Below are 48,617 nucleotides of genomic sequence, written 5' to 3'. Positions count from 1 at the left end.
GGTTTTGCAGTATATTTCTTTTGTTTCTAGTGATAAAGTTCCCTATTTTCTCACAGATGTAATAATTTCATGTTACACTATATTTTTTGTATGTAAAAAATCGAGTATATAATACCAACTTATCGTATTGTATAATTATCAGAGACACAGAGTGTGAATTTCACCCGTTTCCATCGAACTTCAAATATATACGCAAATTAAAGTTTTGTATATAGATGAAGAGGGAAAAGCTGGTGTAGATTTCGTGTTTCACTGAAATCAATTGAAATATACTGTGTGTATTTTAAGGTTAGGGAAAAAAATAAGATGAAACAAAAGAAATATACTCTAATCAGAAGGAGTCCATTATTTGCACAAGTGTGTCAGTATATTCCTTTGTTCCTAGAGGTGTGATACCTAGGTATCTCGCTATATCCTGGGTGACTTTCTTTTGTTTAATGGATTCATTAATAGCTTTCTCTATTAGTCTAGCTGCTTCACTCCATCCCATAAAGTATAACATTAATTCACATGATTTTATTATTCCTGTAGGATTTGCCACATTCTTGCCTGCATATTTTGGCGCTGTACCATGTATAGCTTCAAACATTCCTCCTGTATCTCCAATGTTGGCACCTCCTAGCATTCCTATGTTTCCGATTAATGCTCCAGCAGCATCTGATATGTAATCACCATTTACGTTAGGGGCAAGTATTATATCGTACTCATCAGGTCTAATGATTATTTGTTGAAGCATGTTATCCGCTATCCTATCATTAAGTATAACCTTTCCTTCCGAATTAACCCCCCGGTTAATTTCCTCCTCAGTCACAATCTTATCTCTGTATTCATTTAGTGCTACTTCATATGCCCATTCCCTGAAGGATCCTTCGGTATATTTCATTACATTTCCTTTATGCATTACAGTGACTTTCTTTCTCGAGTTCTGAAGAGCGTAGTTTAATGCAAGCCTGGTAATTCTCTGGGTTTTAAACTTACTCATAACCTTTAGTCCTATTCCTGTATCATCTTCAATATCGACCTTTAATTCCTCTCTAAGGAATTTTCTTATTTTCTTTGCCTCTTCGCTATCATAGGGAAATTCTATGCCCCTGTAAAGGTCGTCTGTATTTTCCCTAAATATAATCATATCCACTTTTTCTGGATGTTTAAGTGGGCTTTCAAGCCCTTCAATATACTTAACTGGTCTTATGTTTGCGTAGAGGTCAAGCATCAATCTTATTGCAACATTTATGGATTTCCATCCTTTTCCTATGGGAGTTTCTAAAGGTCCCTTTAATACAACCCTGTACTTTAATAGCATGTCCTGTGTCTCTTTCGGGAATCTATCTCCCGTAATCTTGTTTGCTTTCTCTCCTGCATACACTTCTAACCATTTGATCTCTCTAGAACTTTTATAAGCTTTCTCTACAGCCTTATTCACTACTCTGATAGCTGAATTAGTAATTTCAGGTCCTATTCCGTCTCCCTCTATATATAGAATTATTGGTTTATTTGGTACTACCCATTTTCCCTTTTCAAACTTTATTGGCTCCCCATCTTGAGGTTCTTTGTACAACATGACCAATAGTTCAACGCATATCCTTTTAATCTTTTAGATGTAGTTTATCATGACTAATCCCTTATTTTTCAGTCTCAAAGTATGTGTGAAGAAAACTCGATAAAGTTTATATAACTACGTTTTTACAACACATCAATGATATCCTATTTCCTAGTTTTATTGATTATCTTATCGTCAGGTTTGGGCTTATACTTAGGTTATCCTACCAACTATAGTCAAACGACTAACGCTTTACCTAGTTATGTTAGTGTCAGTATAGTCGTCCCACCTAAAAACCTTGAATTATTACAAATTTATATACAGCAACATAAAGTCCTGAACGAAGATGAGTTATATTCACTATTTATACCGTCTAACAAGATCTCGCAGTTGGTAGATCTACTTAAGGACAACGGGATACAGCCCAACGTAACTCTCAATGTCATATCTTTTCAAGCATCTCCCTATCTAGTTGAGAAACTGTTTAAAGGTCAATATATCATTACAAGATTCCTAGGCAAAACGGTCTACTATTTTCTCTCGGGAAGTGGCATACCCGGTTTAGTAATATCTAGTAATATAACAAATACGCTTGTTGAAAAACCCATGAATATGATAAATCTGACCCAAGAGCAACTACAGGGCTACTCCATTAGTACGCCAAATGATATTAGAACAGCGTATAATGTTTCATATTTACTGGATAATGGTATAACAGGAAAAGGAGTAAATATAGGAATCCTAGTCTTTGACGGTAATCCTTACATACAACAAGAACTTAGTACTTTTGACCAGTTATACAATATAACCTCTCCTCCATTTTTGGATATTGTTCCTATAGGTCCCTATAACCCTAATGATGGTATACAATCAGGCTGGGCACTGGAAGCCTCATTAGATGTTGAGTACGCCCATTCCATAGCTCCCAGTGCAGGGATTGTGCTATATGTTGCAAATTCTAACCTAGCCCTTCCTGAAATTTTAGCCAATATAGTTCAAGATAATCAAGTTGCAGTTCTCTCTCAAAGTTTTGGGATACCTGAAATTTACTTTCTAACAGGTGAGCTTCCTCTTTCATATCTACAGTCGATAATGTATGAATACTGGTTGGGTGAGGCTTTAGGGATAACCTTTGTGGCTTCAAGTGGAGATGCTGGAGCTACAGGATATAACTTCTATCTTAGTCCTATGGGATCCCAGTTGGTTCCAGCGTCAATTCCCTATGTGTTAGCTGTAGGCGGAACTAGTCTGTTTGCCTCTTATAACCAAACCTATCAGACAGCATGGAGTGGACAAAGTATTTTAGGTAGTAGTACAGGCGGATACAGCTCACTGTTTCCATCACCATATTATCAGTCATTATCAGGCTTTAGAAAAGTCCCTGATGTAGCAGCTTTAGCTGATCCCTATACTGGAGTTAAGGTCGTTTATGTAAACAATGAAACTGTAATTGTAGGCGGTACGTCTGTGGCATCTCCGATAGTATCTGGTATCCTAGCACTAACTGTTCAAGTAAAAGGTCGGCTAGGGTTCATAAATCCACTAATATACAATATATCTAACACTCCAGCACTAGGAAAGATTAGTTTTGGTTATAATGGCGGATATACTGCAAACTCCTCTTACAATCTGGTAACAGGTTTAGGCTACATAAACGCAGGATATTTCATTAAATTAATTAGTATACCAAAGTCATCTTTAGCTCTAGGTTTACAGAATTTCACTGCAGTCCCAGGAGAAAAAGTCAAGGTTATAGCTCAGTTAACAGGAGTTAGTGGGCAACAGATGCCTTTAGACATATATGCCAACGTATTTAATGGAACTAACATTGTCTCATCCATTACGTTATCTTATAACGGTAGCTATTATGTTGGATATTTCAATTATACCAGATCTGGGATATACGAGATTGTAGCAAGCTACAATGGTCTTTATGGGTTCTCGTATGTAATATATGGATATCAGGCTATATTTCTATTCCCATTAGTTGCAGTTTATCCAATTCCTGGAAACATTCCTGTGATAGCACTGATAACATATCCTAACGGAACACCAATTTCATCTGCAAGGGGCTTTTCCCTAGAAGTTTATAATGAAAATCAACTTACCGGACACTTGGCAAAGGCTTTTACAATTAATTTAGTAAATCAGAAAATTGTCAATACTTCACAATTAGGTATAAGGGTTAATGCAACGGAAAACTTACTGGAAGGATACCTCAACTTCTCAAGTTTTAATAATTTTGGAGGAGTCTGGGTTCTTACTGTAAATAATGCTATTGGGCTAGACGAGTTTGTGTTGGGATTTTACGTAATTCCAATATTATTGCCAAACACATTGGCTGAGCCTATCAGTGCATATGTTGGGGGAAGTTTAACATTATATATTTATGAATTAGGCTTAGGGTATCCTAACATAACTGTTAATTTCATTAAGAACGGATTAACCTATTACAGCACTAATGTTAATGCAGTTCCAATATCATCCTCTTCCTACTATATCAGTAAAATACAAGTTCCTCTAAACCTCTCATCTGGATATTATACTGTAGAGGCTATAGCCAAGTATAGTAACGGGAGTTATAGCTCATTTGGAGTTGGTTATACACAAATATATGTTAGCAATAACGGACTGAGCGTCTTAAGTTATGTTAATAGTGTGGCTTTTGAAAACGAGACAATACAAGTAAGAGCTTTAATACAGAATAGCATAAACGATTCGAAGGTAACTCTAGGATCATTTTCTGCTATACTTACACCATCATACTCTATTGGTAACCCCTCTTCTGGTATATACTACATTGTACCTCTTCATTTTAACGGGAGCTACTGGATAGGTGATTTCACAATTCCATCCCAGAGTTCAGGTCTTCCATATAACTTGATATCAGGTTTATGGTATGTATATATAGTTGGTATATCTGCTGATGGGAGTGTAGTCCCTGTGAATACTTCGGTTGACTACTCCACATTAGAGGCTTTTCCGAGTTCCAGTGGACTGGAGTTGACGGTGATGCCCTACGTTTATGTGAAATTCTTTAATGGTACTAACGCTGTAGGTCTATACATAGAAAATGCATTCTTTAAGAACGAGCACGTTGTTCTTATGAATTCAGTAGTGAAGAATCTCACGGCTATAAACTCATCTATAGTTCTGATAAATACTGAAGTATACAACCTTTCTCTTCTAAATTCAAAAGTGTTTACATATGCAAATGTTAGCACATACCAGGGACAGAACTTAGTGACCTTTACCTCTGCTCCATTGAATAATGGCTCGCAGACCGGTATTTCGGCTTTGACCATTGAGGCGATAGCATCAATTATTTCATTAATTCCTTTGATTGTGCTACTAGTCCTCGAGAGAAATAAGAAGATTTAGTACACTAAGAAAATCAAAAGTCCTGGAAAGTTAAGTTTAATTTTTTCCTTTGTTTTATGAAATTGCCTCAGAAGGGTTAGCTTTAGGTTGGAAGGCAAATGATATAAAGTCTATCACAGTAAATCTAATTATTATGTGGTATACTGGGAGTGGTGATAGTGGTAAAACTAGACTACCTTCAGGGGGCGAAGTATGGAAAGACGAGGACTTAGTTGTGGCTTTGGGTGATTTAGACGAATTGAACTCCTCTTTAGGAGTTGTTATAAGTTTATATCCAGATATTAAAGAAGTATTGGAGGCTGTACAGTTTGATATCTTTGAGCTTTCATCTGAAATCGCTGGATTTGAGATGAACTTTGACGAGGAAAAAGTGAAACATGTGGAAAAATTAATTGAAGAGTACTCCAAAACCTTAGAGCCTATAAAGAACTTTGTTCTTCCTGGTGGTCATATTGCCTCATCATCTCTTCATCTCTCAAGGGCTATCTGTAGGAGGGCAGAACGAAGTATAGTAAGGTTATTGAAGACTAACAGAGCCAAGCAGATTCATGAAAAATACCTGAATAGACTCTCGACGTTGCTGTTTATATTAGCTCTTTATGTCAACAAGAAAACCAATAATCCAAACGTTTTATGGAGAAAGTCTATTCGACATTAATCCCTATTCCCTTTTTTAGGGCAACCTTATATGCCATATATGCGGTTAAATTGTCTTCAGAGGCTATTCCTACGGTCTTGAACAATGATGGTCTTTTGACATTTAAACCTCTATTGATTACCTCACCAATTTCAATAACCTTTTCCTTCCTGAGAACGCCACTATTTACAGGCTGAATATAATCTCCTGTTTCATTCGCTACAGCCTCAACAGAATCCACCATATATGTCTCAATCTTTCTTATAGTATCATCATCTATTTCCCTTGACTCAGGTGTATGTGCACCTATACTGGAGATGTGGAAATCGTCTCTCAAGTATTTACCTAAAATCACGGGTGAGGATGAAGAAGTTGTGGAAAATATAACATCGGCTTCCCTTAGCACTTTTTCTAGCTCTACAGCCTCAGCACCGAATTCTTTAGCTAATAAATAATGATTTCTCCTTGCTGAAATCAACACCCTACCAACTTTGAAATAACTTAAGCCTAATTTTAGGTGGTAACGGGCTTCGGTACCGGCTCCTATTATACCTAAAGTTCCTATTGTTCTTGTGTTCATGGCTAGCTCTGCTGATAAAATACTCGCGGACGAAGTCCTAATTGCTGTAAGGACTAAACCATCTAGTATGGCTAATGTCTCGCCTGTATCTGGGGACATTAATATAACTACTCCTTGCACACTCGGTATATTTCTTTCCTTATTTGATGGTATTACGTTGACTATCTTTACTGCAAGAGAGAGATCAGTGTAAGACGGCATGATTCCCCACCAGTTTCCCTTAACGCTCAGTACTTGTCTTTGTGGTTGGACCACTCTCCTTGATGAATATAGTGAAAAAGCTTCTTTGACTGCATTTACTGCTGTTTCGGCGTCAAGAATTTCCTCTAACTGAGTTTTATTCAGTACGAGCATTGTTGATACTTGATTATTCTACAAATATATTAAATATTACCTCAAGTTTATTGGAAATCGTTTAGCGTAAGATAGGTAGTTTTATTTTTTCATTCAGCCATATGAATATCTAATGGAAGATTATTGGATTAAGATATTTGAGTCTGATCTTTACATTAACGAGATGCTGAAGATATGGGAAGAAGGAGAAAAGTGGGCTAAATGGATAGACGAAGTAGTTAAGAAATATAAGATTGATGCGAGAAATATTCTTGATGTACCTTGTGGAATTGGTAGAGTCAGTTACTATCTCACTAAATTGAACTACAACGTAAGCGGAATTGATATATCAGAAAAGATGATTAACACGGCGAAGGAGAGAGTTAAAAAAGGTAACTTTATCAAGGGGGACATGAGACATCTCTCAACTTTAATAAGAGATAAATTCGACATTATTCTAAATATTTTCAATAGTCTGGGTTATTATGAGGAGGAAGACGATTTAAGGATATTGAATGAATTCAGAGCAGTTTTAAAACAGGGTGGTCTACTTATTGTTAACTTGGAGAATAGGGACTATGCTATTTATAACAAACCAGAGGTAGTACACTCTTACGTTCCGCCCTATGTGATTATTGATAAAAATGATTTTGATCCTTTCTCCTCAAGGTTGAAAGTCACCAGGTCTTATTTAAAGGATGGAAAAGAGATAGAGAGAATAACATTTTCGCAGAGACTTTACAGTTTACATGAAATAGTTAGATTATTAACAAAGTCTGGATTTGAAATACTGGAGGTTTTAAGTGGATATTCATGGAAGAGATTCGAAGTTACTGATCCACAAATGGCAATAATCGCAAAGCCAATTTAATTTCTAATTATATTTTATTGTTAATGCATTATCTCTCATTTGTCTTAATGATTGAATCTAATTTCTAGAGGTAGAGATATATCTTGAACTATCCCTAATTTTACTGAACATACAGCATAAACACAATAATCTATATCAAGAATTAACATGAGATATCTCAACAGATTTCAAATACCTCCACTTTATTTCTCTAAATATTTTATAAATTTTCTAATAAGTTTATCATTATTGTAATTTATCATTATAATACGTTAATTAATCACTCTATATGTCAGCATTGTTCAAAAAGTTTATATTATATTAAACAGTAATATATAGTATGAGAAGGGTTCTCAAAGCTGCAATACTTGGTTCAACAGGATTGGTAGGTATAGAATACGTGAGGATGTTGGCAAATCATCCATATATAAAAGTGGCATATCTAGCAGGCAAAGGTTCAGTAGGTAAGCCATACGGTGAAGTGGTAAGATGGCAGACAATTGGTCAAATTCCGAAGGAAGTTGCAAATATGGAGATAAAGCCAACTGATCCTAAGTTAATGGACGATGTAGACTTAGTTTTTTCTCCATTACCTGCTGGAGCTGCAGGACCTGTAGAGGAGGAGTTTGCTAAACATGGGTTCAAAGTGATAAGTGACTCGCCAGATCACAGATTTGAGCCTGATATTCCATTATTGATACCAGAAATTAATCCTCATACGATAACATTAATAGATGAACAGAGAAAGAAAAGGGATTGGAAGGGGTTTATAGTTACAACACCATTATGTGCTGCTCAAGGAGTGCTTTTGCCTTTGGCACCAATTTATCAGAACTTTAAGGTAGATAGTGTTTTCATAACGACTATGCAAGCTGTATCAGGTGAAGGATATCCTGGCGTAGCCTCATTAGACATTATTGATAATATAAAGGTTCTTGGGGAAAATTATGATAATAAGTTAATTAAAGAGGTACATAGAGTTCTATCAGAAACTAAGAGGAACGTGAACGATAGCGGTAATGATGTTACTCTCTCTGCTACAACACATAGGGTAGCCACTATTCACGGTCATTATGAGATAATCTATGTTACGTTTAAGGAAGATGTTAACGTGGAGAAAGTAAGGGAGGCTATGGATAACTTTAAGGGAGAACCACAGAACTTAAAACTACCTACAGCTCCATCTAAGCCTATAATCCTAACTAATGAGGATTCAAGACCTCAAGTTTACTTCGACAGATGGGCTGGAGAAATTCCGGGTATGAGTGTAGTCGTTGGAAGACTTTCGCAAGTTAATAGGAGGGCTATAAGGTTTGCTTCTCTGATTCATAATACTGTCAGAGGAGCTGCAGGTGGGGGTATACTAGCAACAGAATTCCTGGTGGAGAAGGGTTATATGGATTAATTTCGTCTTATATACCTCAAATCAAAGTAGTAATAATTTTTTATTGGATATATGAATCCTTTTATATGTTGATGAGCACATTCTTTTCTGATTTAATGAAGAAAGTGGCCAGGTCTGAGGTAGATAAGTGTTGGATTTTATCACATTAGCTGTTAATTCAGGTATTGATAGAGATTTAGTTATACAAGCATATAAGAGGATTAACGGAGGATATTACGTAAGTATATCATATGCAAAATCACCAATTTTATATGAATTAGACTCATGGCCTAGGAAGTACGTGAGAAAGCCATTTTTGGCTTGGTTACAGAGATCACAACCTGAAATGATAGACAAGGTTATCTCCCTTTTTGTTACATTAGATGTTCATATACTTCACGCCGTTTCCTCGTCACTTACAGGTCTACCTTTAAACTCTAGGGTAATTTCGCAGGATATTGATAACGTATTTTCAGAGATAAAAAAGGAGGCTACATCATTAGGTTTAACTATCTATCCAGAAAAGGAAGAGTTGGGAGTTAATTATAGTCTACTCAAGGACATGATTATCGATTTAGTAGATAAGAGGAAGGCAGAGATTAGCTTAGATATTAAGGACATACTAGAGGATATAGCATATGATAGTGAGTTCATGGAGAAATTAAAGAGTAGTAAGAGTTGGATTAAGACTGTTTCAAGGGGCAAGGCATTAAAGGCTATGATATTGGAAAATAAGTTTGATGAATTTGTGGAGTCTGAAAAGATAAAACTACTCTATCTTTTAGCTTCAAGATCCCTCTATTTTGATAGGTCGTTACTCTCGAATGGAATAAGTAATACATTAAATTCCATTAGAAACCCTGATCCTGAATTAGCATCGCAACTAAATGAATTAGTGGATCAGATGAAAAAGAAATTATCATATTTCTAACATAAATCTAACACATAATAAGTAATAACAAAATATCTAATTTTATCTAGAAAATAATCAGATTTAATCTATTAGGTAAAACTGATTAGAAACATTTTGCGATTACCTTTTTAAACGATTATTTTTGATGAATTAAGTGTGGAGAAGAATAAACAACAAAAAACAAGGAAGAAGAGGGTAAGTAGAGAGAGTATAATAGCCTTTAAGAAAGAATTAAAGTCGCTTTCTATGGAACCGATATACGGTGAGTCCCTAAAGGATATACTGGCTAGGCTGACTTCTAAACTAGAACAAGTAGCACTATCTTATGGGTACGAGATTGAATTTCCGGAGAGAGCTAAAAAGGAAGTTGAAGGAGACGTTTATTACTTCATTTATCCCATCAAAGTAAAGACAAAACACGGAGAGAAAAGACTAACATTAGAAGTTGAATATATGCTTTATGAAGAAGGTAGATGGATGGGAATAATAACAGACGTGTTATGATTTTTGGTCTACAGTTGTTTAAATTTTAGTTCCAGGTCGTAGTATGCTACCGTGCTCAACCTCCTTATCAGGTGATACTAAAGCACCTAACTTTTCAACTCTCCCTCTTATTACATTCGCTGGGTAGCTTGACATTATAACATTGGATCCTATCTTAGAATTACTCCCTATTATACTGTATGTAAGGTAACTCTTTGAACCTATTTCAGCTCCAGGTTGTATCGAGGAATGAACTATCTCACAGTAGGCTCCTACTTTTGCACCTCTCTCCACCGAGCTGTAATCTCTCACAAGTGAAAAGTTCCCTATGTATGCGTTCTCACCAATGTAAGCTGGTCCCTTAACAACAGCATAATCATCTATAACTGCGTTATTATCGATTATAACCTTCTTTCCTATAATAGCTGTTTTTGATATCTCACTAGAGCTTGATATAACAGTTTCGTGCTTGCTTAATAGGGCTTCCAAAGCACCGATAATATCTTCAGGGTAACCTATGTCAAACCAATCCCCACTCCATATAAAGTACTTTATCTTACTTTTGCGTTGATTAAGGTAATCTATGAAATCCTCAAATGTCTCATTCTTTATTATGTATGCTCCTGCAAGAGCTAAAGTTGATCCCTCTTTTACTACTTCTAATCCCTCAGTGGTTATCTTTGCTAGTCCATAGGTTTGGATTCCTTTACTCACAGGTACTAGCGGTATAACTATCTCGGAACCTGAAACGGAAAACGCATTAACTAGATTCACGTAAAATTCTTCTGGTGCAACAATATCTCCAAAAGCTATTACTATATTATCGTCATCTGATTTTTCTAATCCATCCTTTATAGCTCCACTGATACCTTCCCTATGTTGATTTATTACTTCAAAGCTCACGTTTAGTTTTTCTAGTTCATCTTCAATTAACTTTTTACCTCGATCAGTAGTCACCACAACGAAATCATTTATTCCCGCTTTTTTCAAGCCTGAAATAGAATAGGAAAGGATCATTTTACCAAGTATATTAATGGTTTCCTTTTGCACTCTCTCAGTATATGGTAGCAACCCTTCACCTTTGCCACCGGCAAGAATTATAGCTTGCATATGAGTAAATCTCATTACGGTTAAATAATGATAGTTGAAGCATCGGTTCCTCTCAAATTGACCTTATTTGGAGAGCATGCTGTAGTTTATGGTAGACCTGCTATAGCGTATACTATATCAGAATATTTGAAGATAAGAATTAAAGAAAGTGAAAGGTTTTATGTTACATCGAACACTTTAGAACTCACTGGTGTCAAAGTTGATCTGCATGAATATAAAGTGGAAAACGAGAACGTGAAGAGAGTTTTAGCTTACATAACTGAGACTATAAATTACTTTGGTGCAGAGAAAAAAGTCAGTATTGATATTGAGTCACCAGTGGATCCATCTGTTGGGTTAGGCACTAGCGCAGGTGTAGTAGTAGGTATGGTCTCTGCCTACTCCACGCTTTTAGGTCATAAACTATCTAGAGAGCAAATAGCTAAAATATCTCATGAGATCGAGTTAAGGGTTCAAGGATTGGCTAGCATTATGGACACACATACAGAGACTTTTGGCGGGTTTATCCTAGTTAAGAAAGGGGGTAAAGAAGTTGAGAAATTAGATGCAAACATGAACTTTTCCTCAGGCTATTTTAGGAGAATAGCAACCACTGCAGACATGTTAAAGAGAGTTAAAAAACTCAAGGAATCCAAACCCCAGTTATTCGAATCTGTATTAAATGTGATAGAGCAAGTTACCACTGAGGCAAAAAATGCTATTGCTAAGAACGATGAAGACGAATTGGGAGAATTAATGTACATTAACCATGGTCTTCTGTTTTCAATAGGCATTACTGTCCCCGTAATAGATCAAATTGTCTCAACTGCAAGGATAGCAGGTGTTAAAGGGTGTAAGGTCAGTGGTGGTGGTGGAGGAGGAGCTGTGGTCTGTACTAAGAGTGAGCAAGCGGAATTTCTGATCAAAGCCATGGGAGGAAAACTGATAAACGCCAATCCCTCGTTCAATGGAGTTATGATAAAGTTAATTTAGTAGTTAGCGTAGAGAAATTCTTGTGTGCGGAATAATCGGAATAGTATCCTCAAAGGAAGATAAGAAGATCGCTGACAAAGTTATCTCCGCATTAAAGAGACTGGAGTATAGAGGATATGACAGTGTAGGCGTTGCGTCGCTTGATAATAATAAGCTGGAGGTAAGGAAGGCTAAGGGAACTGTAGAGGAGGTCATTAGTAAAAAGAAAGTCAGTGAGATGTCTGGTTACATATTTTTAGGTCACACGAGATGGGCGACCCACGGTCCTCCTACAGACTATAACGCTCATCCTCATGTAGACTGTTCAGGTAAGATAGCTGTAATCCATAATGGTACAATAAAGAATTATAAGGAATTGAGAGAAGAGCTTCAGACACTAGGACATGTATTCAAAAGTGATACGGATACAGAAATAATTCCCCACTTAATTGAGGAATTCATGAAAAGAGGTATGGATGCTTATAGTGCGTTCAGGAATTCAATTAAGACTTTAGAGGGAAGTTATGCAGTTTTAGCTGTTATTCATGGAGAAAAGAGAATATTCTTTGCCAAGAGGGACAATCCATTAGTTATTGGTCTTGGAGAGAAGGAAAATTATATAGCCAGTGACATTCCTGCTTTTCTCTCATACACAAAGAGGATTTTAGTTATCAAGGATGGAGAACTCGGTTTTATCACAACATCTAATGTCTTTATAGAAGACAAGGACGGTAATCCGGTGGATCTATCAGATAGAGTAAGGGTCATTGACTGGGATGTGGAAACTGCCTCTAAAGAAGGATATCCACATTTCATGATTAAGGAAATACACGAATCACCAAAATCAATCAGAGATACAGTAGACAGTCTAATTTCTGACCTCGACTTAATAGACAAAATTATAGCAGAAATGAAGAGTTCAGGAAGGATTGTAGTAGTAGGCGCTGGTACGAGTTATCACGCAGGATTGTATTTTTCCCTCTTATTGAGTAGGGAAGGAATGAATAGTTTTCCGTTGATAGCCTCAGAGTATTATAATTTCAAGGCTAAGAAGGATGACTTAATATTTGCTATTAGTCAGAGCGGAGAAACTTTAGATCTACTTCAGGCAGTTAGAAAGTTTAAAGAGGAAGGAGCTAGAATAGTATCTCTAACTAATGTTATAGAAAGTGCTTTAGCGAGAGAAAGTAATTACAAAATCTATATGAGGGCAGGTCCTGAGATAAGTGTAGCTGCAACGAAGACATTTATAACACAGCTGATTTCTCTCCTCTTTATATACTCTAGATTAAGGAGGGACAATACTAATAAATTCAGGGGAGCAGACACGGAGGTTGAAAGGGTTATATCTAGCGTAGAGGGTTATGCAAAACTTATCGGAGAGGAGTTATCCAAGAAGACTAGTATATACTACTTAGGTAGAGGAATGTCTTTACCATTAGCTATGGAAGGGGCACTGAAAATAAAGGAAGTCGCGTATGTTCATGCTGAGGCATATCCTGCAGGTGAGAGTAAACATGGTCCCATATCACTAGTAGATAAAGGCTTTCCAATTGTGGCAATAAACGATGGTGAAATCACTGATCTGCTTAGAAATAACGTTATAGAGATGAAAGCTAGAGGCGCGAAAGCCTATGTGATTAGTGCAAACAAGAAAATAAGTGAAAGTGATGTCGAAATATATTTGGACTCTATTCAATTTCCTGCTCTATCAATTTCAGTTGTACTTCAGTTAATTGCATATTATGCCTCTGTAAGTAAAGGACTAAATCCAGATAAACCTAGAAATTTAGCTAAAACTGTTACTGTAGAGTAACGTTTTTCTTACTTCTCTTCGAGAGTTGCAATGGCAGTGTAGATGGCAACATTAATGGATCTCCCCTCTTTATCTCCTCATTTAACTCATCTATGGTGTAACTTCTCTGTTCATTCTTTTCCCTTAGCTTTATTGTTAACGAACCTGTCTTAACTTCCCTCTCCCCAAGTAGAACTACGAAGGGTATCCATTCCTTTCCAGCTCTGGCTATTTTTGAGCCAAGGTTATCATTTATGTCGTCAACATCTACCCTCGCTTTAATGTAGCTAGCTATCTTGAATGCGTCCTGTAGGTAATCACTTTTAACAGGCAAGATTCTCACTTGGATTGGGTTCATCCATAAAGGCAACATAGGTGGAGCCTTAGTACTAGCGTTATAGAGGAAATAGTAGGTTAGTAAATTAACATCTATCTCCACATAATCCTTAGTCCTGTTTACTATAACATATGAGTTCTTTGAGTCCTCAAATTTTTCTATTATACCATCTACCCCGTTTTTTATCCTTACCTTAATCTTTGGCTCCTCATTTACACAAGGTAATCTTCGTCCTTGAGTGGAAGAGTAAATTATCCTGAACTCTCCTTCCTCAGGAATTCCATCTCCTTCAGTTATAAAATTAGGTTTAACCAGATTCTTTAAGTATTCAATGGTAGCATTTCTCATAAATACACTATGTGGAGAGCTCGGAAAGCCAAATTTTTCACAAACCTTTATCTCCTCGCTTTTCTCATAATCCTCTTCATGTCTTATTCTCTTACTTAATTCACTTAACGGATGACCGTAACAGTTAATGTAAAATTGCTTATACCAACCAAAAGGTGCCCTACTCACTTCCATGGTGACTTTCTTTGTCTCCTCTTCTAGCTGTCTCAGTATTTTTATAGCTATGTCTGGTTTCTCCAGGTTATCAGATAAATGGGCATATGGGTAAATAATTATACTAGAAGCCTTTACGTCACTAAAGACTTTACCTATTTCTTTTACTGCCCTCTCTATTATTTTCTCGTCATCACCTTTTTCAACTGTTGTGAAAGCCACCAATACATTTTCCTTTTCTAATGAGGGAATTGTAGGCTCCTCAGGTTCTCTTATCGCCTTGTCTTTTATTGAAAAAGAGAATTTTGAGGCATGAATTAGAAGAATTATCATAGGTTAATCTCCTTACCGTTTTCCGGTACTTCTACATCAACACCTATCTTCTCCTTTATTTCGTTTGCAAGTGCTGAACTGCTAGAGGGGTCTCCATGAACTAGGATAACTTTCTCTAATTTCTTCGAACTTTTAATCATCTCCAACAATTGGGATTTACCGGCATGGCTTGAGAAATCAAAGATCTGGAACCTCGCCTTGAGCATGGGGGAATATTCATCAAACTTTCCTGTCTCCAATAACCTTCTTCCGGGAGTGTTCTCAGCCTGATAACTCACTAAGAATACCCCATTTCTAGGACTTTCAGCTATCTTCTTGAAGTAGTAGACTGCTGGACCACCCTTCAACATGCCTGCACTACTCACTATTGCACCTTCACCCTTTATTGCCTTGTTCCTATCATTCCACCCATTTACATAACGGTAGAATTTATGTGCTCTCTTTAAAGCGTCATAATTATTGATAAACTCAGGGTTCTGTATCATCAACTCGGTTATTTCCTTAACCATGCCGTCATAATAAACGGGGTAATCGAATTTCTTATCTGCTAATAGAGCTAAAATTTCTTGGCTCCTTGCTAGACTAAATGATGGTACAAGCACAACCCCTCCTCCTTCAACTACCTCCCTAACAGAATTATAAAACTCCTCCTCCACTTCTTCCCTCTTCGGGTGGTTGTATTTTCCATAAGTGCTCTCGATTACAAGCACATCTGCATCTGATAGGAAGTTGAGATCTGCTGGACCTACTAACTTCGTGTTAATGACATTTGTGTCTCCTGTGTAAACAATGTTATGTTTATCTGTTTTCACCTTGATCATGGAACTTCCCGGAATATGACCAGCGTTTCCGAGTTCCACCTTAAAAGTGTCTATCTCAAATTCCTGGTAATAGTTCACTGTCCTGAAATTATCCATTGTTCTCTTTACTTCCATCCATTCAAAGGGAAGTCTAGCACCAGAAAGTTTGAGGAAGTCCTTTAACATTAACTCTGTGATCAATTTGGTCATCATGGTTCCAAACACTGGATAACTGCCCGATATTTGGTATAGGGGCAAAGACCCGACGTGATCAAGATGTGAATGTGAGACTACGAAACCTTTTACTCTATTTGGCGTTTCCTGCAAAGGGAGGTTAGGATTATCGTTCTGATCAAAGTTTACACCGTAATCTAAAATTATGGCTGAGTCCCCTTTACTTACTTCAATGGCTGCCCTCCCTACTTCTCTTCCTCCGCCCAGTATCTTCACTGAATCCATAGGCATTAATTCAACCGCCAAACTATTAAGTTTGAGTTAAGTAATATATTATGTGCCAAAATTCAATCCTAAGCAGATGAAGGACTTAGAGAGAATGCTTGGGTTGAAAACCGAGCAATTGAATGCAGTAAAGGTTACAATAGAACTCCAGGATAAGATACTAGTTATAGATAACCCTGTAGTAGTTAAGATGTTAGCTCAAGGACAGGAAGTATTTAGTGTAATGGGGAGTGCCAGAGAAGAGAGTAAACAACAGCAAAAGGTTGAGATTAAGGAGGAGGACGTGAAGTTCATAATGGAGCAGACAGGTAAGAGTGAGAAGGAGGCTAGGGAAGCACTGGAGAAATCTAATGGAGATATAGCAAAAGCCATCCTTGCGTTAACTGAGGGAGAAAACAAGTAGTTATTTTAGTATTTGCCCGTTTAATATTTGGTTAGTATCTCTTTAGTTTTTGTTTATTCCTTGAAGCTCATTCTTACATATAATTCTAAAATTTTCTAAAATCTAATCCAACTAGTTACAACTGTCAGAATCGTCAACCGTCACTTGACGGTTCAAAAATCAACTTAAGACTTTGTAGTTTGGGCCCGCCGGGATTTGAACCCGGGACCACGGCGACCCGAACGCCGCATCCTAATCCTAGCTAGACCACGGGCCCCACTAATTTATTTTTCACATAATTAATAGATTTTTCTGTGGACTACATTATTGAATCGTTGGCAAAGAGGATCGTAGGGGATATTGGATTCAGTGATAATCCAGGTTCCTCAATGAGAAAATGGAGAGATATTTTTCATGTTTCTCAGGGTGAGTTGGCTAGATATCTAGGTATATCCCAATCAGTAATAGCCGATTACGAGAAGGGTCGAAGAAAACCCGGAGTTGAATTTGTTAAAAGGTTCGTTTTAGCTCTTGTTAATATAGATATTGAAAGAGGTTACAATGTAATAAACGAGTTAATTAAAGGTTACACCTTAATGCTTCCTTTCATAGACGATTTAGGAGATTATAATTCTCCTGTGTCTATAGACGACATTGTAATGGCAGTCGATGGCATATTACCCAACTCCTCAATCCCTGAGACCAGTGTCTTCGGCTGGTTAATCACAGATAGTATAAAGGCAATAACAAGCCTAAAGGGACTTGAATTTTATCAACTACTTAATTTCATGATAGGTAGAGTGGTAATTTTCACCAGTGTAAGTACTGGAAGATCACCGATGATCGCACTTAAAATTGCCCCTATTAAGCCATCCATAGTTGTTTTTCATAGACCCGTGAGAATAGATCCACTATCGCTGATGTTAGCTGAGAGAGACAACATAACCATAATAATATCTACGCTAAAGAACGTAGAGGATCTAAAGGAAAGAATAAGGAGGTTAAATAAATGAGGAGGGAATTTAGAGTAAACAAAGTTACTATTTTGGATAGAAACAGACCTCACTTAGATTAGCATGATAAGCATCTTTTTACCCAAAGTACCAATAAACAACTTAGTGTGTTTTCCATTCTACAATGAAATGTATAATATGAAAAATTGGAAATCTGTGATATACTAGATAATAAACTTAATAAATTCTAAATAAAATTAAGAATCCATATTTATACATCTTATTAAATTAGTAACTCTATTTACGCATTCTGCAATATTAAATTATTCCTTATTATCATAGAAAAGGTATACATGTAGGTTTCAATACACACATTTAATAAATGTGGACCGGCCGGGATTTGAACCCGGGACCTCTTGGGTGCGAGCCAAGCACTCTTCCAGGCTGAGCTACCGGCCCATGAAATCTAATATGACTCCTACCCAATTTAATTTTTTCGTATTAGACGTATAGCGATAATGGCAATTAGCTTCCAAATAATTGAAAAGTATATTCGCATAATATCTAGAATATTACAACGTAAAAAGTCATCTCTTGATTTTACCAACTTTTGAAGTTCTGAAAAAGAACTCTCCCTCCTTATCCTAGTGTTCAGTTACAGAGACTTACTAAGGTTTGGTTTTTAGGTAAGAAGTTAGTTCTAATTAGTCGTGTAATTTATGTACTCACATCGATAAAGGTTGAAAATGGGCTTGTCCTCTTTAGGGCTTTCTTATAATGTTCCTAAATTTTCATTTGAATATGATAACTTGATGCTAGTAGAAACTGCTGCTGAAGTGTATTTGAGGGAAGGGGATGAGTTTTTAGGTTTGGGTGATTTGGTTCAGGCTTCTGAGAAGTATTATAAGGCTGCTGAGGAGGCAATAAAACTTCTAGCGATAAAACATCAAATTCCTGTTCTCAAAGACCTTAGAAAGATTGACAGGTGGAGGGCGGATTTACTCTTCTTAGCTGTAAAGCAGCTTTCGTTATACTATAAAGATTTGAGTGACATCTGGAAATCCGCCTGGATACTTCATGTGGAAGGGTTTCATGAAACCAGATTAAATAGGCATGAATTATTGTTCTATGTTAATCACGTTAAAAAACTAAGTAGAATAATAGCTACTGATTAAACCACCAAGTGTATACAAAATTGTTCATTACTTACAACATACAAAGTTATCCATAACTAGTATCTTATCCTGTTAAACCTATATGAATAGCTAAACATGTCGAGTCCACTGCAAGCTGTTTCTAGTTGAGCTGATATCTGAAGTTAGTCCACAAGTAAAGCTGATAAGGAAAACTTCTGAACATAAAAATACAATCGATAAAAAATTTTTTATTAATACCTGTCCTTCCCTTATCTTCTCCTTATCAAGAGTATGATTGCTACAATTACAATTACTATTATTACCACTATTATTACTGGAATCACGGGAAATCCTGAACTCGTTGAAGGTTTTGTGGAACTACTCTGTGGAGTAGTAGTAATAGTTGAAGTGGAAGTTGTTGTTGTGGCACTGCTAGTTGTTGTACTACTGGTTGAGCTAGTTGTAGTAGAAGTCGTCGTACTAGTTGTTGTACTAGTTGATGTACTGGTTCCAGTGGTTACAGGCAATTGATGTGTGTAAAATTCTATCATTGTTCTGTTGCTCACTCCATTATAGTTTGCAACTAATGTTAAATTATATGTTCCCGTGTTGGTAGGTTTGAATACTACAGAGTAGTTACCATTACCTAATGACTCAACTGTTACCATATTACCATTAATATACGCAGTTACTGAGACGTTGTTCATAACCATTCCGCTAACTTTTACAGTAAAGTTAAACTCTATTGTTGAACCAACTGTAATGTTCTTTGCCAACTCATAACCTGTTTTGGTTAAGACCAGTGAGGTTTGTGTGCCATTAACTAAAACCACTGATGGAGTAATGCTCACGACTATGGGCTTTAAGTATATTGTCAGTTCTCCCTGTTGTGTAACGTTGAGTACTGTTGAATTTGATAAATAGCCGTTTGCTTTAACATATATTTCCACTTGAGTACCCTGCGGTAATTGAAGAGCAGTTAAACCTGTTGAATTTGTCTGCAAAGTAGTAATAAGGGACTTGGTGGTCATGTTATATACATCTATTGTAGCCCCTTGAATTGGAGAGCCATTCACGGAGACCACTTTAAGGGTAGTAGTAACCAAGCTAATCTTACTAGATTCACTCAAGTTAACTACGGCATTACCATAAGGTCCTGTGACTTTAACTATTCCACTACTGAACTGAGGTAATTTTAGCATTATTGAGCTGTTGGAATAGCTCCACTGAGTATTTGTACCATAGACTGAGGGACTGTAGGGGGTTCCTAAAATTACATAATTACCTCCTGAGGTGTTAGTGAGTATGTATGTCTGTTCTTTTCCGTTAGTCAATACAGTTACGTTATATACATTCTGGAAAGAGAACGGATAGTTTATTTGTAGATAAGTATTTCCTGATATATTCTCAACAAATGCGCTTATTCCTCCTTGTCCAAAGTATTTAACTGGAGATGGTAATGAAGAAGGTATGCCATAACTCACGTTAATAAGTACTATACCGTAGACATAAGAGTTAGGAATTTCTGTACCGTTTACAAACCCTGCGAAGACAGAGTAATAATATGCGTAGTAAAGCCCCTGAGATATATTCTGTGGTACTATTATTAACAACTTATTACCTGGGCTTGGAAAAACGTAAGAGGTCTCCCAGTAGTTATTTGCTAAGTTGGTTATGAACCCTTGAGAGATCAAGCTAAGGTTTTGGACTTGTGGTGAGTAGGAATAGAAGAGACTGTAGACCTTTCCAGGATTAGCGTTGATAGTAATTAAAGTTGGTGTGCCATTTAAGTACATAATACCATTAATCGCGTTCTGAACAGTTGTGACATTTACATTAACTGTCTCGCTATTAGCAGAAATTGTGTGCAAACCGGTGCTTAGTTGAAGTGAAATTGGTTTGTACGAGTATGGTGGTAGAGTGAGAGTTGTATAAAGGGAGGAATCTACATAGACTGGAATGGTAGCTTGAGTACTTCTACTATTTATTACATAAAAAGTAAATGTTGCCTGGTTTGTTGTGGTAAACACTGGAATAGTGGGTGGAGAGGAGGCTAATGGGTTTAACAGATTATTTGGTGCAATATAGACTCCCGCGTTAGAATTCGTTGTCTGATTACCAGCAGTAGTCTGTGAGGTGAATAGGAATGTATTCAGGCATAAGGAGAGGAGTATTAGACCTACAATACTTACACTTTTTACGGTTTTCATGTTGACACTACAGTAACAAACTGAGTAAATAAAATTTCTCCGATGACTACATTGGTATATGAAAACATGAGTTTCGATATACTAGAGTAAATTTAGTATGTAGTTACAAAAGAATGTTATAGTCCTTGATATTTATAAAGGGATTTAGCTAAGGTTATAGAAGATAGCTAGAAATTTATAAAATAAAAGGTGTTATAAAAAACTGAAATATACAGCAAACTAATAGTACTTTATCTCGCCGAGGTATTTACTAGTGGATTTCATTTATCCATTATGTAGTCAGTTCCACCATAAATTTTACACTCCGTCTGTACTTAATTCTCTTTTGGCTGTGGAAATTACACAACTAAAAATATTTTCTAATGGAAAAGTTAACGTTGATTAGGAATATAGTGATATAATAGACTTGACTGAATATTTTATCTATTTTAAATATCGGTAAATGTCTAAGGAATCTAAGCCTCTTCTTTATATGCCCTATTAGCTATATGGTTAATCAATTTCGAAGGGAATTTGGAAGTCTAAAGGGTGTTCTTTCACTTGGTTTCTGAATTATCTAGCTTACCCTAAGTGGACGCTTATAACATAGAATTTATAACTCTTCTAAAATAGATTTAAAATAATTATAACATAGATTTTAACACATATACTATTGTATACATGTGTATAAAAGAGTTTTTAAACTATTTTCCCTGATGTTTTTCCTTGAAAGTGAAAAGTATGAATAAACTCGTAGGTCTTCTTGTATCCTCTCTATTCCTAGCTTCAATATTAATTGGAATAGCTCCAGCAATAACAACGACAGCACTAACTCCACCAGTGTCTGCAGGCGGAATACAGGCTTACCTATTAACAGGTTCCGGAGCTCCAGCTTCCGGATTAGTATTATTTGTAGTAAATGTGTCCAACATCCAAGTCTCTAGTTCAAATGTCACAAACGTAATATCCACAGTAGTATCCAACATTCAAATAAATGCTAAAACAGAAAACGCTCAGACAGGTGCTACAACGGGTTCAGTGACGGTTAGATTCCCAACCAGTGGTTACAACGCATATTATGATTCTGTAGATAAAGTAGTGTTTGTTGTAGTTAGTTTCCTATATCCATATACTACGACCTCTGTTAATATACCATTAAGCTACCTATCTAAATATTTACCAGGTCTACTAACTGCTCAACCATATGACGAGACTGGTGCGCAAGTTACTTCAGTTAGCTCAACTCCTTTTGGTAGTTTAATTGACACTTCTACTGGTCAACAAATTTTAGGAACCAATCCAGTCTTGACAAGTTATAACAGTTATACAACACAAGCTAATACAAACATGCAAGAAGGAGTAGTTTCTGGGACATTGACTTCCTTTACACTAGGTGGTCAAAGCTTCAGTGGTTCTACAGTACCTGTAATATTATATGCACCATTCATATTCTCTAACAGTCCATACCAGGCTGGATTATATAACCCAATGCAAGTAAATGGTAACTTAGGTTCATTATCATCTGAAGCATACTATCATCCTGTAATATGGGGAAGAGCTCTAATCAATACAACATTAATTGATACATATGCGTCTGGTTCAGTTCCATTCACATTCCAGCTGAACTACTCAGTACCTGGTCCACTAACAATAAATATGGCTCAATTAGCATGGATTGCATCTATAAACAATTTACCTACAAGCTTTACCTACTTATCATATAAATTCTCTAATGGTTACGAGAGTTTCTTAGGTATAATATCTAACAGCACTCAATTAACTGCAGGTGCACTAACTATAAATCCATCAGGTAATTTCACTATAAATGGCAAGAAGTTCTACGTATACTTACTAGTAGTAGGGAGTACAAACTCAACAACTCCAGTTGAATATGTCACTAAATTAGTAGTCGAATATCCAAGCTCTACTAATTTCTTACCACAGGGTGTAACTGTTACTACAAGTTCTAACAAATATACCTTACCAGTATATGAGATAGGTGGTCCAGCTGGAACAACAATTACACTAACAGGTAATTGGTACAGTACTCCTTACACTGTCCAAATAACTGTTGGCTCTACCCCGACTTTAACCAATTACGTATCTCAGATATTATTGAAAGCCGTTGCATATGAAGGTATTAATGTCTCAACTACACAGTCGCCTTATTATTCCACTGCAATATTAAGTACACCACCATCTGAGATTAGTATAACTGGTTCTTCGACTATAACTGCCCAAGGAAAATTAACTGCAACTTCTGCATCTGCCACAGTAAATCTATTAACTAATGCAACCTTAACTTATGAGAATATACCTCTAACACAATATAGTTTTAATGGAATTATTGTAACTCCAGGTTATGCTGCAATAAATGGTACTACAGCTATGGCTTATGTGATAGGCGCACTTTATAACAAGACTTCTGACTACGTATTATCCTTTGCTGGTTCTCAGGAGCCAATGCAAGTCATGAATAATAATTTGACCGAGGTTACCACACTAGCTCCGTTTGGTTTAACTTTATTAGCGCCATCAGTACCAGCGACAGAGACTGGTACATCACCACTACAGTTAGAATTCTTCACTGTTCCATCCACATCTTATATAGCCTTAGTTGACTTTGGATTGTGGGGTAACTTAACTAGCGTAACAGTGTCTGCTTACGACACCGTCAACAATAAATTAAGTGTAAATCTAGGTTACTTCTATGGAATCGTTATACCTCCAAGTATTTCGACAGCACCATATAATTATCAGAACTTCATCTGTCCAAACAACTATGTTACCGTGACAATATATGATCCTGATGCAGTCTTAGATCCATATCCATCTGGAAGCTTTACTACATCCTCATTGCCATTAAAGTATGGTAATATGAATATAACAGGTGCTGTAATATTCCCAGGAAGCAGTGTATATAACCCATCTGGTGTGTTTGGTTATAGCAACTTCAATAAGGGTGCTGCAGTGACAACGTTCACTTATACTGCCCAATCCGGTCCATTCTCTCCTGTAGCATTGACAGGCAATACCAACTATCTATCCCAGTACGCTGATAATAACCCAACTGATAATTATTACTTCATACAGACTGTTAATGGAATGCCCGTATTGATGGGTGGTTTATCAATAGTTGCCTCCCCAGTTTCTGCTTCATTACCATCATCTACTTCAAGCCCTGGATTTATGTATCTATTACCAAGTGCAGCTCAAGTACCATCACCTTTACCAGGTATGGCAACTCCTAACTATAATTTGAACATATACATTACTTACAAAATAGATGGTGCTACGGTAGGTAATAATATGATTAATGGATTATATGTCGCGTCTCAGAACACTCTAATATATGTAGTTCCAAATGGAAGCTTTGTCGGTTCAAATATCAAATTGACATATACAACAACAGACTACGCTGTTTTACATTACTTCTACTCAACAGGACAGTATAAAGTATTCAAAACAGTTAGTGTACCTAATGTAACTGCAAACTTATACTTCCCATCTTCCACAACTCCATTATACCAGCTAAGTGTACCACTGTACTTGAGTGAACCCTACTACGGTAGCCCATTACCAACCTATATAGGACTAGGCACAAATGGTACTTCACTATGGAATTCACCCAACTACGTGTTATTTGGTGTATCTGCAGTCCAGCAGTACCTAGGTTTCATAAAGAGTATCTCAGTAACATTGAGTAATGGTACTACTGTAGTTATACCTCTAACGACCAGCAATATGCAGACTTTATTCCCACAGCTAGTTGGACAAGAATTGCAGGCATGCAATGGTACATTCCAGTTTGGAATAAGTATAACCGGATTAGAGAAATTACTAAATCTAAATGTACAGCAGTTGAATAATAGCATATTAAGTGTAACTTACCATGATTACGTAACTGGCGAAACTCTAACAGCAACAACAAAGTTGGTTGCTCTATCGACATTAAGCTTAGTAGCCAAGGGTGCTGGTGTCGTAGAGTTCTTACTAACTGCTTATCCATACACAGGTAACATAACTTTTGCCCCACCATGGTTCATAGCTGAAAATGTCGTAAAGCAGCCTTTCATGACCTACAGTGATTTACAGTTTGCTAAAACTAATCCAAGCGCTATATTATCATTAAGTACAGTGAATATTACTGTAGTTGGATTAGGTGGAAAAGCCTCTGTTTACTATAATTCCACCAGTGGACAGACTGTAATAACTAACATATATGGACAGACTGTTGCAACATTATCTGGAAACGTATTGCCCACATTAACTGAACTAGCTGCGGGTAATGGCACATTTACTGGAAGTTTACAATTTACTATAGTTCCAAACAATACTGTTGTCCAAATACCTAGTTCGTTAACTAAGACTTCATTTGCAGTTTACACCAATGGTAGTTTAGCAATTGTTTTGAACGGTAAGGCATACTCTTTAGGACCAGCTGGCTTGTTCCTATTACCATTTGTAACCTATACTGGTTCGGCTATAGGTGCTAATGCTACTGCAATTATAACTGTCTCTGACGGTGTAGGAACTTCAACTACTCAAGTTCCAATAACTGCTGAGAACTTCACTCCAATTAGGTTAGCTCCATTCCAGGTTCCTGCTCAAGTTCCACTACCAAATGCTCCAAAGCTGAAGTATGAGTATAATGGCTCTATAGTAATTACTCCACAGCAGCAAGTTTTGAAGATATATGTAACTAGCATATTACCATATCCACAAGAATTCCAGATACAGGCTTTCGTCTATGAAGCCTCCCAGTTCAATGTACATACTGGAAGTCCAACTGCTGCACCAGTGTACTTCTCTTACTCTGCTGTAAGAGCCTATCCAGCATTAGGTATAGGCACTAGTGTACCAAACTTACTAGTGTATGTACAATTACAGGGAATATCTAACTTACCTGCTGGTAAATATGTTATAGTATTAAGCGCAGTACCATTTGCAGGCGGTCCAGTGCTATCTGAATATCCAGCACAATTAATATTCACAAACGTAACATTAACTCAATGATGGGAAAAATGTTTTTAAGTAAATCCTTTTTTAAATTTTTCTCAATTTATAACATATCGGGTGTATGTGTATGAATAAGAACTTAGCTATATTAACTCCCATTGTATTATTGAGCTTAGTTTTAGCTCCAATAGCAATTTCAGCTGTAACTATAAATGGAATAACTTTTTACAGTCCAGTGCCCAACCAGACTTACAAATATGGTCAACAATTAGTGCTTAGCATACAGTCACAACCTAATGCCTTAGTTACACTATACGTATATGACCCTAAGGGCAATGTAGTATACAACAACGTTTATCAAACTAACTCAAGTGGAGGTTTAACGGCTACTATTGCCACATTCGGATCTACTCCTGGATTTACTACCGTAGGAACTTATACCGTCAGCTTGTCCGTTCAGGGAACAACATCTGAGAGCGCATCTGTGAATGTGCAATATGTGCCATTAACCTCGACGATAACAGCAACAGTAGTAAATCAGGAAGGCTCCCCATTAGCTGGGGCAACAGTACAGCTCTACAATACGACTTCAGGTTCAAATACTCTAGTAGCTACTCAGACTACTAACTCGCAAGGTGTTGCTACTTTTACTGTATTATCGTTCCCAGGAGTTACCCAGACATTTAAGTTAGTAGCTTCGCTTCAAGGGTATGCTGCTAGTACTGCTTCAGTGAGTATAACTGGTCAGCAAAATGCTAGTGTGACAATTACACTTGTTCCTGCCGTAGTAACTATAGCTCCAATGTATGTGATACAGAATGGTACTGTAATTGGCAGTGGTCCGTCCTTATCTAGTATTGTGGTATATCAAGGTCTCCCAGCGTATATATTAGCTCAGGTATCCTTTGCAGGTCAGCGAGTTACAACTGCTCCAGTCTCAGCTCAGGTGTACTATCCTAATGGAACACAAACAGTGAAAGCCTCAGTAATTACCTCTGGTAAGTATGCCGGTATGTATAATATAACAATTATGCCTCCAACAGAGTCTGTTCAGAACTATGTGTTCCAGCTCTTGATTGTTGCCAACTATACAACTTCTTCCGGTCAAACATTATCTACAAAGTATTTAATGAGTGTACAAGCTAACCAGAACCTCCAGGCTTTGGTGAATAAGGAGATAAGTAGTTTAGTGCAAAATATAACTAACCTAGAGAAGACGGTAAACAACTTACAGACTCAGATATCAACTCTTAACAGCTCTCTAAGCTCATTATCGCAAAGGATCACCAGTTTGCAGAACACCTTAGCCTCACTAAATTCAACTATAAGCTCCTTGAGTGGTACTGCTAGTTCATTAAGTAGTCAGTTAAATGCATTACAAGGTAAGATCAGTAGCTTAAATAGTAGTATAACCAATTTGAGTGGTCAGTTAAACAGCCTACAGAGTAAAGTAAATAGTTTAACACCATTAGTGTACGGCGGTATCATAGCTGGTATAATAGGCTTGATAGTTGCAATAGTTGCAATAGTTTTGGTTTATAGGAAGATAAGTTAAAAAGATATTATTTTTTTACGTATTACTTTTTTTATTTTTTGTGATTTTTCTCAAGTCGCATATTTTAGGTCGTAAATCATTTCTGTCAGGTAAAATGCTCGTTTTAATTTCTGCGAGTAAGACTCTTATCACTTTACTTTCTAATTGAAAAACAATATAGGTTATGATAGTAAACTATACTTATGGATGAAAGAGACGAGATCTTAGTTAAGTTGAAAGAAGCAGTAGACAAGTTTGCATCTAATGAGAAATCTTACCTATTAATACCAGAGGTTAAGACTAATTTGGGTTATTCACTTTCAAATGCTAAGGACATAAGCGATGTGGCAGCTATTCCTGGAAGACTTACAGTGGCATTTAACAGGGTAATCTATTGTTTACCTCCATCCTTTGGTGCCTCTGACCATATAGCAAGAGTGATATTAACGTCTATGAAGTACGATAGCGAGAAGAGGAGTGCCATAAACCTGAAATACTACAGAGAGATTGTGGATAATTTACCTAATGATCAGGTTTTCATTTTTAGCAGGAGAGAGGAACCTGCAGAACAGAAGACGAAGGAGAGGAAAACAATGAACTATATGGTTGAATTGGCTTTTAATACGCTAAAGAGGATACCTAATTACATTGTTGATCTGGGTGATTTCGGCAAAGAGCCAGGAATTTTCGTAATAGATAATGATCCTATGAAAGTAGTAGAGAAAAGCCTAAAGCTACTGGACTTCTTGAACAACTAGATTTCAAACCTGGGTAACTGTTTTCTCTCCTTTACTTTTTATAGCCTCTTCCACTAAAGCCATGCATTTCTCGAGATCAGTAATAAGTTGGTTTAAAACTTTATCATCAATCTTTTTCCTGTTGATATGCACAGTTAGTCCAATATTGAATAGTAGATCAATAACTCTCCTCTTCAGAGGATCTCTTGTAAAGAGGGACTCGATCTCTATCTTAATTTCCTCAACTTTTTTTACTCCTTTATCTGTGAGGCTGTATATCTTTTTACCGTCCCTCTCTTGTATTATTATGTATCCATCCCTTGCTAGACTCCTGAGTACAGGATAAATTGAGCCAGTACTAGGTCTGTAAAATCCTTCTGCCTTAGTCTCTATACTCTTTATGATCTCGTATAGGTACATGGGTTTTTCAGCTAATGAACTTAAAACTAAAAGCCTTAGTGTTCCTCTTCTTACCCTATCTGATACTATCTTTTTCATACTCATATTTGTTAATTTACCACTTTAGATTTAAAAACTGTCTTTTCAATTAAACGATATAACTATCCTAAATTGAAATTAAATATTAAAAACGATTTTAGCCTTGTCATTTAGATGATAGTCTGGTGAAGAGCAAATATACTTTCAGCTGTGGTCCTGAACTCACCTAATCGTTAGTGCTCGGCGTCATCATCAGAATAGGAGAGGTCTTCATCTTAATCTGGCTCTTCCCACATCATCATCAGTATTAACCGTTTCGCTCATCACTCGCTCGGGTGGAACGTCTTCATTCACTTTAATTTTAATTTCCCCTATCTAAATATTTAATGATGCTATTAGATGAAATGATTGATGAGTTAAGGCATTCATTAAAAGGTAAGAAAGTTGTAAATAATTGCATTGGTGTGGCTTACACTTCAGTTATGCTAAGTGATGGTTCTTTAGGAATTTCCCACACTATTACTGAAGGTGAAAACTCGCTCTGTGGTGAGGTTTTTGGTAACGACGCAGTAAGCTTAGTTGAAAGCTTAAAGAACTCACCTATAGAGAGGTCAGTGTCTGTTGCAATACTGAACAGTGTGGGAAATATTGAAGGCTATGAGAATGGTGATCCTATAGATGTATTAGAAGGGAATAAGCTCTGTGTGTTTGGCTACTCGCCAGGAACAGTTACAAATAGGTTTGTATCCGTAACTATATATGACTTCTGGAATCCTCCCCAGAGATCCTTTGATAATGTTACAGTGAAGCCCTTCTCGTCATTTACCTCAGAGACATGTGATAGTACTGTAATATTCGGTTCAGCTCTTGTAGCGGGAAATATTGAGAAGATTTTAGCCTCCATATCAACTGATCATCTCATCTTAAGTGGTATATCATCTGTCTACGCCCCTATTACCCTGAAGAAATACGGATTTGACTATATCGGAAAAGTGATCGCTGTGGACAAGATAAAGGCACTAAGAGTAGTGTGCGAAGGAGGACTAGCAAAGCATCTGTCTAGATTTACTAAGAAAATTTACGTGAAGTTATAGGCTCTAATCAGCAGAGTCGTCTGTACCCACTGAGAACTCGCACTACTTATAGTTCACTCTGTACTTCATCAATTTTCACGCACTTTCCCTTATATACTACAGCATCCTTATCCTCGCAACTTATCTCCTTCATAACCTCAACTCTAATGTCATCCTTGATCTCCTCTCTGCTCTTTATTAACTCATTAATCTTCAAATAAGCTATGGCAACTCTTGGAATTACTCTAATGTCATTTCCGCCTATTGTATAACTTGCCTCCATAGCCTTTTTTGCCTCTAAGAGGTAAGTTTCATCATTGTTCACTGACCACAGCTGAGAGAGAAATATTGCTGTTTCTGAATTGGATATTGGTTCATAGAATTCCTCTTTGGTTACCTCGTCCAATGGTTTTATGTCTCTAAATCCTAAATCGCCTTTCAGATTGTCTTTGATGTAAGTGTAAACTTTCATAGCCAAGTCAAGGTACTTTTGATCCCAAGTCTTCTTATATACTCTCAGTAGAGCTTGTCCTACTAATGCCTGATCTATAAGTAGCCCATTTACCTCTTTTCTTATACTTCTGTAAACACTCCCGTCACTGTTTATTCTCTCAAGGAGCTTTGATATCACATCGTCGTTGAATAGACCTAGTATTGTTGATATTGCTAAAGTTGATGTGTAGTAATGCTCTACATCAGGTTTCTTTCCAGTTAAAACATACTCTGCAAATGGGTCTAATGGTAAGGCTCTTTCAAGCACTTTCTCATACTCTTTGTGGATTTTAGCGTAAAACCTTAGAAACTGTGCTCCTCTAAAGTCTAACTGACCGCCGTCTAATGCGTAGTTGACAACCTCATAGAAATCAGCAGTGTTTATTTCTCTTGTTGTGGTAATTTTATCTATTTTGAATCCCTTTATTTTGTTTCTGTTGTCATAGATCTCTCTTAACTTAGCTTGTATGTAGTCAATGTTCTCTGACTCTATAATACCTATGAGTTCACCACTTGTATTTATTATACCTATTGAGGGTACAACTCCCCTGCTAAATCTAACTGTGTAAAAGAGGTATTCATTGGCATTCGCCCTTAAAAAATAATATTTCTGAGAGATTGTCAATTTCAAAATTTTATTATATAAATCCTCACAGTTTGTACAGTTTTCAGTCTCAAAGAAGAATGCGATAAGTTTATCATAAAATTTGGCATCGTTAATCATATTCTTTTGTATCATAAGTACCTTAATGTCCGTCTTACTTTAATGTCTTTTCGTTCTATCTGAATAGCTATGTGAAGATGCGACAGTGGATAAAATAAAAATTTACGATTCTATACACAACATTACATTATATTATCTAGTTAAATCTGAGTCAAATTCTAGTTTTCTAACCATACCCTTGAGTACATTGTAAAGTATACAACTCCTTAATCTTACTAAACTAATGTAAATATCTTTGGCACTCTCTAACATCTTAATTGTTTAATGCTTTGTAAGCTTCTCCAGTGGCAATATTTCTACCCTCCTTTTTTACGACAGAAATATCAGGATTTTTAGGTCAGGAAGTTCACAATTTATCTTTAATTAAGATCCGTTAATTTTAACCCTTCTACTCTAACTCTAAATCCAGTAACCTATGTTCTAAACCAAGCCGTTACATCTATCTTCAAAATTTTTATGTCCTTCATGTGTTCCCTTCGAGAGCCTGCTATCCTCGATAAGTTAGTTATTATAATTCGTGGTCGTATATGCGTCAAATAGATTATTGGATTTGAGTTTTTGGTAAAACTTTTATTACTCTGGGAGAAAGTTCCATTATGAGCAGACCTCAGACCAAGTGGAACTGTGGATTATGTGGAAAGCCAATCTATTGGGACGAACTATTTACCTTTATGTCAAACAAGGCAGTAGTTCATTATACGTGTTTTAAGGAAAAAGCTTCTAGCACCAGTAAAGTAGATAAAGATGTAATGAAAGTGATTCTAGACTCTCTTGAAGACGAGCTTAATAAGATAGTTGTATATAAGCAGAGGCTATCTAAGGTTAACGATGAGGAGATAAAGAAAGTTCTCGATCAGACAGAAAAAGACGCAGAGAAGAATGCCGCTTTATTTACGAGACTGGTGGAAAAGATGAGTAACGTTTTAGGTTAAAATTATAGAGTGATTTTTTAAATATTTACTTATAATACTGATAGCTGAATCTCTTTACATGGTTCCCCCATCAAAACATCAAAGCCATTTTATTTTGTAAGTACAATTATATATTAAATGAAAATTAAGCTTGTGTCATATTCAAAAGACGGAGAGAGGATTGTAGCGATAGCAGCTAAGATGAGTAGGTCAAGGAAGGGCTGGGACTACCACGAGAAGGAGATGACTGATGACGAAATCGAGACGTGGATTAGAGACTCCATTACACACGGGTATTGGTCAGTGCTGGAGCACAGTGTATATACATTCTCTATTGAGGGTATATCACGTGTTGCTTCCCATCAACTAGTTAGGCATAGAATTGCCTCTTACACTCAGATGTCTCACCGTTTTGCTAAGCCTGTGGACAAGTACTATAAGCCCATCACTCCGCCCAGCATAGAGAAGAGGGGGAAAGAAGTAGTGGACAAGGCTTATCAAGACGCTTATAACTACTTTTATCAACTCCTAGAGAAAGGTGTGCCAGAAGAAGACGCTAGGTATGTGTTGCCCAATGGAGTGAACACTAACATTGTGGTCACAATGAATGCAAGGGAGTTATACAACTTCTTTGGGTTAAGGCTGTGCTCTAGGGCACAGTGGGAGATCAGAGCCATAGCATGGAAGATGCTAGATGAGGTTAAGAGAGTGCACCCTAGGCTCTTCAAATACGCTGGACCAAACTGTATAATACATGAGAACTTCATAAGGGAGAACCCCATTACCTTAGACGATATAGACAACACTGTTTTCATCTCTCAGAGGTGCATAGAGGGAGTAACAAGAGAGGGTATACCAAAATGTGTGAAGAATGCAAGAAGTATACTTGTTAGTGAAGATGGGGTAGTCATGGGCAAATAATACTAAACAGTTTTATTATGCTTTTTTTATTAAACTATTTTTTGTAATAAACATTAATCGTGCATAGTTTTAGTTTATTAGTCTTTTGGATTGAAACTATATCAGCATCCCCGTCTAGTAATTTATATCCTGTTCAATAGAATCCGTAAATAAATTGTCATTTTCACCGCAGAATATTCCAATTTTTCCATTCTAATTATCATTAGGAAACTATTTTAGGATAGTGTTATGAATACTACTTATGGCTCTCACTCAAGCAATTCTAGCATTTGGACTTCCATCAGTATTATTATTCGTAGTAGGGTATGGGACTTACAGAATACTGTATATTGCATTACAGGGACAATATAATCCTGTGAAGGTCAGCAGATTCGAGGCGGGAAATATACCATTTGGTGAGGGTAGACTATGGTTCCCCCTACAATACTATGGCTATCTTCTCATTTACACATCTATTGAGCCAATAGTTGTTATATTATTTTCATTAGCTCAAGCATATTATTATACCTCAACAACACTTTTCACTAATCTTCTGATCATAGCATTAGTCTCTATAGCATTACTTTACCCTGTCTTGTACTATGCTATAAAGCAGATTAACGTAATTCAGTACTGGATAGTGAGGAGGTGAATGGGATGAGTGCTCCTAATGATAATCTTGCAAAGATCATACAAGACCTGAATTCTAAGTTCAAGGTAAATGGAAAGGTGGAAGGGACAAACAGGGCTACAATTATAGTTGATAAGTCACAGATATTGGAGATCGCAAATTATCTTAAGCAGATAGGATTTGACCATGTGAAGGCTGTAACAGGTATAGATTATCCTGAGACAGAGGAATTTGAAGTGGTATACCATATTTCGTCCTATTCAGATCTGGCATTGGCAAAGGTTATTGTAGCCTTGAGAGAGAAGACAAGTTATAAGGATCCTGTATTTCCATCTCTCTTCAAGGTATGGGAGAGTGTTTGGACTGGAGAGAGAGAAACATATGAGATGTTAGGCATAGTGTTTGAGGGTCATCCTGAATTACGGAGAATGTTTTTAGACGAAGATTTCGAAGGTGTATATCCCTTGAGGAAGAGTTATAAATTAAAACAGGAGGGTGTCTTTGTTGACAAGCCAGCTTGAACCATCTTTTGGAGTAGAAATCATCCCTGTAGAAGGAGAGTTAAATGTTGGACCTCAGCATCCTGGATCCGGACATATGAGGATTTACGTGAAACTTAATGGTGATATAATTGAAGATGTTGACTTAGATGTGGGATATGTCCACAGGTCTGTGGAAAAGCTAAGTGAAGTCAGAAACTACATGCACCTTATACCTTTGATAGAGAGACCTGCCATACTGGATTCTATACATATGAATCTAGGATATATAATGGCTGTTGAGAAAATATTAAACGTAGACGTTCCAGAGAGGGCACAGTATTTAAGGACTTTGGTAGCAGAAGTGAATAGAATTGCTAGCCACCTCTACGGCATGGGTATATTGGCAATATTCTTAGGTCATTCAACAGGTTTCATGTGGGGATTTGGAGATAGAGAGGTATGGGTTGAAATTCTCCAGGCTATTACAGGTGCTAGGGTAACAAACTCTTACATAATACCTGGTGGTGTGAGAAGAGATCTCACCCCTGCTATAAAGGAAATGATAGAGAAGGCAATAGTGTATCAGAGGAAGAAAATACAGGACTGGTACAAGATTCTCGTGAACAACCCTAATATTAGGGCTAGATTAGAGAATGTCGGTGTGATGAGCAAGGAGAATGCGATAAAATGGGGAGCAGTGGGACCAAACTTGAGAGCGTCTGGAGTATACTATGATGTCAGGAAGATTGAGCCTTATGGCGCATATGATAAGGTGGATTTTGAAATACCAATGTATAAGGAGGGAGATGCATATGCTAGGACATTGGTTAGGTTCGAAGAAATGGAGCAGAGTATGAGGATATTAGAGCAGGTTATTAAGCAGATACCTGATGGTAACATTTTAAGCGATAGATTCTTTAAGCAAATTCCACCTGTTAGACTTAAGAAATGGTGGGAGGGTCAGAGAAGAGTGGTATTTCCAGGTTATTACGCCTCTTTTAGACCTCCTAAGGGTGAGGCAATTAGTAGAGTCGAAGCTGGAAGAGGTGAATTAGCTTACTATATCATAAGTGATGGCTCTCCCAAGCCCTATAGGCTTAGGATGATTACACCTTCATACAGGCTTATCTATGTTTTCAAAGAGTTGTGCAAAGGAGCTAGATACGCCGATTTAGTTGCGATTTATGGTAGTTTAGACTACTTCCCTCCGGAGGCTGATAGGTAATGAGTCTGTTACAAGCTCTCCAATATTATTTCTTTTACCCTTCATTTTTTGGAGTTATAATATTCCCAGGATTGATATTTACGGTGATAATTTTACTACTCACCATTTGGTTTGAGAGGAAGATTGCTGCAATTGTGCAGATGAGAGTTGGTCCACTATATGTATCTAAAAGAGTTGGTGGTATCTTACAATTGGTTGCTGATGCAATAAGACTAGCATTCTCAGAGATTATAGTGCCCAGAGATGTGAACGCGGTATTGTTTGGTCTAGTCCCAATAGCTGTTCTAGTATTTTCAATATTACCATTGGCTGTTATACCATTCTCTGCAATACCTGCATCAGGCTCAATTCTATCCTCTTACTTCCATGCATTCTATGATCCTTCAATAGGAAAGGGAGTTTTCGTGGGATTCTTTGTAAACTATAACATGATTTTAGCTTTAGGTATCCTAGCCATAGTCCCAGTCTTCATACTTTTACAGGCTTGGGTTACAAATAATAGGTTTGCAATAGTTGGAGCAGTTAGAGAAGCTTTACTTTCTGTCTCCTATGATGTGTTAATTGTTATATCTGTTGTGGCAATAGCTATTGAGTACCACACTTTGGATATGGCTAAAGTTGTTGAGACGGGAATTCCTGGCGCTATAGCTAACCCACTAGCTGCATTTGTGTTCTTTATCGGCATGATCATGGGAACAGGTAGGTTTCCGTTTGAGATTGTAGAGGCTGAGAGTGAGTTAGTTATAGGTCCTGCCACAGAATATAGTGGTTTTCTCTTCATATTATCAATGGGAGGAAGTTATATAGAGACCTTTGCTCTCTCATATATCTTCTCTAACTTATTCCTAAACGGTTGGTTACCATTTGGAGGTCTGCTAGGTGCTCTCATGGTTTCCATAAAATCAATAATAGTACTTTGGTTCTCGGTATTTTTGAGGAGTGTTTATGGAAGATACAGGATAGATCAGGCTCTTAAGATATCTTGGAAATATATTCTCCCAATCGCATTTGCATCCTTAATTTTAGGTATAGTAGGTGGTTATTTATGGATCAGGTGAAAGAATATAAAAAAGATAATCCATTAAAGGCATTTGTAGACCATTTACAAGCAGTAGGCACTGGATTAAAGTATGCTGTTAGACCACAAAGGATTACCTTAAAGTATCCTGAGGAGGCTATAAGCCTTCCAACTGGATATAGGGGAATGATAAGGCTCTACAAGGATATATGTATTGGTTGTACTCTGTGTGCTCTTATATGTCCTGCAGACGCAATGAAAATGACTACTGAAGCAGGAAAGAAGTTACCAGTAATTAACTATGGTAGGTGTGTCTTCTGTGGTTTCTGTGTGGATGTATGTCCTGTAGACGCTTTAAGGGAGACTAGGGTTCATGACACCATATTCACAAATAGGAGAGATCTGGTATTCAGACCAGACAAATTTGACCAGGCTTATGATGAACCACCAGCAGAAAAGGTAGTTAGAAGAGTTAAACCTATAATAGATGAGAATAAGGGTATAAAATATGTCCCTGACGAGTGATTTTCAGCTGGCATTTCTATTACTTTTTTCAGTCTTCGCAATAGCGTCTTCATTACTAATTGTTAGACAGAAGAATGTGTTCTATTCAGCTGTAGCTTTGGGACTGCTAGGAGTATCGGTAGCAGTTATTATAGCGTTACTTAATCCAATAGCCTATTCATTTTACTCAGCTCTTCACCTGATACTTTATGTAGGCTCAGCAATAGTTTTCCTTTCAGTGTCGTTAGTTGTATTTAGAGGTTTAGAAGTAAAGGAAAGGAGAGTTGCTTGGGCTAGTATATTAGGTTTCATAACTGCATTGGTTGTCTTCTTTGCATTTATCCTAACCTTTGTAGAAAACACACCTACACCTTTACAAGCTCAAGTGTTTACTCTAAGTACATTCGCTAACACACTTCTCTCAGACTATTGGTTCCCGATTCTAATTTTAGTTATAGCTCTTGCAACTACACTTATTGAAGCCTTGTCTTTAGCTAGAGGTGGTAAGTAATGGAGTTCGGTTATATTGGTTTAATGGTTTCAGTAGTTCTAATCGGTATTTCAGTTTATGGTTTTCTAAATAGTAAAAATATAGTAAGAATATTTCTGTCATCAGAAATACTTGTAAATGCCTCAATCTTAATTGTTTTTTCCGTATCCTCATTAACTAATCAAGTCTATTTACCAATTTATTTTTCCCTTTTTGCGATTGGAATGGCTTTAGTGGAAATAGTGGTTGCATTCGCTGCGATCTTCCTCTATTACAAGAATAAAGGTTCTCTCGAGGTGGAGTAAAAATGATCACCCCCCTTATAATCTTCATTCTTTCTATTCTTATTGCGGTAATTTCTTTCTTCTTCAATAAGAAAGTCCTTGCAGGAATCCTGTCTATAATATCAATAGGTGTAAACATATATTTTGGTCTATCATATGGTTTATACTACTCGGTATTCATTCAGAATAACATAGGAAACTTCGGGTTCACAGTGAATGATCTCAACCTTGGCTTCGTGATAACAATACTAATAGTGACTCTAGTGACTGCCTATTATTCCCAAAGATACATGCAGAAGAAGTTCCATGAAATGGGTAAGGAGAACTGGGGTCTTTATTACGGCCTATACTCTCTCTTTGCTATTTCAATGCTTTACGTTGTAGTTTCTATTAACTTGCTAGAGTTGTATATATTCCTTGAAATAGCTCTAATAACCTCATTCCTATTGATCCTGTTGTATGGTTATGGAGACAGGAGAAGAATAAGCCTGATGTATTTCATATGGACCCATGTAGGAACAATACTCACTTTGACTTCTATTGTTGTTCTAGGTTTGACCACAGGTACTATGGATATTTATTCATCATATGGTGTACTAAACAATTACTCCGTAATCAATTACTCGTTGCTAATTTTCGTTATCGGAGTTATTGGTATGTTAGTTAAAGGAGCTATAGCTGGATTCAACATATGGTTGCCTTATGCCCACGGTGAAGCTCCTACTCCTATCTCCATTTTACTGAGTCCAAACATGGTAGGCTTAGGTATATTTACCGTTATGATTTACTTCTATCTATTCCCCTCACTCAGCTGGTTGGCGCCAATCTTCATTGGATGGGCTGTAATTACAATGATATATGGCGGATTAAATGCCATGGCTCAGAAAGACTTCAAGAGGTTTTTGGCTTACTCTAGTGTCTCTCAAATGGGATATATGTTACTCGGCGCATCTGTTGGTTTCTTTGTAGGTTTAAAAAGTAGCGTTCTGTCTTTACCGTTAGGTGTTATCGCTTCCATTTTGATTTATGTATCTCATGGCTTTGGAAAGGCAATACTTTTCGCCAGTGCGGGAGCAGCAATAACTGAACTAGAAGAGAGAAATATAGACAAATTAGGAGGCTTATATCTCATTTCACCTGCACATACAGGGCTCTCATTTATAGGTCTCTTAAACATCTTAGGCTTACCGCCATCTGTAGGTTTAGTAAGTGAGATACTTCTCTTACTGTCAGTTGGTCAGCTAGCAGGCACAATTAGTTTAGGCTGGTTAGTCTTGTTAGTTGCATTATTGATGATAGCCATTGGCATATCCTCAGGGTATGGTGGTTATCTTTTCAAGAAAGTTTACAGTGGTATCAAAGAGTTTAAAGTCAACATGGATTCAGCTATAGAGTACACTATTCCTATGGCGATATTGGCATTTTGTAGTGTAGTCTTCTTCTTTTTCCCTCAATTACTTGTACATTCACTGAATAATTTCTATGGGATAGGGAGTGTATTAGCATCTTCATCATATTATTTCTTTATTTTGGCGTTCCTTCCTGCTATAGGCTCATTAATTGCGCTAGTAACTCCCAAAAGCTTAAATCAAGATGTTAGGGGTGGTATTGTAGTAGGTTTAATAGGTATATCTTTGATTTTAGCTGTCCTAAATCTAATAAGGTCAATACACGCTCCCCTGTTTTACCCTAGTGAAACCTACACTACATTTAGTTACTTCTCATTTAGCTCTTCATTACTTCAGGCTATTCTAGGTGTCTTTGTTTCAGGTCTATCATTCTTTATAGCTCTATATAGTATAGGATACATGAAGGAGGATCATGTGCTAAGGAGATATTGGGGTTTCTTTGGGTTCTTCGTCACATCTATGCTTTCAGTTGTTTACTCAAACAATTTACTGTTATTCTTAGCAGGTTGGGAAGGCACGAGTCTGGCATCTTATGGATTAATCAGTTACTGGTTAGACGATAATGAGAGAAATGTTGTAGGCGACTTTGGAAGACGTATATTTGGTATAGAGTATTTGTCTACGCCCACTAACAGTGGAATAAGAGCCATGATATTCACCAGACTTGCTGATGTTGGCTTAGCAATAGGTCTAGGCTACTTATTATTCTTAACTTCTCTGGGTAATCCTTACTTTGGAAATATGGCATTATTTGATGGAGTGTTTAGAGTTATACCTCTCGTGTACGCCTTACCTTATGCTTGGCTTATACTTTTCTTCATAATGATAGGAGGAATAGGAAAGAGTGCTCAATTCCCCTTAACTCAATGGCTTCTAACAGCTATGACAGGTCCTACTCCAGTTAGTGCCCTTATACACGCAGCCACAATGGTAAACTTAGGAGCCATATTAACGTTCTTCCTGTATCCTTTCCTTGTGTACCCCAGTCCCCAAACAACACTTTTATCAGCTATTATGATGGGTGTTTCACTATTTACTGCGATTTACACTAGCACCAATGCTCTAGCATCGAATGAACAAAAGGTGATTTTAGCCTACTCCACAGCAGATCAGATATCCTTAATGATACTATCTTCTTCAACAGGTGCCTTTCTTGCTTCTGTCTTCAACAACTCAGTTTACTTAACTGCTGGAATACTAGTTGGACTAGTTCAGATGTTAGCCCATGGAACCTACAAGGCATTGCTATTTATGAATGCAGGTAGCGTAATACACTTCACAGAGAACAGATATACTGGAGTGTTCAGGTCTCTTTACAAGAGATTGCCTTCCATCTTTATTTTACAATTAATAGGAGCACTGAATTTAGCCAGTATACCTCCCTTAGTGGGCTTCTGGGCTCATAATGCCATAGGCGACCTAGTTAGTGATGCTGGGCTAATATATCTTTATATCTTAGTTGAATTCTTAGGAGGATTCTACATAGTTAGATACATAGTAAAAACGTTTTTGTGGGGTAAGGGAGAGGATGTTCATGAAGAAGGTCATATAGGTCTAACTATGGTTACTGCCGCTTCCATATTAGCCTTGGCATCTATAGTCTTAGGTGTCCTTTATTACTTCTTCCTACAGCCATTCTTTGGAAATCTAGGGCTGATCTACAGTGGATTTGATCTGCCCTCTTTGCTTGCTGCAGTTTTAGGCTTTATTTTAGCATTTGTAATTTACATGAGAGGAGTTGACTTCAGTAGAGTGGCAAAGCCTTTAGTAGATTTTCTGTATTATGGATGGTTTATTAATCCTGCGTTAGACGTGTTAGGTAACTCAGGCTATAGATTCGCTCAAGGTGTTTACAATAAGTTCGAATATGGTCTAGTCGATATGTCTCTTAATGTTAAGTTGCCAAGAAGCCTAGTTGGTGCTGGAGGTGTTCTTGTAAGTAAAACAAATACAGGTGTATTGAGGGACTATGTGGGGCTTTACATAGCAGGTTTCGTAGTTTTAATAGTTATAGTTCTTCTTGTGGTTATGGTGATGTGAAATGTTGAGTGAGTATCTACCCATAATTATTCCTTCAGTATTTCTTGTAATTCCCTCAATTGCAATACTATATATGGAGAAAAGGTTCAGTACTGCTGTGTATACTGCAGTTATAGGTTTGTTAATTTCATTTCTCTCCTTTACACTATTTTTCTCTCTGGGCTACTATAACTACGGAGTATTCAATAACGCGCTATATCTAACAAAATTTGGCTACTTTATTGCAATCTCCTCATTGATTGCTACTATTCTTGTAGTGTTGGGAAGTAGTAATGATTTGAAAAACTGGGAGACAGGGACATCATTTCTGTCTTTATCTTTGTTGACTAACATAGGTGTTATCTATTTAGCCTTTGCTTATAACGTTCTGGTGATTTTCGCTTCTTGGGCTATTGCTTCTGCAGCAACTTATGTTATAGCAATGTTAAAGAAAGATTACCAGTCTGTTGAGGCTGGTGTCAAGTATTTGGTAATGGGTCTACTGTCAAGTTCCCTAATGATTATTGGTCTAGCATTTTTTGTGACGGCTGGAAATACATTATACCTTGATCCAGTTATATCATATCAACCATTAATTGTCCTATCAATAATATTCTTCTCTATAGCTTTTCTCTTTAAGATAGGCGCATTTCCTTTTCAAGGATGGTTACCAGAAGTATATTCGTTGGCAGACAGGTTCTCTGTGGGTTTCGTATCAAGTGTAGGTAAGATAGTAGGAATAGAGCCATTATTAGTAATTCTATACTATTTGATACAGGATAACTCTTCTTCCCAGGTAATATATCTCACTGTTGTTATCCTCTTCTCCATAATTTCTGTGCTTAGCTTAATTTTCGGTAATATATCTGCGTTTTCAAGAAAGGACTTCGCTCAAATTTTAGCCTACAGTAGTATAACGCAGGTAGGTTTTATGGTAATTGGAATAGCAATGTTGCCTGTAAACATGAATATAGCTATATCCGGTTTAATGGTCTATCTTTTATCCTATTCAATCGCTCAGGCAGGACTATTCGTTTCACTGAGCCATGTGGAGAAAATAACGGGCAGTAGTTATTTTGAGAGTTTTAGAGGAATGAGTAGCGGGGATAGAGTTTTAGCCTTTTCAATGACTATTTTGCTTCTAAGCTTACTGGGTATTCCACCCATATTGGGATTCTGGGCAAAATTATTTGTCCTTGAATCATCATTTTCTCAGCCTTGGCTGACAATTATAGGGTTCATAAACAGTGCGATATCCGCAGGATATTATATTCCGCCCATAAGGGAGATATTTAGAGAGGGACAATTCAAAAAGGTTGATTCCCCAGAGAGAGACAGTGTAATCGTAGCAGCAGTTTTAAGTATAGCATTAGGTATAATCTCTCCATTAATATTTGGAGTGTTGGTATGAAATGATAAGGACAGCAATTTTAGGAGTCGGCAACGTAGCTAGTGCTTTAGTTCAAGCCCTAGAGATGGTTAAGCAAGGTGAAAAAATTCAAGGTTGCCTCACTAGTTTACCCTATAAACCTGATGAAATTGAAGTTGTAGCTGCTTTTGACATAGACAAGAGAAAAGTTGGGTATAAACTTAGGGAAGCTATATTTCAAAAGCCAAATGTAGTTCCTAAATACGTAGACGTTAGAGGTGATGTTGTTGTAAAGAAGGGAGTTGTTTTAGACAGTTTAGAAGGAATATTAGAGAGGATTATTGAATTATCGGATGAGAAAGAGAGTGACATATCACAGGTATTAAAGGACGAAAAAGTAGACGTTGTTATAAATTTACTACCAACTGGAGTCGTAAAGGCAAGTGAATATTATGCCGAGGAGGCATTAAAAGCCGGATCAGCATTTATCAATGCAACTCCCACAAGTTTAGTAAATCAATTCTCTAGTGCATATAAGGAGAAGGGGATACCAATATTTGGAGACGACCTGTTGAGCCAAATAGGAGGTACATCACTTCATACAGGGCTAATAGAGTTTTTAAAGAGCAAGGGGGTCCAGGTTCTCAGAACATATCAGGTTGATATCGCAGGAAACACTGAGGTTCTCGTTACATTGGAAGATTGGAGAAAAGACTTAAAGAAAGGTATAAAGAGTAATTTCATATCTAAGCATATTGATGGTGCTGAAGTTGTTGCCGGAACAACTGACTATGTTGAATTTTTAGGAGATAGAAGAGTGAGTTACATTGTAGTTGAGGGTTTGTATTCATTTGGAATTCCTGTGAGAATTGATGTCTCATTGAAATCACAAGACGCACCAAACGCAGTAGCTCCTTTAGTGGACTTAATTAGAATAGCTAAAATGTTAAAGGAGAGTAGGGTTGGTGGTTCAATACCAGAGGTTTCCGGTTATTACTTCAAAAAACCTCCTGTTGTTTACTCATCGATGGAGGAGTCCCGGAAGGTCTTGTTGGAGTATATTTCTAAAGTCACTAGTTAGTAAATACACATAATAGAATGTATTTTTGTATTTTTCCTCTCTTCTTCTAAATCTTATTCAATTTTAAAAGTTGTAAACCTCAAATCCTAACTAATTCTGCTTTCTTTATAAGTTCCTCGTAATTTATCTCAATTTTCCTCTCTTCTTCTAATACCTTATCTAACTGGGACTTTACGATAGATTTATTTGAGATTACACAATACTCAGGTAATTTTGAGGAGTATTCAAAGGTGCCTATTTTACGTGACATTTGGATTATTTCTTCTTTGTCGAATCCTATTAAGGGTCTGAAAACAGGTAGATCTATATCGTACTCCGTAACGTATAGGTTAATCATTGTCTGAGAAGAGACTTGTGACAGAGATTCACCTGTAGTTATGGAGTAAGCCCTTAACTTGTTAGCCAAAACTCTTGCCGTATTGTACATTATTCTTTTCAGGAGTAATATCCTTAGACTAGGTTCTGCATTTACAAGTTTTGACGTGACGTCGAGTCCGTTAATGAAGTATACATTTATGTCGTTATTACTGCTCCATTGCTTTAGAACGTCAACCTCCTTTAGAACTAAATCTCTTTGAACTTTTCCACCTAATTCAAAGTTAAGTAATATTGGTCTAACTCCTCTCTTCATAAGCATCCATGTAGCTACGGGGGAATCGAAGCCACCACTAAATAGGACAACTGTTTTTCCTGTTGAACCCACTGGAAATCCCCTAGGTCCATCATTTTCAGTCGTGTAGACGTAACCATAATCTTGTCTTAATATTAGGTTAATCTTGACATCGGGATTTTCTAGGTCAACTCCAAGGCTATAGGGATATAGAGCATTGCCAATTTCTCTGGCTACATCCATACTGTTAAAGCTGTGGTTACCAACTCGTTTAACTTTCACAGCGAATTTTTTTCCTTTAACTGTCTGATTAAACCTGTCCTTTACGAAGTTCACTATGTCTTGGATCGAGGAAAAACTAAATTCGTAAACTTCAAAATATTTAGATATTCCGAAGACTTTTGATAATTTAGAGTAATCATCATCTGTATTTAGAATTATTATGCCTTGGTCCAATTTATATGATTTAACTCTAATAACTTTCCCAATGTTTTTTATTAATATTCTCTCGAATCTCCTTCTGGAGCGAGACGACTTTATAGCAATTTCTCCAGATGGAGTAAGCGCTATAAGTGGCATAAGCTAAAGTTTGAGATATGGTTTTTATAGCTTTGTTGTCTCAACGCTTTATATCTGAAAACTCTATCGTATTTAATTAAAATATATTAAACACACTCTCGTCGAAAATTTTTTATGGCTGGTTTAATCAATATAGACATGCCGCGGTAGCTCAGTTGGCAGAGCGCCGGGCTGTTAAATCCTTACGGACACCCGGTGGTCGGTGGTCCGAGTCCACCCCGCGGCGCGTCTACAAAACTGATTATTTGTATTCTATTAATGTTATGACTTAACTGAATTCCTTGGTAGTTTAAATTGGAAGACTTCTATGTGGCTGAGTATACCTAAAGGTAAGTCAATTTTCTTATTGAACTTATATTGAGTTTCCCTGAGATAGCTTAGATTAAGACTTACTATTTTCTTCTCCTGTAAACTTAGGGTCGCCTTTCTTATATCATTTACATATGGTGTATACTACGAAAAGTTCATATTTGTAAATATCATATTCTCAGATATGATATTTATAGATAGGGAGAGAGAATTAGAGGCAATCAGAGAAAGACTTAACTCAGATAAACTGGAGCTAATTTTAATTTATGGCAGGAGGAGGATAGGTAAGACGTCATTGGTTCTTGAAGCAATTAAAGGGTACCCATCAGTATATTACCTTGCTACTGAAGGTAGAAATAATTTAGCAAAGTTCAAACAGACCGCTGAAAGGGTTTTCCCTAACATAAAATTCGTCAAAGAAGATTGGGAATCTATGTTTTTCGCCCTAAGGGACAAGGTAGTAGTAATTGACGAATTTCCATATTTAATCCGGGAGGATAAGGCTATTTCTTCAATCTTTCAAAAAATAATAGATGAGGTGCTCGCTGGTACTAAAACGAAGATTATCCTTTTAGGTTCATCTATCTCCACAATGAGCGATATACTGTCCTATAAGAGTCCTCTTTACGGAAGGAGGACAGCTTCTATGCTGGTCAATGAATTGAAATTTAAGGAATTGAGAAGACTCGGATTTGATCTAAATGAGGCAATTAAAATTTTCGGTTTTGCAGGAGGAGTTCCTTATTACCTCACTAAAGTAAAAACCCCGTTTCTAGATTGGATAAATACTGAACTTAAAAAAGTAGATTCGTTTATTAAGGACGAAGTAGACTTTCTGCTAAGGTACGAATTTCAGGAGATCTCTACCTATAAGGAGATATTATTGGCTATTGCTATGGGGAAAAATAGTTTAGGGGAGATTAGGGATTTCGTCGGGGTTGGAGGAGAAGTGTCTTCTTACCTAAAGAAGTTAGAGAGAATAGGGATAATTGAGAGAGAGGTTCCTGTCCTGGAGAGTAAAAAGTCCAAGAAGGGTAAATATATTATTAAGGATAAGTTCGTAAACTTCTGGTTTAGGTTCACATATCCCAATCTTAGTGAAATAGAGGAGGGTATATTTGAAATAAGTGAAAGGGAATATAATGAGTATCTAGGGAGGATATTTGAGGAAGTTGCTGTCCAGTACTTAAAGGAGAGGTATAGGTTAAATAAAGTAGGCAGACATTGGTATAAGGACGTTGAAATTGATATTCTAGATAAGGACTTGAAGTTAGCTGGAGAATGTAAGTGGAGTGAGAAAGTTAATGGCACTAAAGTACTATATGATTTGAAGGGAAAGTTGGAGAGGTTAAATCTGAATGTAAATAAAATAGTAATATTTGCAAAAAGTTTCTATAAGAAAGACGAATCTGAAGAAGTAGAATATATTGACTTAGAAAAGTTAAAAGAGTGGTATAACAAAGGTAACGTAACTTAATAAATATAGTCGAGATTATGTGAGACATTAGGTTTAGCTTTTGTAGCCTAGCTAAAGTCACAGACTAAGAATGGTAAAACTACTATGGAAAAACATTGATCAGTTCTCACACGGCTCTATCATCTTTCAAGCCGGGGTTCTGTCATCACTTTTGTCTATAAGTTTCCTTAGCCATAAAACATTGTCTTATGCCTAATATTTTTATTTCTTTATAAACTACTGCTGAGTAGCATCATAAAAATGATGAAAATTTCTGTGATGATCAGTGAATTATCCTAGTCCAGCTGATTAACTTTGCGGTTTGGATTTCAGGACAGACAGTGTGGAATAAAATTCTTGACCTGCAGGTACTACTATTACCATATTACCTCTCTGTGAGATATCTGTAAGCATCTCCAAGAACCTAATCTGTAACGCTACTGGATTGCTTACGTAATATTGTGATGCATCAGCTAATATGGAAGCAGCCTGTCTTTCTCCTTCACTTGAAATAACTTTTGCTCTTCTTATCCTCTCAGCTTTTGCTTGTTCTGCTATTGCTGATAGGAGTTCCTGTGATAACCTTATATCTCTAACAGTCACCTGTGTGACTTTTATTCCCCATCCCTCTGTTATCTCATCTAAGATCAATTGTAATCTCTTGTTTATTTCTTCCCTTTTTACAAGGATTTCATCAAGCTCCATTTGTCCTATAATATCTCTTAGTGATGTTTGAGCTAAGTTCAATACGGCGTAGTTATAGTTAGCCACTGACAAAATAGTTTTCATTGGGTCAACCACCTTATAGTATAATACAGCGTCAATAGTCACAGTTACATTGTCCTTGGTAACTGTAGTCTGAGCAGGCACGTCTACTGTGACTATTCGCAAGTCCACAACTATAGGTCTATCCACAAATGGAATAAGAGTTATTATTCCCGGTCCTTTAACTCTTATTGCCCTTCCTAATCTCAATATTACGGCTCTCTGCCATTCCGCTATAACTCTAAGGGAAAGAGACAATAGAATTATGATAATTATCAAAAGGAAGACTATCCCTATGATATCTCCTATACTGATTGCCATATTATAATATTTTATTTAATGTTTAAATCTTATGAGGAGAGCAGAAATTACCACTCCTATAAGGAAACTTGATATATAGATCAAAATCAGGTATTGGGAGGGATAATTACTTTTGTAATTCACAGCATTTTTAGCATTAGAAAAGAATGACGAAATACCATTTTTGAAATCATAATGTGATAAAAAGTTTGCTAAGGAATCATATGCAGATTTAAGAGAGGATATTAAGGAGTTTAACGCCGGTGCTGAAACATAATAGGTAGAGGACAAGGTGAAATTACCCGGGTAATATATAACGTAAAGGGATGGAGAAGTATTAAAGTATGCATAGCCTGAATTATCTGTTGTTATATTGGAGAGGCTATATAGACCATTCAGACTCACTCCATAAAGCTCTACTTTTTGCCACATTATGGGCTTGTTATCGTACATCAACCTAACTGATATTGACGAATTATTTGAGTTTACAATAATATTTGGTTTTATCGGCCAAAGTACAGAAGGAGTAGGATCACCTGGTCCTATTATAACTGATGGCTTAAACAAATTTGTTAGGTTACCCACAGAGTTTATACCTATTACAGTTTCCGCAGTATCGAGACCTGTGGATAATGCTGAGGGCACCACTGTTAATGAATTTCCATCCTTAAAATAGAGATTAGCATTAGCAGTTGTAATCAATTGCACGCTACTTCCCCCTCCAGGTCCGCCGAACACCAATTCCAAGTCATTCGGAAGGCCTATGGCTGAAAATCCACCTATCCTAAAACTTCCTGTTAAAGGTAACTGATAAAATATTCCGCTGTGACCATTTATATAATATCCAAAATAAAGGGAGGTGGAGTTTATTATCATAAATAATTTGATTTGAACTGGTGTTTTCACTATATATGAGGGTCCTGTATATAATATGACTCCTAAGTTTTGATATGTTGTCTCAATTCCCTTGGACAGGTTTAGATTAAACGGTCCTAAAAGATTCCAGACATTTACTACCAAACTAGCGTTAAATGCTGTTTTATTTATCTGGCTGAATAATATTACATCCTGTGCCCAGTATATTCCATTTATCATCGCATTCAACTGGAGTGAGGCATTGCCTGTTGTTAGATATTGACCATTAGACAAGTAGGAGTTTCCTATATATAGTGAACTAATATTAATCTCTCCTAAAACTTCTTGTGTTTGATATATAGAAAATAAAGGGAAGAAAGATACACCTATAGGGTAAGAGTTTATGACTTGAGAGT

39 protein-coding genes and 3 tRNA genes (1 of these 42 only partly in view) are annotated in these 48,617 nt (G+C 36.8%); 29 read left to right on the top strand and 13 right to left on the bottom strand.

Annotated features, from left to right (window positions below; genetic code table 11):
- Positions 1-331: 331 nt before the first annotated feature.
- Complete coding sequence (locus SACI_RS11485) at positions 332-1,558, bottom strand: NADP-dependent isocitrate dehydrogenase (RefSeq protein WP_015385811.1); 1,227 nt, start codon at positions 1,556-1,558, stop codon at positions 332-334.
- A gap of 138 nt (positions 1,559-1,696) precedes the next feature.
- On the opposite strand from SACI_RS11485, the gene SACI_RS11480 reads away from it, so the two are divergent.
- Complete coding sequence (locus SACI_RS11480; protein WP_011279154.1) at positions 1,697-4,921, top strand: S53 family peptidase; 3,225 nt, start codon at positions 1,697-1,699, stop codon at positions 4,919-4,921.
- 127 nt (positions 4,922-5,048) lie between these two features.
- Positions 5,049-5,579: a cob(I)yrinic acid a,c-diamide adenosyltransferase gene (locus tag SACI_RS11475; protein ID WP_048054438.1), complete on the top strand. Its 531-nt coding sequence runs from the start codon at positions 5,049-5,051 to the stop codon at positions 5,577-5,579.
- Here the strand turns inward: SACI_RS11475 and SACI_RS11470 are convergent.
- Positions 5,566-6,492, bottom strand: coding sequence for an ornithine cyclodeaminase family protein (locus SACI_RS11470; protein ID WP_011279152.1), 927 nt, complete (start codon positions 6,490-6,492; stop codon positions 5,566-5,568). The genes SACI_RS11475 and SACI_RS11470 overlap by 14 nt on opposite strands.
- Positions 6,493-6,604: 112 nt before the next feature.
- On the opposite strand from SACI_RS11470, the gene SACI_RS11465 reads away from it, so the two are divergent.
- From SACI_RS11465 to SACI_RS11450, 4 genes are all read left to right on the top strand, one after another.
- The gene (locus tag SACI_RS11465; RefSeq protein WP_011279151.1) at positions 6,605-7,342 is read left to right on the top strand and encodes a class I SAM-dependent methyltransferase; all 738 of its coding nucleotides are present in this window, start codon (positions 6,605-6,607) and stop codon (positions 7,340-7,342) included.
- Positions 7,343-7,661: 319 nt separating this feature from the next.
- Positions 7,662-8,726: an aspartate-semialdehyde dehydrogenase gene (gene asd / locus SACI_RS11460; protein ID WP_011279150.1), complete on the top strand. Its 1,065-nt coding sequence runs from the start codon at positions 7,662-7,664 to the stop codon at positions 8,724-8,726.
- A gap of 127 nt (positions 8,727-8,853) precedes the next feature.
- Positions 8,854-9,636 carry a hypothetical protein gene (locus SACI_RS11455; RefSeq protein WP_015385810.1) on the top strand — a complete coding sequence of 261 codons (783 nt, stop codon included), beginning with the start codon at positions 8,854-8,856 and terminating at the stop codon, positions 9,634-9,636.
- 138 nt (positions 9,637-9,774) lie between these two features.
- On the top strand, positions 9,775-10,122 hold the full coding sequence (locus SACI_RS11450) for a hypothetical protein (RefSeq protein WP_011279148.1): 348 nt from the start codon (positions 9,775-9,777) through the stop codon (positions 10,120-10,122).
- A gap of 18 nt (positions 10,123-10,140) precedes the next feature.
- Here SACI_RS11450 and SACI_RS11445 read toward each other — a convergent pair whose 3' ends face one another.
- Positions 10,141-11,211 carry a sugar phosphate nucleotidyltransferase gene (locus tag SACI_RS11445; protein ID WP_011279147.1) on the bottom strand — a complete coding sequence of 357 codons (1,071 nt, stop codon included), beginning with the start codon at positions 11,209-11,211 and terminating at the stop codon, positions 10,141-10,143.
- 27 nt (positions 11,212-11,238) lie between these two features.
- Between SACI_RS11445 and mvk the strand changes: the two genes are divergently transcribed.
- Positions 11,239-12,183, top strand: coding sequence for a mevalonate kinase (gene mvk / locus SACI_RS11440; RefSeq protein ID WP_011279146.1), 945 nt, complete (start codon positions 11,239-11,241; stop codon positions 12,181-12,183).
- A 22-nt stretch (positions 12,184-12,205) separates the two neighbouring features.
- Positions 12,206-13,978: a glutamine--fructose-6-phosphate transaminase (isomerizing) gene (glmS, locus tag SACI_RS11435; RefSeq protein ID WP_011279145.1), complete on the top strand. Its 1,773-nt coding sequence runs from the start codon at positions 12,206-12,208 to the stop codon at positions 13,976-13,978.
- Here the strand turns inward: glmS and SACI_RS11430 are convergent.
- Positions 13,965-15,128, bottom strand: coding sequence for a threonyl-tRNA synthetase editing domain-containing protein (locus SACI_RS11430; RefSeq protein WP_011279144.1), 1,164 nt, complete (start codon positions 15,126-15,128; stop codon positions 13,965-13,967). The two genes, glmS and SACI_RS11430, sit on opposite strands and share 14 nt — an antisense overlap.
- Positions 15,125-16,393 carry an MBL fold metallo-hydrolase gene (locus SACI_RS11425; protein ID WP_011279143.1) on the bottom strand — a complete coding sequence of 423 codons (1,269 nt, stop codon included), beginning with the start codon at positions 16,391-16,393 and terminating at the stop codon, positions 15,125-15,127. Before SACI_RS11425 ends, SACI_RS11430 begins: the two co-directional genes overlap by 4 nt.
- Positions 16,394-16,439: 46 nt before the next feature.
- On the opposite strand from SACI_RS11425, the gene SACI_RS11420 reads away from it, so the two are divergent.
- A complete protein-coding gene (locus tag SACI_RS11420) occupies positions 16,440-16,790 on the top strand; it encodes a nascent polypeptide-associated complex protein (RefSeq protein WP_011279142.1) in 351 nt (116 codons plus the stop codon).
- Between the two features lie 180 nt (positions 16,791-16,970).
- On the opposite strand, the gene SACI_RS11415 is transcribed toward SACI_RS11420, so the two are convergent.
- Positions 16,971-17,046 (bottom strand) — tRNA-Pro (locus SACI_RS11415).
- Positions 17,047-17,083: 37 nt separating this feature from the next.
- Between SACI_RS11415 and SACI_RS11410 the strand changes: the two genes are divergently transcribed.
- The gene (locus SACI_RS11410; protein WP_011279141.1) at positions 17,084-17,782 is read left to right on the top strand and encodes a helix-turn-helix domain-containing protein; all 699 of its coding nucleotides are present in this window, start codon (positions 17,084-17,086) and stop codon (positions 17,780-17,782) included.
- A 325-nt stretch (positions 17,783-18,107) separates the two neighbouring features.
- On the opposite strand, the gene SACI_RS11405 is transcribed toward SACI_RS11410, so the two are convergent.
- Positions 18,108-18,181: transfer RNA gene (locus tag SACI_RS11405), tRNA-Ala, on the bottom strand.
- Between the two features lie 287 nt (positions 18,182-18,468).
- Here SACI_RS11405 and SACI_RS11400 point away from each other — a divergent pair.
- Positions 18,469-18,897 carry a PaREP1 family protein gene (locus tag SACI_RS11400; protein ID WP_015385809.1) on the top strand — a complete coding sequence of 143 codons (429 nt, stop codon included), beginning with the start codon at positions 18,469-18,471 and terminating at the stop codon, positions 18,895-18,897.
- Positions 18,898-19,127: 230 nt separating this feature from the next.
- Here SACI_RS11400 and SACI_RS11910 read toward each other — a convergent pair whose 3' ends face one another.
- Complete coding sequence (locus SACI_RS11910) at positions 19,128-21,068, bottom strand: hypothetical protein (RefSeq protein ID WP_011279139.1); 1,941 nt, start codon at positions 21,066-21,068, stop codon at positions 19,128-19,130.
- A gap of 720 nt (positions 21,069-21,788) precedes the next feature.
- On the opposite strand from SACI_RS11910, the gene slaA reads away from it, so the two are divergent.
- The 3 genes from slaA to SACI_RS11380 all read left to right on the top strand — a co-directional run bounded on the left by slaA (position 21,789) and on the right by SACI_RS11380 (position 28,298).
- Complete coding sequence (gene slaA, locus SACI_RS11390; protein WP_011279138.1) at positions 21,789-26,063, top strand: S-layer protein SlaA; 4,275 nt, start codon at positions 21,789-21,791, stop codon at positions 26,061-26,063.
- Between the two features lie 70 nt (positions 26,064-26,133).
- On the top strand, positions 26,134-27,561 hold the full coding sequence (locus tag SACI_RS11385) for a carboxypeptidase-like regulatory domain-containing protein (RefSeq protein WP_011279137.1): 1,428 nt from the start codon (positions 26,134-26,136) through the stop codon (positions 27,559-27,561).
- A 182-nt stretch (positions 27,562-27,743) separates the two neighbouring features.
- Complete coding sequence (locus SACI_RS11380) at positions 27,744-28,298, top strand: thiamine-phosphate synthase family protein (protein ID WP_011279136.1); 555 nt, start codon at positions 27,744-27,746, stop codon at positions 28,296-28,298.
- A gap of 3 nt (positions 28,299-28,301) precedes the next feature.
- On the opposite strand, the gene SACI_RS11375 is transcribed toward SACI_RS11380, so the two are convergent.
- Positions 28,302-28,781 (bottom strand): PadR family transcriptional regulator, encoded by a 480-nt coding sequence (locus tag SACI_RS11375; protein ID WP_011279135.1) that lies wholly within the window; start codon positions 28,779-28,781, stop codon positions 28,302-28,304.
- Between the two features lie 323 nt (positions 28,782-29,104).
- On the opposite strand from SACI_RS11375, the gene SACI_RS11370 reads away from it, so the two are divergent.
- A complete protein-coding gene (locus tag SACI_RS11370) occupies positions 29,105-29,809 on the top strand; it encodes a DUF364 domain-containing protein (RefSeq protein ID WP_015385806.1) in 705 nt (234 codons plus the stop codon).
- A 46-nt stretch (positions 29,810-29,855) separates the two neighbouring features.
- On the opposite strand, the gene SACI_RS11365 is transcribed toward SACI_RS11370, so the two are convergent.
- Positions 29,856-31,019 carry a hypothetical protein gene (locus SACI_RS11365; RefSeq protein WP_015385805.1) on the bottom strand — a complete coding sequence of 388 codons (1,164 nt, stop codon included), beginning with the start codon at positions 31,017-31,019 and terminating at the stop codon, positions 29,856-29,858.
- Positions 31,020-31,600: 581 nt separating this feature from the next.
- Between SACI_RS11365 and SACI_RS11360 the strand changes: the two genes are divergently transcribed.
- The 12 genes from SACI_RS11360 to SACI_RS11305 all read left to right on the top strand — a co-directional run bounded on the left by SACI_RS11360 (position 31,601) and on the right by SACI_RS11305 (position 43,327).
- Positions 31,601-31,936 (top strand): DUF2175 domain-containing protein, encoded by a 336-nt coding sequence (locus SACI_RS11360; RefSeq protein WP_011279132.1) that lies wholly within the window; start codon positions 31,601-31,603, stop codon positions 31,934-31,936.
- Positions 31,937-32,053: 117 nt separating this feature from the next.
- Entirely contained in the window at positions 32,054-32,836 is a 783-nt protein-coding gene (gene thyX, locus SACI_RS11355) for an FAD-dependent thymidylate synthase (RefSeq protein WP_011279131.1), read from the top strand.
- Positions 32,837-33,077: 241 nt separating this feature from the next.
- A complete protein-coding gene (gene ndhC, locus SACI_RS11350; protein ID WP_011279130.1) occupies positions 33,078-33,467 on the top strand; it encodes an NADH-quinone oxidoreductase subunit A in 390 nt (129 codons plus the stop codon).
- A gap of 5 nt (positions 33,468-33,472) precedes the next feature.
- Positions 33,473-33,967 carry an NADH-quinone oxidoreductase subunit C gene (locus tag SACI_RS11345; protein ID WP_011279129.1) on the top strand — a complete coding sequence of 165 codons (495 nt, stop codon included), beginning with the start codon at positions 33,473-33,475 and terminating at the stop codon, positions 33,965-33,967.
- A complete protein-coding gene (locus SACI_RS11340) occupies positions 33,951-35,153 on the top strand; it encodes an NADH-quinone oxidoreductase subunit D (protein ID WP_011279128.1) in 1,203 nt (400 codons plus the stop codon). Before SACI_RS11345 ends, SACI_RS11340 begins: the two co-directional genes overlap by 17 nt.
- Positions 35,153-36,211, top strand: a complete 1,059-nt coding sequence (gene nuoH, locus SACI_RS11335; RefSeq protein ID WP_011279127.1) for an NADH-quinone oxidoreductase subunit NuoH — start codon at positions 35,153-35,155, stop codon at positions 36,209-36,211. The genes SACI_RS11340 and nuoH overlap by 1 nt, the downstream gene beginning before the upstream one ends.
- Positions 36,199-36,696, top strand: a complete 498-nt coding sequence (nuoI, locus tag SACI_RS11330; protein WP_011279126.1) for an NADH-quinone oxidoreductase subunit NuoI — start codon at positions 36,199-36,201, stop codon at positions 36,694-36,696. Before nuoH ends, nuoI begins: the two co-directional genes overlap by 13 nt.
- Positions 36,680-37,186: an NADH-quinone oxidoreductase subunit J family protein gene (locus SACI_RS11325; protein WP_011279125.1), complete on the top strand. Its 507-nt coding sequence runs from the start codon at positions 36,680-36,682 to the stop codon at positions 37,184-37,186. The genes nuoI and SACI_RS11325 overlap by 17 nt, the downstream gene beginning before the upstream one ends.
- Positions 37,186-37,470, top strand: coding sequence for an NADH-quinone oxidoreductase subunit NuoK (locus SACI_RS11320; RefSeq protein ID WP_011279124.1), 285 nt, complete (start codon positions 37,186-37,188; stop codon positions 37,468-37,470). Before SACI_RS11325 ends, SACI_RS11320 begins: the two co-directional genes overlap by 1 nt.
- Positions 37,471-37,472: 2 nt before the next feature.
- The gene (locus SACI_RS11315) at positions 37,473-40,898 is read left to right on the top strand and encodes a proton-conducting transporter membrane subunit (protein WP_011279123.1); all 3,426 of its coding nucleotides are present in this window, start codon (positions 37,473-37,475) and stop codon (positions 40,896-40,898) included.
- A gap of 1 nt (position 40,899) precedes the next feature.
- A complete protein-coding gene (gene nuoN, locus SACI_RS11310) occupies positions 40,900-42,288 on the top strand; it encodes an NADH-quinone oxidoreductase subunit NuoN (RefSeq protein WP_015385803.1) in 1,389 nt (462 codons plus the stop codon).
- 1 nt (position 42,289) lies between these two features.
- Positions 42,290-43,327 carry an inositol-3-phosphate synthase gene (locus SACI_RS11305; protein ID WP_011279121.1) on the top strand — a complete coding sequence of 346 codons (1,038 nt, stop codon included), beginning with the start codon at positions 42,290-42,292 and terminating at the stop codon, positions 43,325-43,327.
- 79 nt (positions 43,328-43,406) lie between these two features.
- Here the strand turns inward: SACI_RS11305 and SACI_RS11300 are convergent, their stop codons facing one another.
- Positions 43,407-44,516: a tRNA 4-thiouridine(8) synthase ThiI gene (locus SACI_RS11300; RefSeq protein WP_011279120.1), complete on the bottom strand. Its 1,110-nt coding sequence runs from the start codon at positions 44,514-44,516 to the stop codon at positions 43,407-43,409.
- A 140-nt stretch (positions 44,517-44,656) separates the two neighbouring features.
- Here SACI_RS11300 and SACI_RS11295 point away from each other — a divergent pair.
- Both SACI_RS11295 and SACI_RS11290 read left to right on the top strand, forming a co-directional pair.
- Positions 44,657-44,742 (top strand) — tRNA-Asn (locus SACI_RS11295).
- Between the two features lie 267 nt (positions 44,743-45,009).
- Positions 45,010-46,302 carry an ATP-binding protein gene (locus SACI_RS11290; protein ID WP_011279119.1) on the top strand — a complete coding sequence of 431 codons (1,293 nt, stop codon included), beginning with the start codon at positions 45,010-45,012 and terminating at the stop codon, positions 46,300-46,302.
- Positions 46,303-46,590: 288 nt separating this feature from the next.
- Here SACI_RS11290 and SACI_RS11285 read toward each other — a convergent pair whose 3' ends face one another.
- Positions 46,591-47,367, bottom strand: a complete 777-nt coding sequence (locus SACI_RS11285; protein WP_011279118.1) for a slipin family protein — start codon at positions 47,365-47,367, stop codon at positions 46,591-46,593.
- Between the two features lie 15 nt (positions 47,368-47,382).
- A protein-coding gene (locus tag SACI_RS11280) for a thermopsin family protease (RefSeq protein WP_011279117.1) crosses the window boundary here: on the bottom strand, positions 47,383-48,617 show its 3' portion. 70 nt of this gene lie beyond the right edge of the window; the window shows 1,235 of its 1,305 coding nt (coding positions 71-1,305); its start codon lies off the right edge, out of view; its stop codon occupies positions 47,383-47,385.

It is taken from the genome of Sulfolobus acidocaldarius DSM 639, assembly GCF_000012285.1.
Taxonomy (GTDB): domain Archaea; phylum Thermoproteota; class Thermoprotei_A; order Sulfolobales; family Sulfolobaceae; genus Sulfolobus; species Sulfolobus acidocaldarius.
This window is presented reverse-complemented; position numbering and strand designations above follow the sequence as displayed.

What these genes read in the sequence shown, in the direction of transcription:
- ndhC (WP_011279130.1), top strand. Translation starts at nt 33,078, where the DNA reads ATGGCTCTCACTCAAGCAATTCTAGCATTTGGACTTCCATCAGTATTA.
- SACI_RS11910 (WP_011279139.1), bottom strand. Translation starts at nt 21,068, where the DNA reads ATGAAAACCGTAAAAAGTGTAAGTATTGTAGGTCTAATACTCCTCTCC.
- SACI_RS11380 (WP_011279136.1), top strand. Translation starts at nt 27,744, where the DNA reads ATGGATGAAAGAGACGAGATCTTAGTTAAGTTGAAAGAAGCAGTAGAC.
- SACI_RS11305 (WP_011279121.1), top strand. Translation starts at nt 42,290, where the DNA reads ATGATAAGGACAGCAATTTTAGGAGTCGGCAACGTAGCTAGTGCTTTA.
- nuoI (WP_011279126.1), top strand. Translation starts at nt 36,199, where the DNA reads ATGGATCAGGTGAAAGAATATAAAAAAGATAATCCATTAAAGGCATTT.
- SACI_RS11345 (WP_011279129.1), top strand. Translation starts at nt 33,473, where the DNA reads ATGAGTGCTCCTAATGATAATCTTGCAAAGATCATACAAGACCTGAAT.
- SACI_RS11315 (WP_011279123.1), top strand. Translation starts at nt 37,473, where the DNA reads ATGATCACCCCCCTTATAATCTTCATTCTTTCTATTCTTATTGCGGTA.
- SACI_RS11400 (WP_015385809.1), top strand. Translation starts at nt 18,469, where the DNA reads ATGGGCTTGTCCTCTTTAGGGCTTTCTTATAATGTTCCTAAATTTTCA.
- SACI_RS11465 (WP_011279151.1), top strand. Translation starts at nt 6,605, where the DNA reads ATGGAAGATTATTGGATTAAGATATTTGAGTCTGATCTTTACATTAAC.
- SACI_RS11325 (WP_011279125.1), top strand. Translation starts at nt 36,680, where the DNA reads ATGTCCCTGACGAGTGATTTTCAGCTGGCATTTCTATTACTTTTTTCA.
- SACI_RS11430 (WP_011279144.1), bottom strand. Translation starts at nt 15,128, where the DNA reads ATGATAATTCTTCTAATTCATGCCTCAAAATTCTCTTTTTCAATAAAA.
- SACI_RS11360 (WP_011279132.1), top strand. Translation starts at nt 31,601, where the DNA reads ATGAGCAGACCTCAGACCAAGTGGAACTGTGGATTATGTGGAAAGCCA.
- slaA (WP_011279138.1), top strand. Translation starts at nt 21,789, where the DNA reads ATGAATAAACTCGTAGGTCTTCTTGTATCCTCTCTATTCCTAGCTTCA.
- SACI_RS11285 (WP_011279118.1), bottom strand. Translation starts at nt 47,367, where the DNA reads ATGGCAATCAGTATAGGAGATATCATAGGGATAGTCTTCCTTTTGATA.
- thyX (WP_011279131.1), top strand. Translation starts at nt 32,054, where the DNA reads ATGAAAATTAAGCTTGTGTCATATTCAAAAGACGGAGAGAGGATTGTA.
- asd (WP_011279150.1), top strand. Translation starts at nt 7,662, where the DNA reads ATGAGAAGGGTTCTCAAAGCTGCAATACTTGGTTCAACAGGATTGGTA.
- SACI_RS11385 (WP_011279137.1), top strand. Translation starts at nt 26,134, where the DNA reads ATGAATAAGAACTTAGCTATATTAACTCCCATTGTATTATTGAGCTTA.
- SACI_RS11300 (WP_011279120.1), bottom strand. Translation starts at nt 44,516, where the DNA reads ATGCCACTTATAGCGCTTACTCCATCTGGAGAAATTGCTATAAAGTCG.
- SACI_RS11480 (WP_011279154.1), top strand. Translation starts at nt 1,697, where the DNA reads ATGATATCCTATTTCCTAGTTTTATTGATTATCTTATCGTCAGGTTTG.
- SACI_RS11365 (WP_015385805.1), bottom strand. Translation starts at nt 31,019, where the DNA reads ATGATACAAAAGAATATGATTAACGATGCCAAATTTTATGATAAACTT.
- SACI_RS11290 (WP_011279119.1), top strand. Translation starts at nt 45,010, where the DNA reads ATGATATTTATAGATAGGGAGAGAGAATTAGAGGCAATCAGAGAAAGA.
- nuoH (WP_011279127.1), top strand. Translation starts at nt 35,153, where the DNA reads ATGAGTCTGTTACAAGCTCTCCAATATTATTTCTTTTACCCTTCATTT.
- SACI_RS11445 (WP_011279147.1), bottom strand. Translation starts at nt 11,211, where the DNA reads ATGCAAGCTATAATTCTTGCCGGTGGCAAAGGTGAAGGGTTGCTACCA.
- SACI_RS11425 (WP_011279143.1), bottom strand. Translation starts at nt 16,393, where the DNA reads ATGCCTATGGATTCAGTGAAGATACTGGGCGGAGGAAGAGAAGTAGGG.
- SACI_RS11470 (WP_011279152.1), bottom strand. Translation starts at nt 6,492, where the DNA reads ATGCTCGTACTGAATAAAACTCAGTTAGAGGAAATTCTTGACGCCGAA.
- nuoN (WP_015385803.1), top strand. Translation starts at nt 40,900, where the DNA reads ATGTTGAGTGAGTATCTACCCATAATTATTCCTTCAGTATTTCTTGTA.
- SACI_RS11375 (WP_011279135.1), bottom strand. Translation starts at nt 28,781, where the DNA reads ATGAGTATGAAAAAGATAGTATCAGATAGGGTAAGAAGAGGAACACTA.
- SACI_RS11370 (WP_015385806.1), top strand. Translation starts at nt 29,105, where the DNA reads ATGCTATTAGATGAAATGATTGATGAGTTAAGGCATTCATTAAAAGGT.
- mvk (WP_011279146.1), top strand. Translation starts at nt 11,239, where the DNA reads ATGATAGTTGAAGCATCGGTTCCTCTCAAATTGACCTTATTTGGAGAG.
- SACI_RS11320 (WP_011279124.1), top strand. Translation starts at nt 37,186, where the DNA reads ATGGAGTTCGGTTATATTGGTTTAATGGTTTCAGTAGTTCTAATCGGT.